The organism is Armatimonadota bacterium, assembly GCA_016223145.1.
In the GTDB taxonomy this organism is placed as follows: domain Bacteria; phylum Armatimonadota; class Fimbriimonadia; order Fimbriimonadales; family Fimbriimonadaceae; genus Nitrosymbiomonas.
Genome location: JACRPN010000013.1, coordinates 116676 through 174346, shown reverse-complemented (window position 1 = coordinate 174346; position 57671 = coordinate 116676). Strand labels below are relative to the sequence as shown.

General features: G+C 61.2%; 50 protein-coding genes (2 of these 50 cut by a window edge). 38 read left to right on the top strand and 12 right to left on the bottom strand.

Annotation, left to right across the window (positions count from 1 at the left end; genetic code table 11):
• Positions 1-110, bottom strand: partial view of a hypothetical protein gene (locus tag HZC36_12470; GenBank protein ID MBI5707790.1) — the start only. The gene continues 454 nt to the left of window position 1, outside the view; only the first 110 of its 564 coding nucleotides appear in the window; the start codon lies at positions 108-110; its stop codon lies beyond the left edge, outside the window.
• A 162-nt stretch (positions 111-272) separates the two neighbouring features.
• Between HZC36_12470 and HZC36_12465 the strand changes: the two genes are divergently transcribed.
• From HZC36_12465 to HZC36_12355, 23 genes are all read left to right on the top strand, one after another.
• Positions 273-2246, top strand: a complete 1974-nt coding sequence (locus tag HZC36_12465) for a homocysteine S-methyltransferase family protein (protein MBI5707789.1) — start codon at positions 273-275, stop codon at positions 2244-2246.
• Between the two features lie 419 nt (positions 2247-2665).
• Positions 2666-3202: a hypothetical protein gene (locus tag HZC36_12460; protein ID MBI5707788.1), complete on the top strand. Its 537-nt coding sequence runs from the start codon at positions 2666-2668 to the stop codon at positions 3200-3202.
• Between the two features lie 65 nt (positions 3203-3267).
• Positions 3268-4227 carry a 16S rRNA (cytosine(1402)-N(4))-methyltransferase RsmH gene (rsmH, locus tag HZC36_12455; protein ID MBI5707787.1) on the top strand — a complete coding sequence of 320 codons (960 nt, stop codon included), beginning with the start codon at positions 3268-3270 and terminating at the stop codon, positions 4225-4227.
• An 83-nt stretch (positions 4228-4310) separates the two neighbouring features.
• Entirely contained in the window at positions 4311-4685 is a 375-nt protein-coding gene (locus HZC36_12450) for a hypothetical protein (protein MBI5707786.1), read from the top strand.
• The gene (locus HZC36_12445) at positions 4666-6456 is read left to right on the top strand and encodes a penicillin-binding protein 2 (GenBank protein ID MBI5707785.1); all 1791 of its coding nucleotides are present in this window, start codon (positions 4666-4668) and stop codon (positions 6454-6456) included. Before HZC36_12450 ends, HZC36_12445 begins: the two co-directional genes overlap by 20 nt.
• A gap of 24 nt (positions 6457-6480) precedes the next feature.
• A complete protein-coding gene (locus HZC36_12440) occupies positions 6481-7971 on the top strand; it encodes a UDP-N-acetylmuramoyl-L-alanyl-D-glutamate--2,6-diaminopimelate ligase (GenBank protein MBI5707784.1) in 1491 nt (496 codons plus the stop codon).
• Between the two features lie 50 nt (positions 7972-8021).
• Complete coding sequence (murF, locus tag HZC36_12435) at positions 8022-9392, top strand: UDP-N-acetylmuramoyl-tripeptide--D-alanyl-D-alanine ligase (protein ID MBI5707783.1); 1371 nt, start codon at positions 8022-8024, stop codon at positions 9390-9392.
• 143 nt (positions 9393-9535) lie between these two features.
• Complete coding sequence (locus tag HZC36_12430) at positions 9536-10438, top strand: hypothetical protein (GenBank protein MBI5707782.1); 903 nt, start codon at positions 9536-9538, stop codon at positions 10436-10438.
• A complete protein-coding gene (gene murD, locus HZC36_12425) occupies positions 10438-11856 on the top strand; it encodes a UDP-N-acetylmuramoyl-L-alanine--D-glutamate ligase (GenBank protein ID MBI5707781.1) in 1419 nt (472 codons plus the stop codon). Before HZC36_12430 ends, murD begins: the two co-directional genes overlap by 1 nt.
• Before the next feature lie 274 nt (positions 11857-12130).
• On the top strand, positions 12131-13363 hold the full coding sequence (locus HZC36_12420) for an FtsW/RodA/SpoVE family cell cycle protein (protein MBI5707780.1): 1233 nt from the start codon (positions 12131-12133) through the stop codon (positions 13361-13363).
• Positions 13308-14399: an undecaprenyldiphospho-muramoylpentapeptide beta-N-acetylglucosaminyltransferase gene (gene murG / locus HZC36_12415; protein MBI5707779.1), complete on the top strand. Its 1092-nt coding sequence runs from the start codon at positions 13308-13310 to the stop codon at positions 14397-14399. Before HZC36_12420 ends, murG begins: the two co-directional genes overlap by 56 nt.
• A complete protein-coding gene (gene murC, locus HZC36_12410) occupies positions 14396-16840 on the top strand; it encodes a UDP-N-acetylmuramate--L-alanine ligase (protein ID MBI5707778.1) in 2445 nt (814 codons plus the stop codon). The genes murG and murC overlap by 4 nt, the downstream gene beginning before the upstream one ends.
• Positions 16824-17573, top strand: a complete 750-nt coding sequence (locus HZC36_12405; GenBank protein ID MBI5707777.1) for a hypothetical protein — start codon at positions 16824-16826, stop codon at positions 17571-17573. Before murC ends, HZC36_12405 begins: the two co-directional genes overlap by 17 nt.
• On the top strand, positions 17570-18331 hold the full coding sequence (locus HZC36_12400; GenBank protein ID MBI5707776.1) for a DUF881 domain-containing protein: 762 nt from the start codon (positions 17570-17572) through the stop codon (positions 18329-18331). Before HZC36_12405 ends, HZC36_12400 begins: the two co-directional genes overlap by 4 nt.
• Complete coding sequence (locus tag HZC36_12395) at positions 18328-18729, top strand: small basic family protein (GenBank protein ID MBI5707775.1); 402 nt, start codon at positions 18328-18330, stop codon at positions 18727-18729. Before HZC36_12400 ends, HZC36_12395 begins: the two co-directional genes overlap by 4 nt.
• Positions 18730-18864: 135 nt before the next feature.
• Positions 18865-20097: a cell division protein FtsA gene (ftsA, locus tag HZC36_12390; GenBank protein ID MBI5707774.1), complete on the top strand. Its 1233-nt coding sequence runs from the start codon at positions 18865-18867 to the stop codon at positions 20095-20097.
• Positions 20098-20197: 100 nt separating this feature from the next.
• Entirely contained in the window at positions 20198-21487 is a 1290-nt protein-coding gene (ftsZ, locus tag HZC36_12385; GenBank protein ID MBI5707773.1) for a cell division protein FtsZ, read from the top strand.
• 156 nt (positions 21488-21643) lie between these two features.
• Entirely contained in the window at positions 21644-22036 is a 393-nt protein-coding gene (locus tag HZC36_12380; protein MBI5707772.1) for a BlaI/MecI/CopY family transcriptional regulator, read from the top strand.
• The gene (locus HZC36_12375; protein MBI5707771.1) at positions 22033-24480 is read left to right on the top strand and encodes a hypothetical protein; all 2448 of its coding nucleotides are present in this window, start codon (positions 22033-22035) and stop codon (positions 24478-24480) included. The genes HZC36_12380 and HZC36_12375 overlap by 4 nt, the downstream gene beginning before the upstream one ends.
• Before the next feature lie 77 nt (positions 24481-24557).
• Positions 24558-25535, top strand: a complete 978-nt coding sequence (locus HZC36_12370; protein MBI5707770.1) for a PD-(D/E)XK nuclease family protein — start codon at positions 24558-24560, stop codon at positions 25533-25535.
• Positions 25536-25580: 45 nt separating this feature from the next.
• Entirely contained in the window at positions 25581-26888 is a 1308-nt protein-coding gene (gene mnmE / locus HZC36_12365) for a tRNA uridine-5-carboxymethylaminomethyl(34) synthesis GTPase MnmE (GenBank protein ID MBI5707769.1), read from the top strand.
• 89 nt (positions 26889-26977) lie between these two features.
• On the top strand, positions 26978-29668 hold the full coding sequence (gene clpB / locus HZC36_12360; protein MBI5707768.1) for an ATP-dependent chaperone ClpB: 2691 nt from the start codon (positions 26978-26980) through the stop codon (positions 29666-29668).
• A 70-nt stretch (positions 29669-29738) separates the two neighbouring features.
• Positions 29739-30647, top strand: coding sequence for a polysaccharide deacetylase family protein (locus tag HZC36_12355; GenBank protein MBI5707767.1), 909 nt, complete (start codon positions 29739-29741; stop codon positions 30645-30647).
• Between the two features lie 4 nt (positions 30648-30651).
• Here the strand turns inward: HZC36_12355 and HZC36_12350 are convergent, their stop codons facing one another.
• Positions 30652-31269, bottom strand: a complete 618-nt coding sequence (locus HZC36_12350) for a hypothetical protein (GenBank protein ID MBI5707766.1) — start codon at positions 31267-31269, stop codon at positions 30652-30654.
• A gap of 108 nt (positions 31270-31377) precedes the next feature.
• Here HZC36_12350 and HZC36_12345 point away from each other — a divergent pair, with 108 nt between their 5' ends.
• Entirely contained in the window at positions 31378-32763 is a 1386-nt protein-coding gene (locus HZC36_12345) for a beta-mannanase (GenBank protein ID MBI5707765.1), read from the top strand.
• On the opposite strand, the gene HZC36_12340 is transcribed toward HZC36_12345, so the two are convergent.
• Positions 32764-34329, bottom strand: coding sequence for an FAD-dependent oxidoreductase (locus tag HZC36_12340; GenBank protein ID MBI5707764.1), 1566 nt, complete (start codon positions 34327-34329; stop codon positions 32764-32766).
• A 209-nt stretch (positions 34330-34538) separates the two neighbouring features.
• On the opposite strand from HZC36_12340, the gene HZC36_12335 reads away from it, so the two are divergent.
• On the top strand, positions 34539-35870 hold the full coding sequence (locus HZC36_12335) for an MFS transporter (GenBank protein MBI5707763.1): 1332 nt from the start codon (positions 34539-34541) through the stop codon (positions 35868-35870).
• Between the two features lie 133 nt (positions 35871-36003).
• Here the strand turns inward: HZC36_12335 and HZC36_12330 are convergent, their stop codons facing one another.
• Positions 36004-37710, bottom strand: a complete 1707-nt coding sequence (locus HZC36_12330) for a S8 family serine peptidase (GenBank protein ID MBI5707762.1) — start codon at positions 37708-37710, stop codon at positions 36004-36006.
• A 300-nt stretch (positions 37711-38010) separates the two neighbouring features.
• On the opposite strand from HZC36_12330, the gene guaB reads away from it, so the two are divergent.
• Together guaB and HZC36_12320 are read left to right on the top strand one after the other, a co-directional pair.
• Positions 38011-39489: an IMP dehydrogenase gene (gene guaB / locus HZC36_12325; GenBank protein MBI5707761.1), complete on the top strand. Its 1479-nt coding sequence runs from the start codon at positions 38011-38013 to the stop codon at positions 39487-39489.
• A gap of 75 nt (positions 39490-39564) precedes the next feature.
• Positions 39565-40590, top strand: coding sequence for an A/G-specific adenine glycosylase (locus HZC36_12320; GenBank protein MBI5707760.1), 1026 nt, complete (start codon positions 39565-39567; stop codon positions 40588-40590).
• On the opposite strand, the gene hisA is transcribed toward HZC36_12320, so the two are convergent.
• The 4 genes from hisA to HZC36_12300 form a co-directional block, all read right to left on the bottom strand.
• Positions 40587-41309 (bottom strand): 1-(5-phosphoribosyl)-5-[(5-phosphoribosylamino)methylideneamino]imidazole-4-carboxamide isomerase, encoded by a 723-nt coding sequence (gene hisA / locus HZC36_12315; GenBank protein MBI5707759.1) that lies wholly within the window; start codon positions 41307-41309, stop codon positions 40587-40589. The genes HZC36_12320 and hisA overlap by 4 nt on opposite strands.
• Positions 41303-41893, bottom strand: a complete 591-nt coding sequence (gene hisH / locus HZC36_12310) for an imidazole glycerol phosphate synthase subunit HisH (protein ID MBI5707758.1) — start codon at positions 41891-41893, stop codon at positions 41303-41305. The genes hisA and hisH overlap by 7 nt, the downstream gene beginning before the upstream one ends.
• Positions 41890-42495 (bottom strand): imidazoleglycerol-phosphate dehydratase HisB, encoded by a 606-nt coding sequence (gene hisB / locus HZC36_12305; protein MBI5707757.1) that lies wholly within the window; start codon positions 42493-42495, stop codon positions 41890-41892. Before hisB ends, hisH begins: the two co-directional genes overlap by 4 nt.
• Positions 42496-42581: 86 nt before the next feature.
• Entirely contained in the window at positions 42582-43148 is a 567-nt protein-coding gene (locus HZC36_12300) for an RNA polymerase sigma factor (protein ID MBI5707756.1), read from the bottom strand.
• 172 nt (positions 43149-43320) lie between these two features.
• Here HZC36_12300 and HZC36_12295 point away from each other — a divergent pair, with 172 nt between their 5' ends.
• Positions 43321-44262, top strand: a complete 942-nt coding sequence (locus HZC36_12295) for a hypothetical protein (GenBank protein ID MBI5707755.1) — start codon at positions 43321-43323, stop codon at positions 44260-44262.
• Between the two features lie 20 nt (positions 44263-44282).
• Here HZC36_12295 and HZC36_12290 read toward each other — a convergent pair whose 3' ends face one another.
• The 3 genes from HZC36_12290 to HZC36_12280 are packed head-to-tail and all read right to left on the bottom strand — an operon-like array spanning position 44283 to position 46247.
• Positions 44283-45113 carry a hypothetical protein gene (locus HZC36_12290; protein ID MBI5707754.1) on the bottom strand — a complete coding sequence of 277 codons (831 nt, stop codon included), beginning with the start codon at positions 45111-45113 and terminating at the stop codon, positions 44283-44285.
• Positions 45114-45138: 25 nt separating this feature from the next.
• Positions 45139-45729 (bottom strand): sigma-70 family RNA polymerase sigma factor, encoded by a 591-nt coding sequence (locus HZC36_12285; GenBank protein MBI5707753.1) that lies wholly within the window; start codon positions 45727-45729, stop codon positions 45139-45141.
• Positions 45726-46247 carry a DUF4446 family protein gene (locus HZC36_12280; GenBank protein ID MBI5707752.1) on the bottom strand — a complete coding sequence of 174 codons (522 nt, stop codon included), beginning with the start codon at positions 46245-46247 and terminating at the stop codon, positions 45726-45728. The genes HZC36_12285 and HZC36_12280 overlap by 4 nt, the downstream gene beginning before the upstream one ends.
• Positions 46248-46331: 84 nt before the next feature.
• On the opposite strand from HZC36_12280, the gene lepB reads away from it, so the two are divergent.
• The 6 genes from lepB to HZC36_12250 all read left to right on the top strand — a co-directional run bounded on the left by lepB (position 46332) and on the right by HZC36_12250 (position 51879).
• On the top strand, positions 46332-46871 hold the full coding sequence (gene lepB / locus HZC36_12275; protein ID MBI5707751.1) for a signal peptidase I: 540 nt from the start codon (positions 46332-46334) through the stop codon (positions 46869-46871).
• Positions 46868-47344: an NUDIX domain-containing protein gene (locus HZC36_12270; protein MBI5707750.1), complete on the top strand. Its 477-nt coding sequence runs from the start codon at positions 46868-46870 to the stop codon at positions 47342-47344. The genes lepB and HZC36_12270 overlap by 4 nt, the downstream gene beginning before the upstream one ends.
• A gap of 216 nt (positions 47345-47560) precedes the next feature.
• Entirely contained in the window at positions 47561-47851 is a 291-nt protein-coding gene (locus HZC36_12265) for a hypothetical protein (GenBank protein ID MBI5707749.1), read from the top strand.
• A 1088-nt stretch (positions 47852-48939) separates the two neighbouring features.
• Entirely contained in the window at positions 48940-49245 is a 306-nt protein-coding gene (locus HZC36_12260; GenBank protein MBI5707748.1) for a transposase, read from the top strand.
• 1103 nt (positions 49246-50348) lie between these two features.
• The gene (locus tag HZC36_12255) at positions 50349-50936 is read left to right on the top strand and encodes a transposase (GenBank protein MBI5707747.1); all 588 of its coding nucleotides are present in this window, start codon (positions 50349-50351) and stop codon (positions 50934-50936) included.
• A gap of 421 nt (positions 50937-51357) precedes the next feature.
• A complete protein-coding gene (locus tag HZC36_12250; protein ID MBI5707746.1) occupies positions 51358-51879 on the top strand; it encodes a transposase in 522 nt (173 codons plus the stop codon).
• Between the two features lie 671 nt (positions 51880-52550).
• Here the strand turns inward: HZC36_12250 and HZC36_12245 are convergent.
• Positions 52551-52751, bottom strand: coding sequence for a transposase (locus HZC36_12245; protein MBI5707745.1), 201 nt, complete (start codon positions 52749-52751; stop codon positions 52551-52553).
• Positions 52752-52881: 130 nt separating this feature from the next.
• Between HZC36_12245 and HZC36_12240 the strand changes: the two genes are divergently transcribed.
• The 4 genes from HZC36_12240 to rpoB form a co-directional block, all read left to right on the top strand.
• Positions 52882-53781, top strand: coding sequence for a hypothetical protein (locus HZC36_12240; GenBank protein MBI5707744.1), 900 nt, complete (start codon positions 52882-52884; stop codon positions 53779-53781).
• Between the two features lie 772 nt (positions 53782-54553).
• The gene (locus HZC36_12235; protein MBI5707743.1) at positions 54554-54898 is read left to right on the top strand and encodes a transposase; all 345 of its coding nucleotides are present in this window, start codon (positions 54554-54556) and stop codon (positions 54896-54898) included.
• A 706-nt stretch (positions 54899-55604) separates the two neighbouring features.
• Positions 55605-56648, top strand: coding sequence for a glycosyltransferase family 2 protein (locus HZC36_12230; GenBank protein ID MBI5707742.1), 1044 nt, complete (start codon positions 55605-55607; stop codon positions 56646-56648).
• Between the two features lie 153 nt (positions 56649-56801).
• Positions 56802-57671, top strand: partial view of a DNA-directed RNA polymerase subunit beta gene (gene rpoB, locus HZC36_12225; protein MBI5707741.1) — the 5' portion only. 3183 nt of this gene lie beyond the right edge of the window; only the first 870 of its 4053 coding nucleotides appear in the window; it begins with the start codon at positions 56802-56804; the stop codon falls past the right edge of the window.

Here is a 57671-nt window from a genome sequence, read left to right as displayed (position 1 = left end):
CGAGGAAGGTGAATGGAAATCGGGACGACGACTGCCGCGAGGATCAGGCTGAGAGCGACGCCAAGGACGAGGGGTTTGCGGGACACGAACGAGGTCAGCTTTGGCGGCACAACAATGACAATTACGACTCAGGCAAGCCCCCGTTGCGAGCCTCCGCGCCTGTTGAGTGCGCGATGCGAGCATCGCGCACTCAACAGGCTGCACCCAACAGGCAGCACCAGACCAGATAGGTCTGATGGGGAAGAAGCAGTTGACTCATAATATCCACTTACATGGCCCATCAATCTGACCTTCTTCACGCTCTTCAGAACCGCGTCCTCGTTTGTGACGGCGCGATGGGCACCCAGATCCAGGCGGCGGAGTTTACGCCGGAAGACTTCATCATGCGAGCGGATCAACACGCCAGCCCCGCTTGGAAAGCCGCCGCCGAGCGCATGGCCGGCAGGGTTCAGGACGGCTGCAACGAGATTCTCAACATCACGCGCCCCGAGGCTATCGAGCAGATCCACGCCAACTATCTCGCCGCAGGCGCTGACCTCATCGAGACCAACACCTTTGGCGCGACCAGCATCGTGCTCGCCGAATACGACATCCCCGAACTCGTTTACGAGATCAGCCTCGAGGCCGCGAAGATTGCTAGGCGGGCCGCAGACAAAGCCTCAACGCCCGATTGGCCGCGCTTCGTGATCGGCGCAATTGGACCTGGAACCAAGCTCGTCAGCCTCGGGCAGACCACCTTCGACGAGATCGAGGACACCTACTGCACCGGCTTCAAGGCGCTCCTTGTCGGGGGCGCGGACGCGTTGATGGTCGAGACCACCCAAGATCTCTTGATGGTCAAAGCCGTGGTGGTCGGCATGCACCGCGCAATGGAGGAGACCGGCATCCATAAGCCGCTCTTCGTCTCGGTGACCATGGAGCAGACTGGCACCATGCTCCTTGGCACGGAGATCGCAGCGGCGCTGAACATGCTCGAATGCTTCCCGAACGTCGTGATGATCGGCGTGAACTGCGCGACCGGCCCGGTCGAGATGGCTCCCCACGTGCGCTTCCTGAGCCAGAACTCCACGCGGCCGATCTCGGTCATGCCGAACGCAGGGCTGCCAGTCATGGAGAAGGGGCAATCCATGTACAAGCTGACGCCTGAGGAGCTGGCGCATCACCACGTCCACTTCGTCAAAGACTTGGGCGCCGCGATGGTCGGCGGCTGCTGTGGCACAACTCCGGCGCACATCAAGGCGGTCGCGGACGCGGTGCGTGGGCTCAAGCCCAGCGCTGAGGCGCACTGGCTGAAGGTCAATGAGAAGGGTACGGGTGGTGAGAATGGCTCCGATCAACCCTCACAACTCTCACCACACTCACAATTCTCACAGTCGCTAAAGCTCGTCGGCTGTTCCTCGCTCTATCAGTTCCAGCCCTACGAACAGGATTCAAGCTTCTTCATCGTCGGCGAGCGCACCAATGCGAACGGCAGCAGGGCATTTCGAGAGATGCTTGCCGCTGAGAACTGGGATGGCCTTGTTGAACTGGCGCGCGAGCAGGAGGGAGAGGGTTCGCACGCTCTGGATGTCTGCGCTGCCTACGTGGGTCGAAACGAAGCAAAGGACATGAGGATCCTGCTGGGCCTTTACAACAAGAGCCTGACCGTGCCGATCATGATCGACTCGACAGAGGTGGACGTGGTCGAGGTCGCGTTGAAGTGCCTTGCAGGAAAGCCGATTATCAACTCGATCAACTTCGAGGACGGTGAGACGCGTACCGAGAAGGTTCTCGCGCTCTGCCGCAAGTACGGCGCAGCGGTGGTGGCGCTCACCATCGACGAGGACGGCATGGCAAAGACCGCCGAGAAGAAGGTCGAGATTGCCGAGCGAATCCTCTCTCGTACGCGCGCGAACGGTCTTCCTGATCACGATGTGTTTCTCGATTGCCTGACCTTCACGCTGGGCTCAGGAGACGAGGAGTTCCGCGCCTCCGCCGTGGCGACGATCGAGGCGATCCGCGAGGTGCGCCGCCGCCATCCGAGTGTGAATACCATCCTGGGTGTCTCGAACGTGTCATTCGGGCTGAAAGCGGTCTCGCGGCCGGTTCTAAATTCTGTTTTTCTTCACGAGTGCCGCCAAGCCGGCCTCACCGCCGCGATTGTGCACTTTTCCAAGATCGTGCCCGAGAACAAAGTGGAACAGGAGGTCTGGCGGATCGCGGAAGACCTTGTGTACGACCGCCGACAATACGCCGAGGTGGGGTGATGCCGGAGGCGAAGAGCGAAGGGCGATGAGAGATGAAAGATGAGACCTTGGCCAGCAACCGTAATGGCCCGAGAACCTGAAAACCGAGCACCTTGTCACCTGAAGCCCTAATGCCCTAACGCCCCAATGCCTAACGCCAATGCCCAGTGGGTAGCCAAATAGTGTTGCTTTACAGAGCTGGGAAGAATACATGCGTCTACTATATAGCAGACACGTGATAGTCGTGGAAGAAAAAACCCTAAATTCTTCCTAAAATGTCTTGCAGATCGACAATCTTCCCAGTAATATCCCTACATCGACAAATCGCCACGGATTGGCAGGATTGGGTCGATGGGGATGGGCGGGGTGCTCTCTCCAGATCTTTCGGGCGGCTAGCATGGACGCGAAGCCGCCCGTGAAAACCTTAGGGCGGAAGAACGGTGGTATACGCGGGAGGGATCGATGTTTCCAAGCCCCTCATCGGAACCGATGAGGCCACCCTCGACGACAAGTACCGCATCACCCTGACCACCAAGAAGGTCCAGCGAATCGGCGAGAACTTCGTCATGGCCTACACGGCCGACTGCATCGTCATGTACCCCCAGTCGGTTTGGATGGCTCTGGTTGAAGAGGCACTGTCCCTGCCTACCATGCATCCGGCCCGACAGGAGTTCACCCGTTGCCTCATGAGCACGGCGACAGACGGTATCAACTTTGACCAGCAGAATCGCTTCGTCCTGCCGGCAGACCTGAGGGAAGCGGCAAAGCTGGACAAGGGCGACAAAGTGAAGATTGCGGGGTGCTGCGACCGAATTGAGATTTGGAAGGCGCTCCCGTGGTCGCGCGTTCAGGGTAACACGCTCGATTCGGGCAGGCGGTCATTCCTGGCGGGGGCTTACCAAGACATCAGTAACGAATTGATCCGATCACGACACACCAAAGAGCGAGAAGAGCAAGCAAAGGAGAGAGGGCAGTGAGGGCCTGGGCCGAACCGCCGCGAAGAGTCTGGACCGCCGGGTTTCACAATTCGTGGTCACCCACGATGCGTGCCCGGCGGCTTCCAGGGTTGAACGTGGCCGCGGCGACGCCCGATGGCGATGCCCTGGTGGGACCAGCGCCGAGGCATGTGCCCGTGCTGCTCGATCCGGTCTTGAGGGATTTGTGCCCTCGGCCCGGTGCGGTCATGGTGGATGGAACCCTGGGACTCGGCGGCCACAGCCAGAAGCTGATCGAGGCCATCCGTCCCGGTGGGACGCTGGTGGGACTGGACTGGGACGCCGACATGCTCTCCCTCGCGATTGAGCGTTTGGGGGCTCCGGAGGGCGTTCAGGTGCACCTCTTTCATGAGGACTTCCGCCAGGTCAAGTCCGTTCTCGAGAGGCTTGGGCTCGCGGCGGACGGCATCCTGCTCGATTTAGGGCTGAATTCGGCCCAGTTGCAGAGGCCCGAGCGTGGCTTCAGTTTCGCGGAGGAAGGCGTGCTCGACATGCGCCAAGACGTCACGCGAAATGAGCCCGCGTCGGCCCTATTGAATAAGATGGGCCAAGGCCAGCTTGAGGAGGCGATCCAGGAGCTGGGCGGCGAGCGGTGGGCGAAGGCGATCGCAAGGAAGATCGTGGAATTTCGTCGGGGCCGTGCCTTGAGAACCACGCAGGACCTGGTCGACTGCGTCCTTGCGGCGATCCCGCCTAAGGCCAGGGACAAGCGGATCCATCCGGCCACAAGGACCTTCCAAGCCATTCGGATTCTGGTGAACCGAGAGCTGGAAGGTCTGGAAGAGGCCCTCAGGGACGCCGCTTCCGCGCTGGCGCCGAACGGCGTGCTTTGCGTCATCGCGTACCACTCGGGTGAGGACCGGATCGTCAAGAGGACGTTTCGCGACCTCGCCAACGAGGGCTACCTCGAGCTCCATAGGAAGCCGGTCGTCCCAGACACGGAAGAGGAACGCCGGAACCCTCGGAGCCGAAGCGCCAAGCTTCGGTCCCTTAGGAGGTCGGCCTGATAAGGCCGGCCCCAGGTTCAGGCTGAACCTGATCGTCACTCGATTTGCATGGATGCACTTTGGCCACGGATGGTAACCCCTAAATGAGCGCAATACCGGTTGGAAGAACAGAAGTCCTCGCTCGCCCAAGGATCAGGGCGCGAGCCGCCACCAGGACGAACAGCCTTTTGGCCGTTCGTACGTCGGTGTTCTTCACCGTGGTTGCGCTTACCTATGTTGTAGGCTCTTTGAGCGGGCAGGTCTTGCTCGAAAAGGCGCGCCGCGAGAGCCTCCAATCTCTCGCCCGGGCTCAAGAGGCTCGTCAAGCTGAGGCCGTGCTGCAGCACCAGGTCGACGGTTTGCTCAGCCTGGATTCGATCGCCGGCTGGGCTAGGGCCAACGGATTCATCGCCCCCGATGCGGCTCAAGCGGTTCCGCAAGCGTCCCCTAAGCAGAGCCATGCCAACAAGACCAACTGAAGGCAAGGTCCGCGCGTGGTCGCCCTATTTGATCGGCGGCGCGTTTGCGCTGGCTGGGCTGTCTCAGGCGCGCGTTCAGGTTTTTGGGCGCGAAGACATTCTCGATCTGGGGGAGAAGAGCGGCCGGTATCTGATCCGGTCCGTGGACCCCGCCAGGCGCGGCCCGATCCTCTCCAGCGACGGAGGGCCCCTTGCCCAGAACGAAGACTCCTGCGAGTTTGGGCTGATCTTCGACAAGCTCCCCGACAGCGACGCGTTCTTCATGGAGCTATCGGCAGCCTGCGGGGTGCCGGCGGCCGAAATGCGCCGCCTGAAAGACAGCGGGCAAAAGACCATGTTCTGGCCTGAGGCGCTTTCCCGCGAACAGATGCGCGCCGTACAAGCCGTCCGAACGAATTGGCGGGCCGATGGGATCTCAGTGGGTCCAAGCCGGAAGAGGGGCTTTTCGCTCGGAGAGGCCGCGGCTGGCCTGATCGGCTACTTCCGAAATGGCGAGCCCCAAGCAGGGCTGGAGCTCAGCCAAAACAAGACCCTGTCGGGCACAAACGGCGTGACGATCGGCGTCACCGACCGCACCGGGGCGTTCCTTCCGATGCGCCTGGATAGCCGCTCGAAGGCGCGACAGGACGGCGAGTCGCTCACCCTGACGATCGACAGTTCGATGCAGCTTGCGGCCGCCAACGCGATCCGACAAGCGGTCGAATCGAACCATGCGGACCGTGGCGTCGCGATCGCCATGGACCCCAAGACCGGCGACATATTGGCAATGGCCAATTGGCCGAGCCTCGATCCCGACCGGGTCGGCGAACCTGTAGGAAAACAAAAGGTCATGACCGACCTGAACCCGAATTACATGATCGCGCTTGAGCCGGGCTCGACCTTCAAAGTGCTCACGCTTGGGCTGGGTCTGGATGCGGGGGTGGTGACTCCTGGAGAGACCTTCTACTGCAGGGGCGCGCTGGACCCTATTTCGGGCTATTCGGTGAAGTGTGACAAGCACCACGGAACCCGCGCGCACGGGCTTCTTCACCCGGTGGATGCGATTTCGCGAAGCTGCAACGTGTGCGCGGCGACCTGGGCCCTTAGGGTGGGCTATGAGCGCTACACCCGGTTCCTGGATGAGAGCGGTCTAATGGAGAAGTCAGACATAGGGGTGCCGCTGGAGGCGAACGGGCACTACAAACGCGACGAATATGCCAAACGGCTTCAGCTTGCGACGATGGGTTTCGGGCAATCGATGACCTGCACACCGCTTGGGCTGATGAGCGCATTTTCCTCCCTGGCAAACGACGGCGTGCGGATGAAGCCCCGTCTCATCAAGGCGATCGGCGACAGGCAGCAGCCCATCGAAGAGGCCGGCCGTCTGTTCACCTCCAAGACCAGCAAGACCGTGCTCGGATTCATGGAGGCTGTGATCGACTCCAATCGAGGCACAGGAAAGACCTTGCGTATTCCCGGTTTTCGGCTGGGCGGAAAGACCGGAACGGCACAGAAGATCGGCAAGGGTAGCACGGGGTACGTGTCCAACTTCGTGGGAATGGTGCCGGCGAACGACCCCAAGGTCGTGATTCTGGTCATGGTGGACCACCCGAAGGGGAACAAGTATTACGGCGCCGATGTGGCGGGACCGGTGTTCACAGACATGGCCCGCGCGGCGATCCGGCGCTACGGGATCCAGCCTTCGGCTCGGCCCACCGGACCGACGCTTGCTGAATCGTCGAAGACCGCCGCCGATGAACCCAAGCCCGGCCAATCTCAGAGGCAGCCGTAACGGCCTAACGGGTATCAAGCTCTCATGCCCCTGATCTCGGAGCTAGGTTCGCTGGCCGGTGTCACTTTCGATGCCTTGTCCGGCGATGCCGAAGTCTTGCGGCCGTGTGAGGATTCGCGCCTCGTGCAGCCCGGCGATCTTTTCATCAGCATGCCCAGCCCTACCGGGGACACGCACCGGTTTTTGCCAGGCGCCAAGGATGCTGGTGCGGCCGCCGCGCTCACGCACAGTCGAGAGGGTTTCGAGCAAGCAGTCGAGATGGGGATTCCAGCGCTCCTTATCGAGGATAAGGACCTTGCCTTTGCCGAGGGTCTGTGGCGGATCTGCAAGCTGCTGAACGGCAACCCGGCCGCGACGGTGCGCGTGATCGGCGTGACGGGTACGAACGGCAAGACGACCACAGCCTGCGTGATCCGAGACGCCCTGAACGCGCTCGGAAGGAGGGCGGCGTACCTGGGGACCCTGGGCTTTCAGACCCCCGACAAGGAACGCGAACTCAGCAACACAACCCCCTTTGCGCCGGAGGTGTGGCGACTGCTCGCCGAGGCGCGCGATTCGAACTGCACCGATATGGTCATGGAGGTCAGCAGCCATGCGCTGGAGCAGCGGCGCGTGGACGGGATCGAGTTCGATGCGGCGGTGTTCACCAACCTGACCCAGGACCACCTGGACTTTCACGGTTCGATGGAGGCCTATGAGAGGGCGAAGTGGCGGCTGTACTCGGACCTTCCGGCCCAATCGAAGAAGCGGTTTGTCGGAGCGCTGAACGTGGACGACCCCGTAGGGCGGGAGTGGACAAGGCATCTGTTGCTGCCGACGATCACCTTTGGAATGGAGTCTGGAGAATTGAGGGGCGGACCTATCAGGGTTGGCGTGGATCAAATCAAGCTCTGGCTTGGCTATGGAGGCAAGGATGGTCTGCTGGAATCCGCGCTGGGCGGCAACTTCAACGTGCGCAACCTGCTCAGCGCCTGCTCGGGCTTGCTGGCGGTTGGATACTCGCTGGCTGAGGCCATCCAGGGTCTTCGCGCTGCAAAACCGGTCCCGGGGCGGTTTGAGGCCGTGCTCAATGATGCCGGAATTGGCATTTTGGTCGACTACGCCCACACGCCAGACGCCTTGGAGAAGCTGCTCATCTCGGTTCGCGAGCTGAATCCCAAGCGCATGATCGTGGTGTTCGGATGCGGTGGAGACCGCGACCGCACCAAGCGCCCCAAGATGGCTGCAGTGGTCTCTCGACTCGCAGACTTTGCAGTGGTGACCAGCGACAATCCCCGCACCGAGGACCCGGCGGCGATCCTTGCGGAGGTGGCGGCGGCATCCACAAAGGCAGCCCTCATCATCGATCGCCGCGAAGCAGTAGCCTTCGCTATCAAGCTGGCCGAGCCCGGCGACATCGTCGTAATCGCCGGCAAAGGGCACGAAAACTACCAGATTATCGGCAGGACGAAATATCCCATGGATGACCGGGAGCTCGCCCGAGAGGGGCTCGCCGCGAGGGCCGCCAAGGGATAGGACCTATTCGACTCATTCAACCCATTCGACCCATTCGACCTATTTGACCCATGCGACCCATACGTCCTATCGAACTATCCGAGATCGTGGGAGGTTCTGTAGAGAGCCTTGGTACGAGCCCAATCTCAGGCTTCGCCCTGGACTCCCGCCAGGTCAGGCCGGGCGACCTCTTCATCGCCATCGTGGGTGAAAACGTGGACGGGCACGACTTCGCACCCCAAGCACTCGCCGGCGGAGCGGTTGCGGTGCTCGCGGACAGGCCGATAGAGGGACCCCACATCTTGGTCCCGGATGTCGTGAAAGCTCTGGCTCAAATGGCGCTCCACTTCCGGGAGGCATTCAGGGGACCCGTGGTGGGCGTGACCGGGAGCGTAGGCAAGACCACCTGCAAGGAGCTCGTGGCAGCAGCGCTCAAGCCGCTCGGCAAGGTCGCCAAGACCGAGGGCAATCGCAACACGGAGCTCACCGCGCCGCTCCTCTGGGCTGAGTTGGACGGCGACGAGAGGGCCGTGGTCGTCGAGATGGGGATGCGGGGATTTGGTCAGATTGCGCACCTGGCGGCGTTCTCACAGCCGACCATCGGCGTGATCACGAATGTCGGTGTGAGCCACATCGAACTGGTCGGGTCGCGGCAAGGGATCGCCGAAGCCAAGGCGGAGCTATTCGAAGCCCTGCCAACCGATGGGCTCGCGGTGGCCTGGTCGGGCGACGACTTTCTGGGCATCCTGCGGGCGCAGGCGCCGTGCCCAGTGGCGACGTTTGGCTTTGGCGCCGGCTCGGATTGCCGAATCGTTGGCTACACGGCCAACAGCTGGACGGACGCCTTGGCAGTATTTGAAGTCGGCGAAGAACGAGTGGAGGTTCGGCTCCCGGCGGTCGGGCGGCACATCGCCCTGAGCGCGGCGGCGGCGCTCTTGGTGGCGCGTCACGCTGGAGTGGACCTCGAAGCCGCAGCTGATGCCATCGCAGAAGCAAAGCTGCCAGGGGGCCGCATGGAAGTGATCCAGCGGGACGGCGTGACCGTTGTGATGGACGCCTACAACGCCGCGCCGGCGAGCTTCAAGGCGGCTTTGGAGGCGCTCGCGGAAATTCCATGCGCGGGCAGCCGTCTTGTGGTCATGGGGGAAATGAGGGAGCTTGGCGGTCTCGCTGAAGAAGCCCACCGGGAGGTGGGAAGAATGATCGCCGCCGTGAAGCCCGCTAGGGCGTGTTTCTTTGGTGGCCTGACGCGGTTCGCGGCAGAGTCATGCTCGGCAGCGGGGATGGAGGAGCATCAGCTCACCCAGGCGGAAGATATTGACGTGGTTCGGCGGTTTGTGGCCAGCGCCATGCCCGGCGACACGGTGCTAATCAAAGGGAGCAGGGCGATGGAGTTGGAAAGGGTGGTGGCGTCCAAAGAAGCCAAGGTGCAGAACCGGTGAACCCAGAATTCGTGCGCGAAGACTCCGTATTCGGCCTATTGAGGTCGGGGTTCTGGGCTGGCCTCATACCTTCGGCCGTAGCAGCGCCATTTGTGTTTCGCGCACTGATTGCGTGGCGGTCTCACCAAACTGTAAGCGAATTCGTGCCCGAACACAAGGCGAAGCAAGGCACGCCGACGATGGGCGGTCTCATCATCCTCGTCGGGTTACTTGCTGCGTATTTCATTGGCATTGAAGGAGGAGCCCTCTTCCCAAACCGGGAGTCGCCAGCCTTCGGGAGTCCTGTTCGAATCGTTGGGAATGCAGTTGCCTGGCCGATACTCCTGCTTGGGTTCGGTCTGATTGGGTTTCTGGACGACTTCGCAGTGCCTAAGCTATTTCCGCCAAAACGAGGGTTGGGTTGGGTTCCGAAGCTGGTCATGCAGTTTGCATGTGCTCTGCCTGCCGCTTGGTACTCGGGCTACACGGATCCGCTAACTGCGTTCGAGGTCTCGTTCGTGATAGTGGCGTTCAGCAATGCCTTCAACTTCTCGGACGGAATGGATGCCTTAGCTGGGGGGTTGGCGGTCATCCTCGGCCTGTCTCTCGCCGGCATAGGGTACTTTTGGCATGCCCCTTTGTGCCAGATGTGGTTGAGCCTGACGGTTGTCGGCGCATCGCTCCCGTTCCTTGTGTTGAACGCTCCGCCGGCGAAGGTCTTCATGGGAGATGTTGGCTCGTTGCCAATCGGTGCAGTGCTTGGCTGGTTGACGTTGCAGTCCGGTGGTCAACATGAACTCCTGCCGTCCTCCCCCGGCTGGGTTGTCTCAGTATTCCTCTTGAGCCTCGTATTGATTGCCGAACTGGTTCCTGTGCCGCTACAGATCCTCTCTGTCAAGTTGCGCAAGAAGCGGTTATTCCCCAAGACACCAATCCACCACGCTTTTGAGTCAGCTGGGTGGTCTGAATATAGGGTCGTCTCTATGTTCCACCTATTCCAGGCGATCGCCTCGTTTGCAGCGATTTCGGTGGCGCAGCAAACGGCACCAAAGCTGTGGTGGATGTGATGACCAGCAAATCCCTCGCCATCCTCGGCCTTGGCAGATCCGGCGTGTCGGTCGCCAAGGCGGCGCTGGAGCTCGGCGCGCGGCCGATGGTTTTCGACGAGCGGCCCATCGTGGGTGCCCCAAAGCAAGAGGCTGCGCGTGAACTCGAAGCCTTGGGTGTGCCGGTGCAAGGCGACTGGAACGGCTCCTTCACCGAGACCGGCTGCGACCTGATCGTCACCTCGCCCGGGGTCCCGATGCGCAGTCCCAGGCTGCAGCAGGCGGTCGAAGAGGGGCTGGAGGTCTTGAGCGAGGTCGAGTTCGCCTATCGCATCTCCAAAGCGCCGATCGTCGCCATCACGGGCACCAACGGCAAGAGCACCACCACCGCCATGACGTGGCTCTGCCTGAAAGCCGTCGGGGTGGACGCGGTGCTCTGCGGCAACATCGCGGGCAGCGGCTACCCCGAGATGCCCCTCACAGACGCGGCCCTGCACAGCACCCCGGACCAGGTTCTGGTCGCTGAGATCAGCAGCTTTCAACTCGAATTCGTCCGCGATTTCAAGCCCATTGCCGCCACGATCACGACCCTCACCGAGGACCACCTGAACCGCTACAAGGGCTTCGCCGAGTACGCCGCGATGAAGCATCGGATCTTCCGCAACATGGCAGGTAGCGGTATCGCGGTGTGGAATCTCGACGACCCCGCGACGAAACCACCGGAAGGGGTGGAGGTTTGGGGGTATCGGGGACAGGGTGAGAATGGTGAGAATGGTGAGACTGGTGAGAATGGTGAGAGTGGGGAGAGGTGTTCCAGCCCCATGGGGCTGGAAACGATTGGTTTCCTGAAGATCTTGGGTCGGGAGATCGCAAAGGCCGAGCTGCCGTTTTCTGAGCCACACAACTACCGAAACGCGCTGTGTGCGGCGCTCTTGGCGTCGGCTGCGCTGGAGCCGCACTCCCAAATTCATCCGCTTCGTGCCGAGCTTCTGGATGGCCTCAAGGCCTTCAAACCCCTTGAGCACCGGATGGAGCTCTTGGGTGAAAGAGGCGGCGTTACAGTCATCAACAACTCGATGTGCACCAATCCCGGCGCCGTGATCGCGTCGAGCCAAAGCGTCGAGGGCCCCCAGAGGCTGCTGATGGGCGGAGAGAATAAAGAGCTTGCCTTTGCGCCGGTCAAGGAGTATCTGGACCAATCTGGGCACACTGCGTACCTCTTCGGCAAGGACGCGCAGAGCATCAACGCGCAGCTCGGCGGCCGATGGCAAGTGTTCGACACGCTTTCCCAGGCATTCTTGGCAGCTTGCATGGAGGCAACACGGGGCGACACCATCATGCTGGCGCCGGGGGTTGCGAGCACCGACCAATTCCTCGACTTTCGCGATCGTGGAGTCCAGTTTCGAGCGATGGCGAAAGCTTGGCTTGACTCCCCTTGAGCCATCTCTCCCATCCCCCTCACCCGGTTCACTGCGTTCACCGACCTCTCCCCGTTGGGGCGAGGTGGAAATCTTCACCCCTGCCTCGCACTTCAGACCTCGGACCTCGCACCTCGCTCTTCGCCCTTCGCGCCTCGCCATGGCGTAAAGCCCCTAGTCGCCGCACTCCATAGCGAATAGCCCAGGACTTGGATATTTCTGCCTCGAGAAACGTCTAAACTAATGAATCGCCCAGGATGGGCGGAAACACCATGAAAGCCAAGGAGTGGCGACCATGAAAAAAAGCGTTTTGATGCGCGATAGCGGGCTGTTTTGGCTCGCCCTTTGTTTAACGTTCGTTGGACTGTTTTTCGTTTTCGACGCGGCCTACCCGCGCTCGATCCAGCGCGACCTTTCGATCCTCCCGCGCGAGTTCTTGATGCAGCTCTTGTTCACGGCTGTGGCGCTGGCTGCGGGGGTCTTCGTTGCGGGAAGAAGCCCCAGAACCTGGCTCAGGGCTTCGGGTTTCCTCTGGCTGCTGACCGTTCTGGCGCTGATTGCCGTGGAGATTCCGGGCATCGGGTACGAGATGAACGGCGCGACGCGCTGGATCAAGCTGGGGCCGATCCCTATCCAGCCCGCCGAGCTCGCAAAGGTCACTCTGATCCTCTACTTTGCCGGGGTTTTCGCGAACCGTAAAGCTTGGCCGGACAAGATCAAGCGGCAAAAGAGCTTTCCGCTCTGGATGGACAACGTGGGCCTGCCCAAGCTCCAGCGCTGCATGCCAGGCATCTGGGCGGTCCTCGCGCTCGCCCTGATCGCGATGGAGCCGGACCTCGGCACCGCTGCCGTGCTCGCCGTGGTCGGCTACCTGATGTGCTGGACCGGCGGCGTCTCCAAAAAGACGATGATCGTGGGAACCGTCGCGGGTCTGCTGATGATGCTGGTGGCCGTCAAGATGGAGCCTTACCGGATGGAGCGGATCATGAACCACTTCCACCGGCACGAAGCAGCGCTGATGGACGACATCGGGTTCCAGAGCAATCAGTCGGAGCTCTCGATGGCGGGCGGGGGCATCCTCGGGATAGGGATTGGCAACGGCCGCGCCAAGCACATCTTGCCCGCGCGGACGACCGACTTCATCGCCTCGACCATCGCAGAAGAGACGGGCTTCTTGGGCTGGCTGGCCGTCGTCGGTTTGCTTGCGGCGCTCAGTTTGAGGCTCTTTCTGCTCGCCCCCAAAGCGCCCTCGAAGTTTGGAGGCTTGGTCTTGACGGGGGTGGGTGCGTGGATCGCCGTGCAATCGGTCACCAACCTGTTGATGGCGAACGGGACGCTGCCGGCCATCGGCATCCCGCTTCCGTTTGTCAGCTCGGGAGGATCGAGCCTGGTCGCCCTATGGGTGGCGATCGGAATGTGCCAGTCCGCGCTGGTCCCCATGCCTGCGCCCAAGAAGAAACAGGAGGAAGCCGTTGAGACTGGCCATCACCGGTGGCGGGACGGGCGGACACGTCTATCCCGCGCTTGAGGTCGCGCGGCAGGCCAGGGAAGACGGCGCGGAGATCGTCTACTTGGGCTCATTGAGGGGCCAGGAATCCGCCGCGTGCCAGAAGCTGGAAATCGTGTTTCGGGGCTTTCCCTCTGCGCCGCTTTACAGCCTCAAGACGCCCCGCGGTTGGAAGAGTCTGGGCGGGCTGATTCGCGCGCGGATCGCCGTCAAGCCGGTGCTGAGAAAGCTGCGCCCTGACGCGGTCTTCTCGACCGGTGGCTATTCAGCGGGACCGGTGGTCAGCGCCGCCCAGGCATTGGGAATTCCTGTGGTCATCCATGAGGGCGATAGCGTGCCGGGTCGGACCAATCGGATGTTCGCGCCGAAAGCCTATGCCGTTGCAACGACGTTTGAGAGCGCTGCGGCGCAGTTTCCCGGATGCAAGGTCGTACGCACCGGGCAGCCGATTCGAAAGGAGCTTCGCGATGCGGCGCGCAACCCTCAGCCGCGCGACCTTCTGCCCCTGATCCTGGTGTCCGGAGGATCGCAGGGCGCTCAAGCCTTGAACGAGGCGAGCCTCGGTGCGGCCCAGCGCATGGTGGGCCGTGCGATGCACTGGCTGCATTCCACGGGAAGAAATCACTTCGAAGCGGTGTTTCATTCGTATGAGAGATTGGGATTGAAAGACGATTACGAAGTGCGTTCCTTCTTGGACGTCGATGCCATGGCGGAGGCCTATTGCCGATCCACGCTCTTGGTGGCGCGTTCGGGAGTGGGGACCCTGTCCGAGGCCGCTGCATTTCGACTGCCGGGGATCTTTGTGCCTTTGCCCCATGCCCACGCCAACCATCAGTACCATAACGCCAAGGAGCTCGAAGCGATGGGCGCGTGCAGCGTGCTGGAGCAGAGCGAAGTGACCCCGGCGAGATTAGAGGCGGAGATTTTGGGCTGGCTAGACGATCAATCTCGCCGCGAGCGCGCTTCTGAAGCGCTGGCAAAATGGGATGTACCGGATGCGACCGAGCGCGTGGTGGCGCTGGTCAATGAGGCGGCGCTGATGGGGAGGAAGCGGTGAGAACCAAACAGGAGATCCAGACCGCGTTCGCACCCGCCGAGACGTTTTCGGCGAGCAAGACCTTCTTTCTGGTTGGGATCGGCGGCGCCGGGATGAGCGGCCTGGCACGGATGCTCAAGAACCGGGGACTCGACGTGCGCGGTTCCGACTCCAACCCGAGCCCGATCACGGCGGAGCTGGAAACGCTCGGCATCCCGGTGCGCATCGGGCACTTTGGCGACGGCATCCGCGAGGGCGACCAACTGGTGCTCTCCGACGCGATCCCGCTCGATGAGAGCCCCGAGGTTGCCGCGGCGCGCAAGTTGGAATGCCCACTCTTTCGGCGCTCACAGCTCCTCGGCTGGCTCTTGCGTGACAAGAAAGTGATCGCCGTCACGGGCACCCATGGCAAGACGACGACCACTGGCATGATCGGCGCGGGCCTGAGGGCGGCGGGAATGGACCCCACGATCGTGGTTGGAGCTGAGGTCCCGGAGTTTGGTGGCGCGGTGGTCGAGGGCCGTGGCGAGTGGGCGGTGGTGGAGGCGTGCGAGGCCTACGACAGCTTTCACGATTTGACGCCGACGATCGTGGTTCTGACGAACCTGGAACCGGATCACTTGGACTACCACGGGACGTTTGAGAATCTGAAGGAGAGTGTGAAGCGGTTCGTTGAAAAGGTGCCAGATGAGGGGGCTCTCCTCTATTGCGGAGATGACTCCGGCGCTGCGGACCTTGCCAAGCAGGTAACTGCCAGGGGAGAGGAGTATCGTCGAGACCAGCTGGTCCAACTCGCGAGCTACGACCCCGATCTATTGATGTTTAGCGTTCAGCAACGAGGCATCCACAACGAATCGAACGCGGCTGGCGCGCTCGTGGCATGCGAAGTTGTCGGGGCCGAGATGGCAAAGTGCGTCATGCCCGTTCTTCGATTTGGCGGAGCTGAGCGCAGGCAGCAGATCTTGCAGGAATCGCCCCTTGAGTTCATTGGGGATACGGTTCGAGGCGTCGACGTCATCGACGACTATGCCCACCATCCCACTGAAGTACGAGCGACGCTCGAAGCCGTCCGTTTTCACTGGTTTCAGTGGCTTCCTGGGCGCAAACGCCTGATCGTCGTCTTCCAACCCCATCTCTATTCCCGCACAGCCGAGCACCTTGAGGCCTTCGCCGAAGCGTTGTCATTGGCAGACCTGGTCGTGCTCACCGACATCTATCCCGCCCGCGAGAAGCCGATGCCGGGGATGAGCGCCGCGCGAATCGCGGAGCTGGTCACCAAACCCGTTCGCTACATCCCGTCGCGGCATCTGCTGCCAAGAGAGGTTGCCAAGATGACCCGTCCCGGCGACGTGGTCGTGGGCATGGGCGCCGGGAATATCTCGGAGTTCGCGCCGGCCCTGGTCGAGGAGTTGAAGCGAATAGGAGGCTATGGGGGCCGGCCGATCGAGGAGTGGGGAAGGCCGCTCAAGGTCGCCGTGATCTATGGGGGCGATTCGGCCGAGCGGGAGGTCTCGCTGCACAGCGGGAGGGCTGTGGCGGAAGCCCTTGGAAAGAAGGGCTACGAATACGACCTATTTGACGTATCCGACCTTCTGCTCTCCAAGGGCGATCTTGCTGCGTTCAAAGGACCAAACCGACCGGACCTGGCCTTTCTTTGCGTCCACGGGACCAACGCCGAAGACGGCGCATTTCAGGGCCTTTTCGAGATGCTGCACATCCCGTACACGGGGTCTGGCCTTCAGTCCAGTGCCATCGCGATGGATAAGCAGCTCACCAAGCAGGTACTGGAGGCGCGGGGCATAAAGGTGCCGATGGGGAGGCTTTTCTCCTCGGTCGAAGAGCTCGATGTCTCCCTCCCCCGACCCCTCCCTTCCCGACAAGCCGGGACTCGGAAGCATTTTCCGCTTCGCGAAAAACAAGGGAGGGGAGAGCTACAAGTGCCCCTCGTCGTCAAGCCCAATGCCCAGGGATCGACCGTCGGGTTGAGTTTTGTTAGGTCGGCTGAGGAACTTGCGACGGCTGTCGAGAAGGCCCTGGCCTACGGTTCTGGAGCTCTGATCGAAGAGCTGATCGAGGGTGTGGAGGTATCGGTGCCCGTGCTGGGAGACCGTGCGCTGCCGCCCGTCGAGATCGTGCCGGATTCGGGACAATACGACTTTGCCGCGAAGTACACACCGGGCGCGACCAACGAAATCTGCCCCGCTCGGTTGCCCGCGGCGATGCTCGATGAACTCAAGCGCATTGCCCTTGAGGCTCATCGGGCGCTTGGATGCAGGGGCGCCACCCGGACCGACATGATCGTGCGGAACGACGACGTGTTCGTCCTCGAAGTGAACACCCTCCCGGGCATGACCCCCACCTCTCTGCTGCCGCGCGCCGCCGGCGTGGACGGGATCAGCTTCGAAGACCTCTGCGATTGGATCGTCCGCAACGCGATGGAGTGCCATGCGAAGGAGACGTAGACGCCGGGCGCCGATCTCCTTCTCGCAGTTCCTTTGGGTCTGCGTGATCGCCAACGTCGCCGCCGGACTCTGGTGGAGCTCCGCGACGTCGGTACGGAGGGTCAAGGTCGAGGGGGCGCCCGAAAAGCTGCGCCCGCTGATCGAATCAGAACTTGCAAAGCTCCGCGCTGTGCCCAGCATGCGGGTGAACCCGAGGGCCATCGAGACGAGAATTCAGGCGTTGCCCAGCATTCGAACCGCCGACCTGCGGAGGTCTGTGTTTGGCTCGGGGACCCTTGCGCTGGTAGCCATGAAGGCCGCGGGCCGGCTTGCCGAGCCCCCAGGGCTCTATCTCAGCGACCGTGGGGAGGTTTTCCGGTCTCCCGAACCCGTCGAGGGTTTGCCTCTGGTAAGCGTTCCCGCCACGGCCCACGCCCCACAACTGGCCCTCGGCGGCCGTTGGAATGCGGGGGCCGCCGCCCTGATCTGCTTGGCCTGCGCCGACTACAAGCTGGCTGGCGCCAGGGGTGCGGCAGCGCGTGTCGTCATCGAGGCCGGAGGCGGCTGCCGCGTGGAACTTCCCGGGCGGGCTCGCGTCGAATTGGGTAGCGCCGCCGGGTTGAAAGGCAAGTTTGCAAAGCTGCAATCGCTCCTTCAGCGAAACCCCTCGCTGCTGGACCAAAATTCTGCGATAAACCTCGTATCCCCAAGCCGTCCAACAGCCGTCCCAAAGAATAGGCCCAACAATCCATGAACCCATTTATTCACCGAGCCACCGGAGCGCCCTGGGTGCTGCCCGTCAGCATGCTTTCGCTGGTTCTGGGGTTCATGATGATCCTCGCCTGGATACCCGTGTCCCGTGAGAGTGGACGCGGCGGCGGGCCGGACATCGACCTTGACCAAAGGCTCAACGCCGCCCAAATCGAGCAGAGCCTGCGCGATGAGTATCAGCGCATGACCGTCGAAGTCAAGAAGCTCCGCGAGGAGAAGACCCAGCTCGAGAACGCGATGGGAGATCAGACCCGGCAGTCCAAGGTCCTGAACGACACCCTGCAGGACACCAAGCTCTTTACGGGTCTGACCGAGGTCGAAGGGCCCGGCGTGACAATCACGCTCAAAGACAGCGAGCGCGCCGATTCGGGCAGCATCCCCAACAACGACCTCATCGTCCACGACGTGGATGTGCTCCGCGTGGTCAACGAACTGCGGGCCTCCGGCGCCGAGGCTATTGCCATCAACAACCAGCGGGTGATCGGGCGGACCAGCATCCGGTGCGTGGGTCCGACCATTCAGGTGGACGGCGTTCCTGTGGCTTCCCCAGTCCGGATTAGGGCGGTGGGAGACCCCGAGGCGATGATCGGGGGGTTGAACCTTCGCAACGGTGTGCTCGACGAGATTCGTCAGGCCGACCCTGCGATGGTGACGCTGGAAAAAGTCGAGCGTCACCACCTTCCGGCCTACGCGGGCGCCACGGCAACCAAGTTCCTCCAGGTTGCGGGGGCAAGCAAGTGATCTTCATACCGGTGGCCGCGCTTCTGCTCGGCGTGCTCTTGGCCAAGTTGATCGGCCTGGGGCCGATCTCAGGGATCGTCGGGAAGTACATCGCGGTGGCTTGCGTGGCAGGTCTGGACTCGCTCGTCGGTGGGATTCGGTCCGGTCTTGAGGGGAAGTACTCGTCGGCGATCTTCGTGACGGGTTTCCTCTCCAACATCGTGTTCGCCTTCTTTTTGGCCTGGCTTGGCGACAAGATCGGCATGAACCTCCTGCTGGCAGCGGTGCTCGTGATGGGCACGCGCATCTTCACCAACCTCAGCCTGATCCGCCGATTCATGCTGACCAAAATGGCCGATGAGCGCGAAAAGCGACGTCTGGCCGACCAGCAGCGACAGGCGCAACCCTCCAAGACCTGAGCCCTTCATGCGATTGACGGCGCGGGGATTGCTAAGCGCGCCTGAATCCGCTATGCTATGAGTTGCCATGCCGTCGAACCGGGGCTGTACCTATGACGCCGCCGGACGCAACGGCCACGAGGACCCTATTCCGCCATGACCGCCAGCCAATCCGTCGTTCTCGATATCGGCAGCACCAAAGTCGCAGCCTTGGCAGGCGAACTCGACGCGTCGGGTTCGGTCAAGGTTCTTGGGTTCGCCATAGAGCCTCATGACGGCGTTCGAAAGGGCGCCATCGTGGACGCAGAGGTCGTGGCTCAGGCCGCCGGTGTAGCCCTTTCCAGGGTCGAAGCGACCTCGGGGCTCAAGGGGACTCCGGTGGTCTTTGGTGTCGGAGGGCGGCAAGGACAGCCGACGCTCGGCCAAGGCCTGGTGCCGATCTTCCCGAGCACACGGGCCATCACGCGCGAGGACGTGCTCCAGGTCGTGAACCATAGCCGACAGGTTGCCCTACCTGACGGCAGGGAACTGGTTCAGGCGATCCCGGCAGAATTTCGCATCGACGGCAGACCGGCGAAGAAGTCGCCTTTGGGGAAGTCCGGTTCAAGGTTGGAAGTTTCGACCCTGCTCATCGGCGTCGAGAGCGCGCAGATCGAGCTGATGGAGCGCATCGCCGAAGCCGGCGGCCGGGCAATCGACCAATTTGTTTACGAGCCCGTAGCCTCGGGGTTGGGCGTTCTAACCTCCCACCAGATGGAATATGGTTCGATCGTCGTGGACATCGGTGGCGATTCGACGGCGGTCGGGGCGTTCGAAGGCGGCACGGCGATTTTTGCCGACACCGTACCACTTGGAAGCAAACACGTCACCTCGGACATCTCCAAGCTCCTGAAAGTCTCACCCGAGGAGGCGGAGGCGCTCAAAGTGTCTGCGGGATGCGCGATCGCGGCGATGGTGCCCGAAAATGAGTCCATCATGGTGCTCCAAATGGGCCAGATCGAGCGCCGATCCATGCAACGGAAAGTCTTTTGCGAGATCGTCGAGGCCAGGATGCGCGAGATCGCGAAGATGGTACGCGAGGCTCTTGAGCGCGGCGGGTGCCTTGATCGGGCGCCCGGCGGGATGGCTGTGACCGGTGGCGGTTCCCAGATGAAGGGCATCACCGAGCTCTTTGAGACCACCATTCCGGGCGTGAAGGCCAAGCCGACCGTGCCCCATTTCAGGGGCCATCACGCGGCAGAAGCCTCGCGGCCCGAACTCGCGACCTGTGCCGGGCTGGTGCGCTATGCGGTCGAGTCGTGCAGCGATGACCTGTCACCGGCGGTCTCGGACGGTAGTTGGGGAGAGCGCATCCGGACGCTGATGTCGCTTCTCGGAAGAAAGGCCTGACATTTTTGCGAGAGGGACTGGCGTTTTCCACATCCCCCGCAGGTAACCTTCCGACTCCAGTTTTTGCGATTTGCATGGGCTGATTTGATCGTTGGATCTCATGGACCGAGATCGCGCCGCGGGGCGCGGAAGGCAGGAGCCTTTCTCATCATTCGCCGCTAGACCTTGTCGCAGCGAGGAAGGAACTATTGTGAACCCAGGAAACGCCGTCATAAAAGTCATTGGAGTGGGCGGGGGCGGAATGAATGCCGTCAACCGCATGATCGAAGCGGGCATCCAGGGCGTGGAGTTCATCGCGATGAACACCGACGTCCAAGTGCTCGACCTTAGCCGGGCCACCAAGAAGGTCCAGCTTGGTGGCGACCTTACGCGGGGCCTTGGTTCGGGCGGCAATCCTGAGATCGGCAAATCGGCAGCTGAGGAAAGCAAGAACGAGATCCGCAAGGTTCTCGAAGGCGCGGACATGGTGTTCATCACCGCCGGCATGGGCGGCGGCACCGGAACGGGCGCGGCCCCTGTGGTCGCCGATCTTGCCCGTGAAATCAACGCGCTGACCGTGGCGGTTGTGACGAAGCCGTTCGGGTTCGAAGGTCCGAAGCGCTTCCGTGTCGCGGATAACGGCATCACAGCGCTGACGGGCCGCGTGGACACGATCATCACGATTCCCAACAGCCGCATCCAGTCGGTGGTCGAGCGGCGCACCCCGCTCAACGAGGCGTTCCGCGTGGCCGACGACGTGCTTCGCCAGGGCGTCCAGGGCATCAGCGACATCATCACGATCCCTGGCACGATCAACGTTGACTTTGCCGACGTGCGCGCCGTCATGAACAACGCCGGCCCAGCCCTGATGGGCATCGGTTTCGGAGTAGGCGATCAGCGAGCCCTCCAAGCCGCGCAGAGCGCCACCAACAGCGCCCTTCTCGAGCAGTCGATCAACGGTGCACGAGGCGTGCTGGTCAATATCACGAGCAACGAAGAACTCACGCTTCAAGAGGTTAACGAGGCGATGGAGTACATCCATGGCCTGTGCGATTCCGACGAAGCCAACATCTTCTTTGGCACGGTGGTCGATCCGAACATGGACGGCTCTGTACGAATCACTGTGCTGGCGACAGGATTCGAGCCCGTGTCGCGTGAAGCCACGCCCACTCTCTTCGAGCCGGAGCGCGCCGTAGTGGTCGAGCGATCCCACTTGTCGCCCGTGGCCAATGCGTTCAATGCGATCAGCAAGACCCAGATTCCCCCGGTTCCCAATGCCGGAGACCCCGTGATGGTGACCGACCGTGGAATCACCGCCGGCCGACGCGGTGAGTTGGAAACACAAGCCGTTTTTGACGAAGAGGACCTTGAGATTCCGGCGTTCATTCGCGAGCACAGCGCCCGCCAATAGGCTCCAAGCAGCAAATCAAAGGCCCCTGCCGAACCTCGGCAGGGGCCTTTTGTCCTTGGTCGCCAAGAAATTGGCAGAAAGTCCTTGGCATTTTCGAAAACATGTGCCAAAATTTTGGCATGAGCTTTGCAGGCCGTCATGTTTTGGAGGGCGCCCATGCGTGATGGGGATGCCCAAAAGGGGCTAAGCCGCCGGGAACGCCAGATCATCGAGGTCCTGTATCGTCTTGGGGCCTGCTCCGCATCGGAGGTTCACGAGGCGCTCCCGGATGCCCCAAGCAATACAGCGGTACGCACCCTGCTTGCGATCTTGGTGGAGAAGGGCCACGTCGTCCAGCGCCGCGAAGGGCTGAAGAACATCTACGAGCCCAAGGTCCCGAAGGAGGAGATGGCTCGGAGCGTTATCCACGGTGTGGTCCAGAACTTCTTCGATGGCTCGATCGAAAGGGTCGTCGCCGCCTTGCTGGATCCAAGCGAGAGGCCGCTCTCTGAGGCAGAAGTGATACGCCTTCAGGAGTTGATCGAAGATGCCCGCAGGAGGGGATCATGAACCTGGGCCCTGGCTTCGGGGCATTGGCAGCGACGGACGCGCTTATGCGGGCCACCTGCTTGATCGTCGCCGCAGGACTCGTTTCCCTCGCCGTCCGACGCCGTTCTCCGGCCCTCTCAAACTCCGTATGGGTCTTTGCATTCCTTGGCCTTTGCCTGATTCCATTGCTCACCAGCTTGAATGGCCCGAGACTCGCGCTCAAGGTTCTGCCCGCTGTGAGGCCCGAACCGACGGCATCGGCCGGCAAGCTGGATGTGAATGTGCCGAGCTTCGAGGGTGTGGTTCTGCCTGCGGGTCCTCCTTCTATCGAATCGAGTCTTGAATCGGGCCTGGCGGCGGCCGATGGAGAGCGCCAAACGGTCTCCATGCGGCCAAGATTCCGAGTCGATCCGACGCTGGCTGCTTTGGGAGTTTGGGTGCTCGGCGCCCTGTGGGTGCTCTTCCGGCTCTTTCTCGGGACCCTTCGTCTCAGGCGTCTGGCACGGCGGGACACCCGGCCCTTCGCCAAAGAGGCGGGGGCTCGCCAGAACGCCGTGGCAAGCTGTCGCCGCGAGGCACAAGCCCTCTTGGCTCTAAGGATTTCAACCACTGACATACCGCCCTCGGCGATCACTTGGGGGGCGATCAGGCCCACCATCGTTCTCCCCATCGGCGCTCTTGATTGGGCGCCCAACGAATTGGAGGCTGTGCTCCTCCATGAACTCGCCCACGTGCGCCGTAAAGACTCTGCGAAGCAGCTACTCGCGGAACTTGCCTGCGCCCTCTACTGGTTCCATCCCCTCGTCTGGCTCGGCGCGCGAGCCATGAGGTTGGATGCCGAGTTGGCCGCCGACGAAGATGCGCTCAGGTCTGGAATAGCGCCTTCGGAGTACGCTTCCGCGCTGCTGCAGATAGCGCGTGGGGCCGCCGGCCGTACCTCCCCTGTTCTGGGGGCAGGAGTCTCAGCCATGACCCATCCTCGAATTGACAAACGACTCAGATCCATCCTTTCTCCAACGCACTCAACACGGGGCATGACCCGCGTCCAGAGCTTGGCCGCGCTGCTCCTGATGGGATGCGCGGTGACTGCTTTCACAGCCATTCAGTTGGAGCCTCAAGGAGCAGACGCCGAAGCCGCCGAAGCGATGCACCGAGCCAGACAGCTTGGCACGGCCGCTGTTATGTACGCGGCGGATTACAATGACGTCCTGCCATACGTGCAATCCACGGCTTCCGTGGTTCCCGTCCTGGCGCCTTACGCGCGAAACAATGACGTGTTTCTCTCACCAGCCCCTGGAGGGCGATTCCTCTACAACATCAATGTTGGGGGTGTTCGGTATGGCGATATCCCGAAACCGGCAGAGACGCCCCTCTGGGTTGAGCGGCTCTCCGGCGGCCAGGTGCGGGTCGTGACGTTCGTGGACAGCCACGTACAACTCATCAGCGCCAGCCAACGCGGCCAGATCGAGTCTGCGCTGAAGTGGACGTTTAAGCGCCGCTCCAACTCCAGGCCGCTTCCCAAGGGCCACCTGATCAATGATCGTACGGTGGCGAGTTCCCGGGTGAGGTCGCTGATCGCCCGCGCAACCCCCATCGCCAACGGCCAGTACGCTCCAACCGCCGCAGTTGCCGGTTCGGCCAGAGTGGCGGATGCCCCTTTGGCATCAACAGGATCGGCCGCCTCTCGATCACACCCTGCTCCCGTGCCTTTCTCGAGCGTTACGGCTGCAGGAAGTGCTTCCGCTCCTGCGCGCGTCACCGATAGTCTTGGTGGCGCGGCCGTTGCCAGTCCACGCTCCCCGCTCCCGTCGCAGGGCGGGATTGTACGCTCGACGGGCGGCCTGGATGGAACGCTGCGCGCGGCTCCTGGAGCCGCGACGACTCTTCCTTCCGGTCTACAGGAGAAAGCTCTGACGACAGGATCGGCGGCCAGCGGAACAGCCCCCTTGGCATCGGTGCCGAACCTGCCTGGTACTTCGGTAGCCTCCCCAGGCGTTGCGGTCAAGGCGGATCTCACCAGGACAAGGGCAATTGCCCCGCAAGGCGCTGCCACTCTTGAAGCGCCCGCCAAGACAACGGGTGTGCTCCAGGCAGGGGCGCCGACGACGGCGGTAAGTGCCGGCCCGCTCCATTCCGCGGGCCAAGCGACGACGCCAGCTGCGGCGCCGGCGATTTCCGGTCAGTCAACAGCTCCTGCAGCCATCATCGTCGACCGCCCGGTCCGCGCGAGCGCTTCGGCGCCTGCCGCCATCGTGGAGCGTGCGGTGGCTCCTACGATGTACCGGTGGGACGGCAAGGGCTTTGTGCCGGTTTACAGCTCAGCCAAACCATCTGGCAGAACCCCAAAGCCTGGCTTATATCAATGGGATGGCCGTCGGTACATTCCGGTACCGGCATCCAAATCCTCGGCCAAGCGCAAAACGACGAAGACCGCATCGGGCGCCAAACCCCCGATCAAGAAGTAGCCTGCACTGTCGCACCCGCCGGCCAACCCGTGGCCGGCGGGTCCGATTGGGCTTCGCGGTATGCTCGCTCCCTAGCCATGCCGATCGCCTCTCCAATGCCCCCGTTTCCCTCCCTGAGCAAGACGAGCCTCGGGGCGTTTCGGGACTGCGAGCGGCGTTGGGCGCTTCAGTATCAGAAGCACAAGCTCCCAGACGATCTCAAGGTCGATATCTCCCTGGAATCTAAGCTCATGCCGCACAACGCGTTTGTCGGGCAGGTGGTGGACGACACTATCACGGGGGCGCTGCGCACCTACCAAGATAAGGGGCATTGGCCGAAGAAGGTCACACTGGAAGAGGCGGCGAGGAAGTACTTCGATCAATACCTTTCGACCACCGAGCGCTGGATCTACCTGCGCAAGACGCGATCGAAGCCGGAAGAGCTGAAGCGGCAGCCGATCGACCGCGTGTATTACGGACTGCCCTATAAGGAGTCCGAGAAACAGGAGCTCTTCGCCCGAATCGATTCATGCCTCAAGTGCTTCCAGGAGTCGGAGATTCCCGAATGGGTGACCTCATTCGATCCAGGCTATTGGAAGGTGGCCGAGAAGGGCACGGCGCCCTGGTTCGATTGGGACAGAATCGCGGTCTATGCCAAGTACGATTTCGCGATCGTGACCCACGACCACACCTACATCGTGGATTGGAAGACGGGCGAAGCCAAGAAGGAGAGCGAGGCGTCTGCGACGGACCAGCTTCACATCTATGCGAAATACGCGATGTCGGTGTGGGGCTCGCGGCGCGAGGACATGACGCTAAGGTCCGTGTGGCTTTCAACGCGGCCCGAGAAGTGTATTCACGACCAGCCCGTGGACGTGGACGTGCTCGCGAGGCTGTTTCGTGATTTCAAGAAGACCCATGAGGACCTTAAGCAGAGGCTCAAGCGGGCCGATTTCGGCCTGCAGGCGCTCTTCGAGCAGTTCCCCAAGACGGGGTTTCCCAGGCGATGCAAGGGGTGTGCGTTTCACTCGTGCGAGGGGTGGATCGACTCGCAAGGGTACAAGAGGCATGAATAGGCCTTGGGCCTGCCGCTCGCTTCGTCTTGAAAGACAAGGTGAATCTTGCGTTCGCTGACCGACACCATCGTCGCGCCGATTACCGGCCCCGGTCCCGCTCCTGTTGCGACCATCCGCCTGTCGGGACCCGATGCATGGAAGGTCGGGAGCCAGGTGTTCCAGCCCTGGCCCGAGCACCCCGAGCCGATGCGCGCCCTTTATGGGTCGGTAGGTGAAGGAGACGCCTTGGCGCTTCCGTTCGCCGAGGGGCGTAGCTACACCGGAGAGCCCTGCGTCGAGATCTCGGTTCACGGCTCGCGAGCTTCGGTTGTTTCCCTGGTCGAATCGTGTATGAGGTGTGGCTCCAGGATGGCCGATCCCGGCGAGTTCACCTACCGGGCGTTCATGAACGGCCGGATGGACCTTTCTATGGCCGAAGGGGTCGCCGACATGGTTCTGGCGAGCACCGGCCGGCAGCTCAGGCAAGCTGAACTGCACCGCTCCGGGGCGCTGCGCGACCGTGCCCGCGCGATCCGCGGCGTGTTGCTGGATGCCCTGGCGGCCGTCGAGGCGCAAGTTGATTTCAGCGAGGAGGTCGGACCGCTGGACCGCGCTTCGCTGGCCGCCAAGATCGGGGAGGCGATCACTGAGATTCAGAGTCTTCTCCAGACGGCTCAAACCGGGCGCCTCTTGCGTGAGGGGGTTCGAATCGCCATCGTCGGTCTTCCCAACGCCGGGAAGTCGTCGCTGCTCAACGCAATCCTGGGGACCGCCCGCGCCATCGTCACGGACGTTCCCGGCACAACCCGCGATACGATCGAGGAGCAGGTGGAGTTTGGGGGCCTGCTATGGGTACTGACCGACACAGCGGGCCTGCGCGAGACGGGCGATCGTGTAGAGTCGGAAGGCGTGGCGCGCGCGCGCCGGGCACTCGATGAGGCCGACCTCGTGTGGTATGTCTATGACGCTTCCTTGGGATGGACCTCTCAGGATGAGCGGCTCATCACTGAGGCAAGCCGGCCCGCGCTGAAGGTCGCAAACAAGACCGACTTGGCGCCTGGAAGCGAAGGGGACCTCCAGGTGAGCGCCCTTGCGAAATCGGGTATCGAGCTTCTCTTCGAGAGCACAGTGAGCAGGCTGGAGATCGGGGCGGCCGACGATAGGGTTCTCATCCGCGAGCGCCATGCCCCGCTCCTCCAGGGGGCGGTCGAGGGCGCCGAACTTGCCGTTCAGTCCTTGGGGTCCAACGTGCCGCTCGATCTTTCGGCCGTGGGGCTTCAGCAGGCCATCCAGGCCCTTGGCCAAGTCACGGGGGAATCTGGCTCCGAGGACCTCCTGGACTCTATCTTCTCCAGGTTCTGCATAGGTAAATAGGCCGTGATGGGCGGAGCAACGGAACCGGGTCACCCGAAGGTACGTTATACTGATAGAGACAAATGACCTAAGTGTCATAGACTAAAGCTATGCGATTTGAGAAGCTTACGATCAAGGCTCAGGGAGTGCTTCAGGACGCCCAAGCCATTGCCAGCGAGTACAAGCACTCGGCGATCGACGTCGAGGCGATGCTGCTCGCCCTGCTGAGGCAAGAGGGCGGGGTCAGTGGTCCGCTCTTGCTGAAGCTGGAAGTGGACCCCAAGGCCATCGAGGCAGAGGTTCGCGCGAGCCTGGGCCATGCGCCCAGCGTCTCTGGCGAGTCGGCCTCGGTTGCGGCCTCGCTCAGCCCCCGGCTGCAGGGTGTGTTCACCGAGGCGTTCCGACTGGCCGAGAAGATGGGGGACGAGTACGTCTCGACCGATCTGCTGCTGCTTGCCATCGCCAAAGAGGCGGGAGCTTCCGGCAAGCTGCTCCGGTCGAAGGGCGCAACGGAGAAGGCGGTCACTCAGGCCATCGAGGACCTGCGCCAAGGCAGAAAGGTCACCGACCAGGGCGCGGAAGATCGCTACAAGGCGCTCGAAAAGTACGGCGTCGACCTCACCGCAAAAGCCCGTTCCGGCAAGCTTGACCCGGTGATTGGCCGAGACGACGAGATTCGCCGCGTGATTCAGGTGCTGAGCCGCCGCACCAAGAACAACCCGGTGCTCATCGGCGATCCCGGCGTAGGCAAGACCGCCATCGTCGAGGGTTTGGCTCAGCGCATCGTGGCGGGCGACGTTCCCGAGTCCTTGCGCGACAAGTCGCTCGTGGCCCTGGACTTGGGTGCGATGGTCGCCGGCGCCAAGTACCGTGGCGAGTTCGAAGACCGCCTGAAGGCCGTGCTCGATGAGATCCGATCGGCGGAGGGGCAGATTGTGGTTTTCATCGACGAACTGCACACGCTGGTCGGCGCGGGTAAGGCAGAGGGGAGCCTCGATGCGGCGAACATGCTCAAGCCGATGCTGGCGCGCGGCGAGCTGCGCTGCGTGGGCGCGACCACCCTCGACGAATACCGCAAGTACGTTGAAAAGGACAAGGCCCTTGAGCGCCGTTTCCAGCTCGTGCTGGTCGACGAACCGACGGTCGAAGAGACGATCAGCATCCTTCGCGGGCTCAAGGAGCGCTACGAGATTCACCATGGCGTGCGCATCACCGACTCGGCGCTGGTCAGCGCGGCGGTGCTCGGAGCGCGCTATGTAGGGGACAGGTTCCTGCCGGACAAAGCCATCGACCTGATGGACGAGGCCGCTTCGCGCCTCAAGATGGAGATTGACTCGGTGCCGACCGAGATCGACGAGGTTCAGCGCCAGGTTGCCCATCTTGAGATCGACCGCGAGGCGTTGCGCAAGGAAGAGGACGCCGCCGGCAAGGAGCGGCTTGCCGCGACCGAGAAGCGCTTGGCGGAGGTCCAGGAGACCCTCACTGCGCTCAACGCGCGCTGGCAGACCGAAAAGCAGAGGATCGAGCTGGTCCGAAAGACCAAGCAAGAGCTTGAGGACCTGAAGACCCAGCTCCAGCAGGCCGAGCGAGAGGCCGATTGGGGTAGGGCTGCGGAGATCCAGCACGGACTGATCCCGGGCCTCCAAAAGCGCCTTGACCAAGAGTCCGAGGAGCTTGCCAAGGTGCAGGCCGAAGGCAAGATGCTGAAGGAAGAGGTCGACTCGGAGGACATTGCCGAGGTAGTCAGCAAGTGGACCGGAGTTCCCGTAAGCCGCCTGATGCAGGGCGAAATGCAGAAGCTCCTGACCATGGAGGACCGGCTGCGCGAGCGCGTGGTCGGCCAAGACGAGATTCTGCAAGTGATCTCGGATGCCATTAGGCGCTCGCGCTCTGGGCTCAGCGACCCGAACCGGCCGATCGGCTCGTTCCTTTTCCTGGGCCCCACGGGCGTCGGCAAGACCGAGACCGCCAAGGCGCTAGCGGAGTTCCTTTTTGACGACGAGCACAACCTGGTTAGGCTCGACATGAGCGAGTATCAGGAGAAGCACACGGTCGCGAGGCTGATCGGCGCACCTCCAGGCTACATCGGCTATGAGGAGGGCGGACAGCTCACCGAGGCGGTGCGCCGTCGGCCCTATTCGGTCGTGCTTCTCGACGAGGTCGAGAAGGCACACCCGGAAGTCTTCAACGTGCTGCTACAGATTCTGGACGACGGGCGTCTGACCGACGGGCATGGCCGCGTGGTGGACTTCAAGAACACGGTCGTGCTGATGACGAGCAACCTGGGAAGCCAGCTCTACGGGGACCCGTTCTCGGAGTCTTCCGAATTTCCCGACCAGTCCGACAAGTCGGACACGTCCGACATGTCAGACAGGCCCGACCTCTCAGACAAGAGAAGCTCCTTCCAAGAAACCAAGCTGCGCATTCTTGACGAGGTGCGGCACTTCTTCAGACCTGAGTTCATCAACCGTCTGGACGACATGCTGGTGTTCCGCCCACTCGGAGTGGCAGAGATCAAGCAGATCGTACGCATCCAGGTCAAGAAGTTGGCGTCTAGGCTCGAAGAGCGGCGCATCACGCTTTCGCTCTCGGAGGAGGCACTCTTGCAGCTCGCGACCGCCGGCTACGACCCGGTCTATGGCGCGAGGCCGTTGAAGCGGGCGATACAGAACGCGATCATGAACCCGCTCGCGAAGAAAATGCTCCTCGGTGAAGTCGGTGAGGGCCAAAGGGTCAACGTCGGCTATGCCAGTGGGGAGTTCCTGTTTGAAGCAGAATCGGCTGCAAAGTCTGGAGCTTAGGCCATTGGCGTCCGCTGCAGATTTGTACACGATTCATCTCGTTTCCAGATATCTACGATAGACTGGAGAAGTGGCAACCTCGCGAACGACGTTCATTCTAGGATTGGCTTTCGGCGTCGCCTTGGGGGGCGCCTCTTTTTTCGCTGTACACCGGCTGAGAGGGCTCGGACCGCCGCGGACCTTCGATCTTCGGCAGGACCTGCTAGAGCGCGGCAACGCAGACCTTAAAGAGGTCGCGATCACGTTTGACGACGGGCCGCACCCAGAAACGAAGAGGATTCTGGATGAGCTCCGTGCCGCGCGGGCCAAAGCCACCTTTTTCGTGGTCGGCAAGATGATCGACAAGGACCCGGCGCTGGTCCGGCGTCTGCTTTATGAGGGCCACGAGGTCGGGAACCATACCTTCGACCACCTGAGGCTCGAAGGCCGGTCGCGCGAGATGATCCGAGAAGACATCGCCCAATGCCAGCGGGCGTTCTATCGAGTCACAGGCGCCGAAATGAACCTATTCAGGCCACCGGGAATGCGTTACGACGACACGGTGATCCGCGCGGCACAAGACTTGGGTTACGTGACCGTCCACTGGAACGTGGCAGCAAAGGACTTTCAGCCCAAGGCGCCAAGTGAGATCGCCTCGACGGTCTTGCATCAGGTTCGTCCCGGCAGCGTCATCCTTCTGCATAACCATCCGGATACTGCGAAAGCTCTGCCCGCCATTCTCAATGGGCTCGAAGCTCTGGGATATCGAACGGTGAGGGTGAGCCAGATGCTTGCTCGCCTCCCGAGGCCCGTCGTTATCCGAAGCAACGCTTTTGGGGTCAAACTTGACGTCGTGGCGCGCATCGCCAAGACCGAAGCTCGCAAGCCAAGGCAGCGAAAGGGGGTCGAGAAGCGGTATGCCCTGAGGCAGCCAAAAGGGTCAATACCTGTCGATGCCGGGCGCAAGAAAGCGCCGATTCCGTCAGGCGCCCTGCAATAGTGCCCTACAGCTTGCCTGTCTCCTTGAGCACCGGATTGAAGAAGCCGTTCGTGCCTTGGAGCTGGATTTTCCTGCCCCCCGATTCATAGGAAGCGCTTTCGGTCACCGACTGGTACAGCTTCCGATGCAAGTTCTTGTTAAAGACGTTCTCGAAGACGGGGATCCCCCGCACCCCCTTTTTCTTGGCTGGGGAGCAGAAGAGTCGGAGCGCACCGCCGGCAGCGTTGACGATGTAGTTGCCATCAAAGCCCGTAAGCGAGACACTGGCGAACACCGGCTTCGAGACCTTGCCCCAACCCTTGAGCGCACGCGACATGAAGTCCGCGGCAACTTGCCGGGAGGCGATGTCCGGGCCATCGACGTAGAGGTCCACCCAACCCGTGCCCCCGCTGGCGAAGGCCACCCTCGTGCCCGTGAAGCTCTTGCCGCCATAAATCCCCTTGGTAAACGAGTACGCGCCGATCGCATCGCACTTGGTGAAGGCCCCTTTCAGCTCATATTGGCAGGCGTCCTTGCAGGAGCATCCCTCGACGAAGATCCCATGAAAGCTGAAGCGCGTATCGGCAGCGCCTTGGGGCGAGGCAAGAACGAGCGGAATCAGGAGCGGCAAGATAGATGGCATCGATGCAACCTCGGACAAGCGGATTCGGTGAACTGGGCGCCTTTTCCTCTTTGACGCACTCCCCCGAGCCTGGAGTTTCCCAACCGCTGCTCTCGCCATAATCGGAGCGTGAGTCCTTTGTTCCTTTGCTGTGCGCTGGGCACCGTGCAGGCGACAATCCACATGGAGGCCGAAACGGGCCGGCTCGCCGGTGTGGCCGTCGAGACTAAAATCGCCGGCTATCGCGGGCAAGGCTATGTCACCGGCTGGGACCAGGAGGGTGATCATCTTGAGTTCAGGTTCAGAGCCAAGGCTGGACTCTACTCGCTCTCCATTCGCTATCATGCCTCCCAGGAAAAGGGCTTCGAGGTCGCGGCCAATGAAAGGACCTCGGGCGGCATGTTCGAAGCCACGGGAAGCTCTTGGCGAACCCATTGGGCTGGAAAAGTGGAGCTGCGTGAAGGCGCTAACACCTTAAAGCTGAACAAGGGATGGGGTTGGTATGACGTGGACTGGATCGAGCTAACGCCCGCGGTGGTCCCGGTCACTCTGGCGAAGCCGCCGAGACAACTTGCGGACCGGCGTGCGGGAAGGGAAGCCAAAGGCCTTCACCAACGATTGCTAGATGCCTACGGGAAGGCGATGTTCTCAGGCCAGTATGGGGCGGAGGATTGCGCCCTCGTTAAGAGGCTCACCGGTAGGTTGCCCGCGATCCGTGGCGGCGACTTCATGGAGTACTCGCCTTCGCGAGCCGAGCGCGGCGCGGACAACAAACAGGAGTCCGAGAAGCTGATCGCCGCCGCAAGGGCCGGCCAGATCATCACGATCTCCTGGCACTGGAACGCGCCGACGAAGCTGATCGACAAGATGATCACGGATGCCCAGGGCCGCCAGGTGGACGCCAAGTGGTACAAGGGCTTCTATTCCAATGCGACGACGTTCGATGTTGCGGCAGCTCTGGCGGACCCAGCCTCACAGGACTACCGGCTTCTGCTGCGGGATATCGACGCGATCTCCGGAGAGCTGAAGAAGTTCCAGAAAGCGCGGGTTCCGGTGCTGTGGCGGCCCTTGCACGAGGCCGACGGCAGTTGGTTCTGGTGGGGCGCAAAGGGTCCCGAGCCGTTCAAGCAGCTGTGGCGGCTGATGTTCAACCGGATGACAAAGATCCACAAGCTTCACAACCTGATCTGGGTGGCCAACGTGGTCAAGCCTGATTGGTATCCAGGCGACGACGTGGTGGACGTGGTCGGTGTGGACGCTTATCCCAGCGACGTCTCCGATCCCCTGAGCGGGACGTGGGAGTCGCTTCAAGCCCGGGTCAAAGGCAAGAAGCTGCTGGCGATCACGGAGTTCGGCGGTGTCCCGGACCCCGATCGGGCCTTTCGTTTCGGCGCGAAGTGGTCTTACTTCGTCTCATGGCTCGGCGACCAGGGACCGAAGAAGATGTCTTCGGACGATCTCTCCAGGATCTACCGATCCTCTAGAACCCTGAATGCCCCTATCCGAAGCCGTTGATCACAGCCTCTTCTTCTTGATATCGTCCAGCACCTCGTTCGCGGCGGCGATCCCCGAGAGGCACGCCCCCTCCATATAGCCTTGCCAGGAATAAAACGAGTCGGTGTGCTCGCCGGCGAAGTGCAGGTGTCCCGCTCGCAGGCCCTCTAGGCCAGCTATAGAGGTGAACTGCCCAGGCCGATAGCAGGTGTAGGAACCCCTCGCCCAAGGATAGGTAGTCCAATTGGCGAGCCGGGCAACGTAGCTGGCGCCGTTCTTTCGGGCGGCCGACTCGATGCCGGGCCAAATGGGCTCCAAATCGCCAAGAAAGGCGGCCACCTGGCTCTGCAAGTTCGCACTCGTGAGCCCTGCGCCGCGTGGCCCTGCCGAATAGTCGGTCAGAACGGAGGTCGCAGAGCGCAGCGTGGGGTTCGTCTCCCAACAGGTCTGCATATTCGGAAGGTCGGAGTACGCTGCGCCGTTACTGCCGTACTGGGTTAGCCAAGGCGCGCCGTTGAACCCGATCATCGTTTTTGAGTTGGTCCCATACCCAAGCTCGTCGATGGCGCGCCGCTTGTCCGAGCTGAGTCCAAGGCTGGGGTCGAGCGTGATGCTGCGCAGAACCGTGAATGGGAGCGTGACGATGGCCGCATCAGCCACTTCAGGTACCGAAGATCCGTTGAAGTACATGAGCACTTGCCCCGAGCCGTTCTTGGCGAGCTTCGTCAGCACAGCGCCCGTTTCGATCGCGCCCTGAAAGTCGCTCGCGAGGCCGTGAACCACGCCATCGTTGCCGGAAACGATGTGGTAGCGCTCGTCGGAAAAAACTCCGAACGGCGTGAACTTCGACCGCCGGTCGGCATGGATGAAGAGCAACAGGTTGAGACAGGATTGCTCGCTCGCGTCAAGTCCGTACTCGATCTCATAGGCCACGCGCAGGACGGCCCGGATGATGGGTAGGTCGGCGGCGCGAGTGTGCAAGTAGTCCGCGAGGCTGGTCTGGTCCAGCGCCACGTCGGCCGAGGTGTGGGAGAAGAAGGTGGGGCCGCCCGAGAGCGTCTTCATGTCGGCCCTCATGCGCGACTCCAGGACCCGGTACTCGGCGACCACCGCGGACTCGGGGACGTTGGCCCCATCGACGCGATAGGCGACCTCGCCGGGGAGTTTGGAGAGGTCTTCGAGGGGTAGGTTGAAGCGGTTCGCGTATCCCAGCATGGTCTTGTGCGAAGTGTCGATGAGCTCACCGCCGTACTCGGCCACCTGGCCCGGGAAGAGGTTGCGCAGCGAGCTGCAGCGGCCACCGATGCGCGTGTTGCCCTCGTAGATGCGGGCAATCACACCCTTGCTCTGGAGTCGATCAGCGCAAGAAAGCCCGGCCAGCCCTGCGCCGATAATGGCGACGCGAGGCGCGGATGGCGCGTCCGCCGCAGGGCCGAGTCGCCCAACCGGCCCCACCATCGCGGCGGAAGCGATCGCCCTGGCCAACACGTCGCGGCGGGAGGGGCTGCCAACTCCAGGTCTCGCAGCGGCTTCGTGTCGGAGCGTGGCCTTGGCCAAGGATCGAAAGAGGGGGGTTCTGCCAGACATGGTGTGTTGCCTCAAGAGGAGCCAGGATCGAATTGTAAGCGGAATTCAATCTCAAACGGCCTGTCAAAAGTACCTGCATCGAACGATGCGGCAGCCATAGCGCGCGAGTCACAGCGTGCAGCGCCCATCAGGCGGTTCACAACGTCCTTGAAGACAATCGGATGGCCACCGTCCGACAAGGGAGGGGGCCGTTGCCAGAGGAAATCAGCATGAGCGACGCGCAACAGTCGGGCAAACGCCTCCTCCTCGACATGACGAGCTACCAGTGGCTGGTGCTTTTCGCGGCCTGGCTCGGCTGGGGGTTCGACGTCTTCGATGGCCTGCTCTTCAACTTCGTCGCTCCGAACTGCGTGCCCACCCTCCTGGGGCTGGAGATCGGCTCCAAAGAGGCGGCCGCCGCTACCCTCCAATGGACCGGTGTCCTGACCGCCGTCCTCTTGCTTGGCTGGGCTGCAGGGGGGATCCTCTTTGGCAAGGTTAGCGACCATATCGGCCGCACCAAGACACTGCTCCTGACCATGCTCCTCTACGCGATCGGCACGGCAGCGTGCGCGGCGGCGCCCAATATCTGGGTGCTGATGCTTTTCCGGATCGTGGCCAGCCTAGGGATCGGCGGCGAGTGGGCTGCAGGAGCCTCGATGGTCGCCGAGGTCGTTCCGGAGAAGCGGCGAGTCGAGGCGGGAGCGATCCTGTATAGCTCGGCGCCGCTTGGACTGTTTCTGGCGACGTTCGTGAACTATGCAATCGCCAAGAGCTGGCTTGTCGAGAGCCCGTCGACCTCTTGGCGGTGGGTGTTTCTTACGGGGCTGGTGCCCGCGTTTGTCGCGTTGATGGTTCGTGTTTGGGTCAAGGAGCCCGAGCGCTGGAAGCAGGTTTCGGCTTTGCCGAAGCCTCGGATGGCAGAGCTGTTTACACCCAAAATTCGCCCATACGTGGTCAGCGGGCTTTCCATGGCGGTCGTCGCCTTGATCACCTGGTGGAGCTGCAACGCGTTTCTGCCCGTCATCGCCACCCAACTTGCCCAGGCCAAGGCCAAAACCGACGGCCTCGACAAGAGCGCCACGCAAGCGCTGGTGGAGGGTTGGAAGACCTACGCGACTTCGATGTTCAACCTGGGAGGCCTCGTCGGGACGCTCCTGACGGTGCCGCTTGCCAAGCACCTGGGGCGCAAGAAGATGTTCTTCAGCTACTTTCTTGCGGCAGGGATCAGCCTTTATGCCACCTGGGGTCTTGAGCTGGAGCCGACCCAGAGGTTTGCGCTCTGCTTTGCCATCGGCCCTACGGTGTTTGGAGTGTTTGGCAGCTTCACCTATTACCTCCCCGAGCTGTTTCCCACGCGGTTGAGGAGTACCGGGGCTGGGTTCTGCTACAACGCAGGGCGCGTCGTCACGGCAGCCGGACCTTTCTTGGTTGGCATGCTGGCAAAAGGGGGGCCTGCCTCCCTCATGGCCGCGCTGACCTGGGTCAGTGCCGTTCCCATCGTCGGGTTGCTGCTGCTGCCGCTCGTGATCGAGACGCGCGGCAGGGAGCTTGAGGACTGAGGGGCACGGCGCCGCAAACATGGCCTCTCAGCCTTAGGGCCATCGCCAAACCGGAGCGCGAGGCCCGACAAAAAGAGCAAATCGGCCCAGGCGTTTAGCCTGGGCCGATTTGCATCTGGCGACTCGGGAGAGGTTAGGGAACCTTCGTCTGCCACTTGATCTGGTCCATCGTGAAGGTCCAGGACAAGTCCGTCGTCGTCACGTTCGGCCGAAGCACGAATTTGGTCTTCATGCCGCGGCTCGTCGGGTTGACGAAGTTCGCACCCGTCGCCTGGCTCACCGAAATTTGAGTATCGGTGGTCGGCGCTGCGCGAGTGTCCACGAGGACGTATCCGCCGGAGCTATAGTTCCACATGTAGGTGTCGAGCGTGAATCCAGGCCCGCTGGCCTTGACTTCCCACGTGCACGACATCGCTGCCACCACCTTGGCGGTGGTGAAACAGGTCGTTTCAACGATGATCGGGAGGGCGTTGCCCATGCCATCGGCTACTGGCGCGAACGACATGTAGTTATTGTCGCTGTACTTGATGCTGTATCCGAAGCCGGCCGTCTTCGTTCCCTGAAGAGGGGTCGCGCTGGCTGCCGGGATGTAGTACCAGTTGTAGGCGTTTCGGAGGGACTTGTAAGCGTTGACGCGGCCCCTTCCGAACACGGCGTCCTCTCCGGCGGCGCCAAGGTCCTGGCAGCCGACATAAAGGTTGGCTTCAACCGCGGCGGCGGTCAAGCCTCCGGGGTTTGAGGCCATCAGGAGAGCGCAGAGGCCGGTGACGAACGGGGTCGCCATGCTCGTTCCGTCCATCCAGGCATAGCTGCTGGCGCTGCTGAAGTAGGTGGAGCGGATGTTTACGCCGGGGGCCACGCAGTCCACAGACGTGCCGTAGTTGGAGAAGCTCGCACGTGCGTCGGCCGAATCGGTCGCGCCCACGATGATGACGTCGGCCCAATCGAAACCGCTCTGATTGGTGTTGGCGTTGCCGGCAGCCCAACAGAGGAGGCTGTTCTTGGTGACCTTCAAGTAGTTGCCGGTCGTCTGCACGGTGGGATCGTTCACGCCGCTGTACGAAACGTTGACGGCGCGCGCGCCGTTATCGGCTGCCCAGCGGGCGCCCTGTGTCAAGTCGGACATGCTCGCGCTTCCACTGGCCAGGTTGGAGACGCGCACCGGCATGCCCTTGAAGTTCCATCCGATTCCAGTGATGCCTTTTGCGTTGTTGCCCAGCGCAGCCATGGTGCCCATCGTGTGGGTTCCGTGGCCGTGGAGGTCGTTGACCTGGCCACCGCTGGCTTGCGGAAGGTCGTTGACGGCGTTGAAACCGGGAACAAGCTGGCCGACGAACTCTTCGTGGTCAAGGCGTACGCCGGTGTCACAGTTCGCTACGATGATGGTGTTGCTGCCCGAGAAGAGGTCCCAAGCCTGAGGGGTTTGCGCCTTGACGTGGCCCCAGAGATCGGCCCACTGGGTGTCGTTGGGGATGACCGTGGGGTAAACCGTCCAGTCAGGGGTGACGTAGTCGTAGTTGCCCTTTTGGCGAAGCATCAGCACGAAATCCCGATCGGCCATGCCTTGAGGCACCGTCAGGATGTACTCGTCGGTTTCGGGGACGTATTCCTTGACGTCAGCGGCGATATCGGCAGCCGCGACTTTGCGGATAAAGTCTGCCGCCGCCTGGGAATAGCCAAGTTCCAACAGCGTCGAGACTTGCAGGGGCCGAGCTACGACTTGGCCCGAGAACTCCATGACGCCGGGGATCTCCTTGAGCGGCGGCGTGTAGGTTGCCGTATAGGCAAACGCAGAAAGAGCAGTCAGCATCAAGGATGCTGTGGTCAACAGTCTTTTCATAAGGGGAACCTCTCCTAACCCTAAAGGATACATTAGGTGTACATCATATTACGGACAGGAACTGTCGAAACTCGCAAAGTTGCTGTGTCCCTGTGGTCTCAGTGAGCCTAACTTCACTGCTAAGTGTGCTAGTTTTGTCCGGACAAGTTACTTGGCGAAATATTAACTTATTGTGGGTTGGACACCTGTCTTTAGTACTTGGTATGGCGCTCCCAGCGTTTTGTGGTCTGCCGCTCCTGGTGACTTCCCCAGAGGTCGGGCCGGAAAGCGAGCAGCGACCTATCCCTGCCATACTTGTTCATGGTCTCGTTTCGCGAAGGTCTGAGCTTCGACGACATTCTTCTGGTCCCCAAACGCACCGAGGTTCTGCCCTCGGAAGTGGACATCTCCACGACCTTCCTGCCCGGCATCAAGCTGCGCGCTCCCATCGTTTCGGCTCCGATGGACACCGTTACCGACGCGAGGCTGGCCATCGCCATCGCGCGTGAAGGCGGTATCGGCGTCATCCACCGCAACATGCCGATCGATACCCAGGCCGAACAGGTCGACCGCGTAAAGCGAAGCGAGCACGGCGTCATTACAAACCCCATCAAGTTGGAGCCCGAGAAGTCCATTCGTGAGGCCCTGGGACTGATGGAGCGCTTCCATATCAGCGGCGTTCCGATCGTGAACGCGCAAGGAACCCTCGTTGGCATTCTCACCAACCGCGACATCCGGTTCGAAACCGACTTCGATAAGCCCATCTCCAGCCGGATGACCAGCAAAGGGCTGGTGACGGGGCCGGTCGGCACGACTCTTGAGCAAGCGGAGGGCCTGCTCAGCGAGCACCGCATCGAGAAGCTCCCGATCGTCGACGACGAGGGCAGGCTTCAGGGGCTGATCACGATCAAGGACATTCTCAAGGTAAAGCAGCATCCGAACTCTACCAAGGACTCCAAAGGGCGTCTGGCGGTGGGAGCGGCAATCGGGGCGTTGCGCGAGCCCTTTGAGCGGGCCAAGGCGCTCGCGGAGGCCGGAGCGGACTTCATCGTCATCGACGCAGCCCACGGCCAAAGCAAAGGCGTGATGGATTGCCTCAAGATGCTAAAGGCAAAGCTCCCCGACCTGATGGTGATCGCCGGCAACGTGGCTACCCCGGAAGGGGTCAAGGAGCTCCAGCAGATCGGCGCTGACGGAATCCGGGTGGGCATTGGGGCCGGGTCCATCTGCACGACCCGCGTCGTGGCCGGAATCGGTGTACCCCAGTTCACCGCGATCCGCGACTGTTGCTCGGTGGCGAATGATCTCGGGATCCCCACCATCGGCGACGGTGGAATCCGCACTTCCGGCGACGTCGTGAAGAGCCTCGCCGCAGGCGCGAGCTGCGTGATGATGGGGAACATGTTTGCCGGATGCGAGGAGAGCCCCGGTGAGATCGAGATCTATCGAAACCGCGCCTATAAGGTGTATCGCGGCATGGGAAGCATCGGCGCCATGAAGCAGGGCTCCTCGGATCGCTATTTCCAGATCAAGGAATCCGCCGCGGCGCTGGTGCCGGAAGGTGTGGAAGGTCGAGTGCCGTTCAAAGGGCCACTCCACGAGACGATGACCCAGCTCTTGGGTGGACTCCGGTCCGGCATGGGCTACGTCGGGGCATTGAGCCTGGCCGAGCTTCGGCAGAACGCGGAGTTCATCAAGATCACGGGCGCCGGGCTTCGGGAGAGCCATCCGCACGACGTCTGGATCACCAAAGAGCCGCCCAACTACTCTTCACCCTTCGGCAACGAAGCGGGCGAATAAGCATTGTCGGCATTGGCTCGCGGCCAGAGTGCGGGTTTGGAGCGGAGATGCCGCGAAGAGAGGTAAGCATTGGCGATGGGGCGCGACCTCCTGGCTTGGTACGACGCGAACAAACGCGACCTGCCATGGCGCGGCACCGATGACCCCTACGCGGTCTGGGTCAGCGAGGTCATGCTGCAGCAGACCCAGGTCGCAACCGTTCTGCCCTACTACGAACGGTGGATGGCCCGATTTCCGACCCTCGAAAGCCTGTCCGAAGCCGAAGTCGACCGCGCCCTCGAAGTGTGGCAAGGCCTGGGCTACTACCGCCGATGTCGCCATATGTTGGAAGCCGCGAGGCTGCTCGCCACCCGGGGGATCCCCAACGATCGTGACGGCTGGTTAAAGGTCCCCGGGGTCGGGCGCTACACGGCCTCGGCTATCGCTTCAATTTGCTTTGGCGAGGCCGTTGGCGTTGCGGATGGCAACGTTCAGAGGGTGTTTGCCCGAATGGCCGGATGTCCCGACTCTGGCGCAGAACTCGCTCAAAAAGCGCAGGATTGGGCCGACCATCATGTGGACCCCAAACGGCCGGGCGATTGGAACCAGGCCGTGATGGAGCTTGGCGCCACCGTTTGCAAGCCAAAGGCACCCGAGTGCGGCAGGTGCCCACTGGAGCCGGAGTGCGTCGCCCGGCAGACCTGGGCGGTCGAGCGCTATCCGGCGCGTCGCCACAAACCCAGGAGTGTCGCCGTCTTCCGAAGCGCCTGGGCGCCCTTTCTCGATGGCAGGTTTGGACTGCGACGGACACCCGAGGGTCAGTGGTCTGCGGGCCTGTGGGAGTTCCCGTACTTGGACCTCGCCGACGGCGAATCGCCGAACCTCGAAGCTCTGCAGAATGCCTGCGCCGCGGCTTCACTGGAATCGCTGGGCGACTTCAAGCACAGCGTCACGCACCACCGGATACGGGTCGAAGCTTGGCTGGCACGGGTGGAGGCCAAGTCCGGTGAGCTGGAGTGGTTCACGCCGAAGGATTGTGCCGCGCTCCCGATGGCCTCCGCGCAGCGACGGATACTCAAGCGGGCGTGCCGGCTGCTGGGCATCGAGATAGATCGTGGTTAGCCAAGCATCTCGATCGCTTGGGAAAGGGTGAATCTCCCCTCGTAGAGCGCCTTCCCGACAATCACGCCTTCGAGGTTACTAGATGGCAGGGTAGCTAGGGCTTGAAGGTCCGCCAAGCTGGAAACACCGCCGCTCGCGATCACCGGAACGCTGCTTTCACGGAGAACCTCGCCGAGAAGCTCAAGGTTTGGCCCTTTCAGCGTGCCGTCACGCTCGATGTCGGTCACTGCGATGCGTCTGGCGCCCGCCTCGCAAACCCAGCGGACGAGAGAAACGATGGAGGGTCCCGGAGCATCGGTCCAACCCTCCGTGGCCACCTTCCCGGCGCGGCCATCGATCATGGCGACGGCCCGCTCGCCCAGTTCTGCGAGCATCCTCGCCGCACCTTCAGGGTCGTTCACAAGCGCCGAACCGATGATGACCCGGTCTGCGCCCGAATCCAGAGCGGAGTGGGCCGACTCCTGCGTCCGAATCCCGCCTCCGAACTCAATCCGCAGGCCGGTCTGCTCTCTGAGGTGTGCAAGGATGCTCAAATGGTGCGACGTGCCACCTCTCGCGCCATCCAGATCGACTACATGGAGCCACTGCGCGCCCTGCGCCTCAAACGCCATCGCCACCGCGACAGGGTCCTCGGAATAAGCCGTTTCCCTCTCATAATCGCCCTGAAAGAGCCTGACGCACTTGCCTCCGCGCAGGTCGATGGCAGGGAGAATCAGCATGTCGCGAAGTTCCTCAACAGCCGCAATCCCGCGTCCCCGCTCTTTTCAGGATGGAACTGGACACCCCAAACGGAGCCCCGCCGCACCGATGACACAAAGGCCGCACCGTACTCGCAGCGCGAGTCCACATCAGCCTCCACAGCGCACTGAACCGCAAGCGAGTGAACGAAATAGAACTGGCTTGCAGCGGGGATGTCGGCGCCAATCGGCGAACCCTCGCAGAAGCGGACCTCGTTCCATCCTATGTGCGGAATTTTGAGGCCCGAGAAACGGGGAAGGTAGCGGACGCTTCCGGGAATCAGCCCTAGGCCCGGGGTCTCGCCCATCTCCTCACCGACCTCGAAAAGGAGCTGCTGGCCGAGGCAGATTCCCAAGAGGGGCTGTCCTGCGCGGGCAAAGGCCCGTACGTCGTCGGCTAGCGGTGCAAGCCGGGCCATTGCCGCAGCAAAAGCGCCGACGCCCTGGAGGATTAGCCGGTCAACCCCTGAAAGCGAAGTCACGATCTCGCAGGGCGCCTCGACCTGGTTGAGGGCCCGCTCAACGGACCTGAGGTTGCCGACGCCATAGTCCAGGATGCCGATCAATCGCGTTTGCCTTTCGTCGTGGATCCGAGCTTCCGGTCGGTGAGCCTCGAAGCGTCTTTCAGGCCAAGGCCGAAGCTCTTGAAGATCGCTTCTGCGATGTGGTGGTCGTTCGAGCCGGCAAGTACCCGAATATGGGCGGTAACGCCCGCGTGGCTCACGAACGCGCGGAAGAACTCGCGGATGCACTCGGTAGAGAGCTCCCCGATCTTCTCCCGCTGAAACTGGGCGTCGAACGAAAGGTGCGGCCTGCCGGATAGGTCGATGGCCGTGAGCACGAGCGCCTCGTCCATCGGCGTGTGGTTCGAGGCGTAGCGGGTGACGTTGAGCGAGTCACGCATCGCCTCGCGGAACGCGGTCCCCAGCACGATCCCGACGTCCTCGACGACGTGGTGGTCGTCCACGTGGAGGTCGCCCTCCGCCTTGATTCCCAGATCGATCGAACCGTGAAAGGCCAGCAAGGTGAGCATGTGGTCAAAGAACCCGATGCCCGTGCTGATGTCCTGCTTCGTGCCGCCGTCGAGGTCCAGCACGACCTGCACGCGCGTCTCGCGCGTTTCGCGCTCCAGTTCGGCATAGCGAACGCCTGGTGTGCCTTTGCTCATGGGCGGTGAGTTTACTTAACCCATGCCCGGGCGCGAAGTCGGCCGCGTCAGAATCGGGGAATATGCGGGGTCTGCAGGCGCTAATCCTATCCGAATGCCGGACCCAAGTCCTTCTTGAGCAGGGCTCTGGCTCTGAATAGCCAAGACTTGACCGTGCCTTCCGGCTTCTCCAGCGCATGGGCGATCTCGACCACGTCCATGTGCTTGTAGTGGCGCATGCGGATGATCTGGCGATAGCGTGCCGGCAGCCGGTCGATCGCCTCCTCCAGAGCATCGCCCCTCATGCGATCGGTCGCGCTGTCGTGCAGGGACTGCCCGGGGTCTTCGAGCATGTACTCGTGCTGATCGAGCGGTTCGCCGTCGCGCTTTCGGGCGCGGACGGCGTCCACGCAGCAATTCGAGCAGATCCGGCAAAGCCAGGGCCGAATCGGGCGGTCCGGATCAAAGTCCTTCAAGCTGCGGAGGGCTTTGAGCAACGTCTCTTGCACGGCGTCCTTGGCGTCGTCCGCGTTTCGCAGCATGCGAAGGGCCAGGCTGTAGAGGGTTCCTCGGTGAAGATCGACGAGCAGATCGAAGGCCACGGCCTCACCGGCCTGCGCTCTTCGAACGAGATGGGGCTCCCACCCGACGATCTTTTGACTCTTGGTTTTCACCTATTCTGTTTCTCCCGAAGCTCTCCGCAGAAGGCCCGGATAGCTCCGACACTTCCATTGTGGGGGCAGTTCTATAGGGGATGGCGGGCACTAGGACCCTTATGGGCCGATAGGCCCGGGACCTTTGATCAGGGTTGTCCGGCGGGCGTTTCAGGTGTCCGAGTAGGCAAGAATGAAACGAATTCTCTACGAAACGGTACGGGCGGCCCAGCGCGCTTCCGATCATACGGGTATGGCGTTCCTGCGTCGCCTCGTCCAAGAGCTGCTCATCGTGAGCCCGTTCTTGCTCCTTCTCAGCATCGCCGTGGGAACCCGAACGCATGTGGACACGTTCGAGCCGGTGGCTTACCCCGCTTGGATGCAGTCGCGGATTCGCGCCTACATCGATCCTGTATCACAGGTCGAAGCTATCGTGGAGCAGGGCCAGCCGCACGTGCAGCCCGAGGCCACACGGGAAACGGCGTTCCTCTGGCTGAAGGAATTCGACGAGGGCAAGCTCAGGGAACTCCCTTCGATGCACTCCGACGACTCGATGCGTGAAGGCGTCAAGAACCAGATTCTTCAGGCGGCAGACGCGCTCTGCAAGGGGCTCGGACAGATGGGAAGGAACGCCCTTCGCGGGGGCAACGCGAAACGGGCTTCGGCTGACGTGCTGCTCGCGATCGAACTGGCGCAGAGGCTCAAGTACAACGATCTCTACTCCGTTGGCATGATGAGCCAGAGGCAGAGGAACCTCTTGGAGATCCTCGCCAATGCGGCCCCTGGGCTGGACGCCGAGGCGAAGCGGGCGGCGCGGTCGCGACTGGTAGCTGTCATGGAGTCGAACCAATCCTTGGCGCCGATCGTCGTTCGAGCCAGGCAGCACTGGGCGGCGTCGCAGGTCTCAGGTGGCAAGGTCGCGCTCTCGATCGAGGACGTTGGCCGTCTGGTCTCCAACGAAGGTTGGGCCAGCAATCAGCCCGTCCAACAGCAGGTCGAGCAAAGGTTGAACCGAATGCTATTTGCCAGCCGGGCCTCCGATCTTCCTGAATACGTTTCGGAAACCGGCTACGCCGGAACCATGGAACAGGCAACGGCGCGCACGATGCGCGACCTGATTGAGATGCTGAAGTAGGCGCTTGGCTCTACAGCGCCCTAGTTCCCGGAGACCCACATCACGCCGTTCCGCTTTTCGATCTGCTTCGAAAGATGCTTGCTAAGCGACTGGAAGGCATCCGTGGAATCGAATTTCCAGGCCACCGATTGGGTCAAGTCCACATGCTCGAGGGCCAGGGGTACGCGGAAGTGGTCGGCGAATGCGATCGCGAAGTCCTTCAGCGTGCCTTGACCTTGGAGTGTCACCGAAGGCTTTTGTCCAGGAATCGCTACGAACGTCGGCTGGCTGCCCTCCACGTCGATCTCGAGCAAAAGGGTTTCGTCGCGCTTGTTGGTGAGCGCGCTTGTCAGAGTGTCCTTGTTGGCCACTACTCGCTGTTCAAGGACCTCGCCGCCGTAGTTTCGAAGAATGACCCGCTTGCTTCCTGCGCTTTGATAAACCAGCGTGAGACCCTTGTCGTCCTGTTTGAGGCTGAGCTGGCCGGGCGCGGCGCTGCCGAGAACGCCGGCAGGAGTCGGGCCGACGCTTCCCGAATTCAGTTGAGTGATCGCCGTCAGAATGGCGGCAACCGCCAGTCCCCCGACCGCCAGGCTCTTCCACCACTGGAGGAAGCCAGCCGGCTTGGACCGTTTGGCTTCCCACTGGGCTTTGTCGATGCGCGCCATGATGCGCTCGTGAAGGTCGAACTCAGGCTCCTTCACCGGCTCGGCGAGCAGGCTCAGCGAACCCATGGTGAGGCAAAAGGCGTCGTATTCGGCGCGCAGCGCGGCGTCCGCAGCAAGCTTGCGCTCCAGGGCTTCCTTCAGCCCCTTTTCCAGCTCGCCGTCGTGGTAAGCCGAGAAAAACTCCTTTGCCTTTTCAGTCGTCATGGTAACTCCTGGCGGTTTGACCTCGCTATATCTGGAAAAGTTCCATTCGGTCCGCCAATAGCTCTCGAATCGAAAGCCGCGCCCGGTTCAGGCGGCTCTTAACGGTCCCAATCGGAAGGTCGAGCGATTCGGCGATCTCCTCGTAAGCGAGCCCTTCGCCGTGGTACATCACGATCATCGCACGCTGATACTCCGGCAACTGGCTGACGGCCTCTTCGAGGGCTCTCTGACGTTCCGAGGTCTCAGCCTGCTCGTGGGGCGAGGGATCCTCGTCCTCGACTTGGCGGTCCAGTTCCCCATCGGTGGTCTGGAGCGTCGCCTCCAGGCTCACCGTCTGCCGGGATTTCTCCTTCTTCTTCAGGTCGAGAAAACAGTTTGTGAGGATACGATAGAGCCAAGTCGTGAAGGCGCTTTGGCCCTTGAAATTCGGAAGAGCGTTGTTGACCCTTACAAACGCATCGGCCACCACGTCCGCTGCTTCCTCGGGATTCGAGGTCAGCCTGCACGCGTACTGATAGGCGCGGCGCTCGTGCTTGCGGATGAGGTCGTCGAAGGCGGACCGGTCGCCCTTTTGCGCCCGCTCGATCAAGACTTGGTCGTCCAACTGGCTGCTCATGGGGTGGTCACGGATTTCTGGCCGCCGGTCATGGCGTCCTTGATGGCGCGCTGTTCTTCCTGCGAGAGGTTCCTTTCGCTTCTGCCACCGACAAGGGATTTGCAGTAAATACGGCTGTCGGCCCTTCCCGTGATGCCGTTCAGCACGAATCCGTCCCCGCGATCGTCGAACAGCGCCAGAGCGAAGCTCTGCGCGCCCCCCACGTCGTCGAAAGCATCGTAGCGAACCGCACCCAGATGACGCTTGGCGGATTCCATTCGGCCCTCGAGCTCAGAGATTCGACCTTCGAGCATCGCAACCTTCTTTTCAAGCTCCAGCCGCTCCTTGAGGTGCTCCAGCAGCATGCGCTCCACCTGCTCGCCTCGGGCGCCCTCGAACATAGCGTTCCAGACGCTTCGCATGGACCGCATCGCCGCCCTCTGGCGCAACGACCAATACACGAGAAAGCCGACGGCCACGATCAGCAAAGCGAGAATCTCGCCGGCGTGTTGAGCTATGCTTTTGAGAGCGCCGTCCATGGTAACTGAGCCAGGGCGCGGGTCCCCTGTGCAAGAGAGTATAGCGGACCGACACTGAGAGAAGAGCTTCTGGAGCCGGTACGTATGAGTTCAGCGGGAGGAAAAGGCGCGCGCACCGGCTTTCTGGCGACCCTTTTGCTGCTGCTTGCGCTCGCGGTCTTCTTCTACTTGAGCTTTCGAACGGTGGTGGTTTCGGGCCACTCCATGGAGCCCACTTACCACGCCGGCGATAGGCTCCTGGCCAGCAAAGCCTATTGGCTCATCGGCGCGATCAAACGCAAAGACATCGTGGTCCTCCGCGATCCGGTCGACTCCAAGGGCTACATCATCAAGCGGGTTCTGGCTCTTGCGGGCGAAGTGGTGGACTACGAGAACCTGGGCAGCGATTGGAAGCTCAGCCAGGGCGACTACACCGTTCCCACCGGCGAGATCTACGTGATCGGCGACAACCGAGCAGTCTCGGAGGACAGCCGCAAGTTCGGCTCCGTGCCCGTTTCGAGCGTGATCGGCAAGATCGTGTATATCGCGCCCGGCAACGCCGGAATGTCGGTCCTGATCTTCGTCTGCGGCTTTCTCATGATCGGGCTCCTCTGGTTTTCAGTTAAACTGCTTGCCAAGAAGTGAAGCGATTTCCGACCGGCAAGTACGGGCGTCAGTCCCTCAGGTTTTTCCCGGCGCCCTTTCGTGCGCCGCTGAGGGCTTTCGCCGGCCTGCTGTTCGCGTGGTCGGAGGACCGCGTGCTGATCTGCGACATCTGCGACCGCGGATGGTGCATCCCGAGCGGCCGGGTCGAGCCGGATGAGGACTCTCGGGAGGCGGTGATCCGAGAGGCGCTCGAAGAGGGCGGCGCCATCGTCAGCCAAGTGCAATACATCGGCTGCTACCAGATCTGCGAGCGCCAGGAGGTTCGGTGGGCCGATTGCTACGCCGGGACGATTGACGATCTTGTGGAAATCACGGTTCCGGCGGAGTCTCGGGGCAGGCAGCTTGTCTTGGCGCACGAACTCCCGGCCGTCTATCACCAATGGAACGAGCTCACGAGCAAGGTCTTCGACTATTCACGTGAAGTCGTCGACCGATCAAACGGTTCGACATAAGAACATGCTGAAGAAGGTGTAGCGCGGGCTAGGAAGATGCTGAAGACGGTGTAGCGTGGGCGTCTCGCCCGCGTTGGCCGGGTTCAAACATGGACCGGCGAAAGCCCGGAAGACGCCTATTTCCGCAGGCTCCTGGCCGCCGTTGGCCAAAAGTCACGCCTTGCGCCGGGAGCGCTGTAAAATGGAAACACGCCCCCAGGGCGCCGAGGCACAACGATGACCCCGATGCTTGCTGAGTTCGAACCCGCCATGCTCGCCCTGATGATCCCCATCCTTGCGCTGATGATCCCGATCGTTGCGATCCTGGTCTCGCACCAGCAGAAGATGGCCCAGATCATTCACGGCAGCGGCGGGGGTGTGGACGCGCGAAACCAGATCGAGGCGCTGCGAGGCGAGATCGCGCAGCTCAAACAGCTGGTGCACCAGCAGGCGATCCAGATGGACAACCTGCTCAGCGCGCGTCGCAGCTCGACGAGCTCCGAAATCGGCGCCCGGATCGAGCAGTAGGGGAAAGCGCATCTGAAGAGCCGTTCCCTCAGGCCCAATGGGGCGACCTGTTGATGCAAGGAGTGCCTCTCAAGAGCCGTCTCCGGAGGCCCAACGGGCCGAAATGTTGATGCGAAGGGCATCTCAAAAGTCGTTTCCGGAGGCCCAACGGGCCGAAATGTTGATGCGAGGGGCATCTCAAAAGCCGTCTCCGGAGGCCCAACGGGCCGAAATGTTGAAGCGAAGGGCGGAGCCCTGGAACCTGGCGGCCGTTTGTGATCGAGCCCTGTAAGGGGCGACACTCCGACTTTCGAGATGCCCAAAAAGGGGCCCTCGACGATAACCGCCACGTCTTGCCCACACCTGCGTTACAATGGGTGCGTGGCCATCCTCTCAACGTCATGCTGGGGATACAACCCCGATGATCGGGGTAGCCACACAACAAGAGGTCACACGAAGGTCAGGGGTGAACGATGGAGGCCACGCAAAGCGTGGGCACCCGATGCGCTGTTATCGGCATGCCCTGACAGATTTAGTCACGAGAGAGTGTTTTCACCCATATTGATTCCTTATACTGGTTCCGATGGCAATAAACGACTTTGTGTTGAATGGCAGGTTGACGTCCTGTTCAGTGTAGACTTCTATAAGGTGCAGTGCTCCATCAACATGCCAGATGTCATTGCGTGAGGATTATGATGTTTAAAACTTGGGTTGTCGTGTATTGTTTGGTTTGGTTCGCGGCTCTAGTAATGGGATATGTTGCCTATGTACAACATGTAGTGCCGAACGCGGCATCGGGTAGGTTCTATGACGAGCGAGATCGAATAATCGCTGACTGGAATGATAGAGGTCAAGATGCGGGAGAGCCAATGGAAATTCCGGGTAGATCATTATTCGTAGAGGAAGAAACACGACGCCTTCAGGTAATAGGTGGTGTGTGGCTTGTTGCTATTGCGCTGTTGCCACCATTTGCAACTTGGTCACTTTGGTCGAGGTCTAAATCTGGGAAGACTCAGGCAGAGTGATTGGACTACCAATGCTGAGGTCTGGTCTGCCCCCCAAATCGGAAGACGCTGAAAGAGTAGTCCTCCCGTCCCTTGGGAGGAACCATGAAGAAGTCGAAATTCAGCGAGGAGCAGATCGTTCGGATCCTGCAGGAGGCCAGCTCCGGCCAGAAGTCTCAGACTCAGATCTGCAAGGACCACGGTGTCAGCGTCAACACCTTCTACATTTGGAAGCGCAAGTACGCGGGCCTTCAGACCGACGACTTAAGGCAGCTCAGAGACCTGGAGAAGGAGAACGCCCAGCTCAAGAAGCTGCTGGCAGAAAGAGACCTTGAGATCGACGCGGTGAAGGCGCTTTTCCGAAAAAACGGGCTCGCGCTCCCGAACCCGTCGCGGGAGCGAGGTTTCTGATGGAGCGGGGAGTGACGGCCCGAAGAGCCTGCCGGATCGTGGGGATATCGAGCGGGGGCCCATACAGAGAGCCGGCGCCTGACAGAAGCTCTGATCTCAGGGAAGCCCTAAGGAAGGTCTGGCGGCTAGCCACCCTTCGGGTGGGGATACCAGGGAATTGTAGTGGAGGGTGGCTCCACCATTTACTGGTGGTGCTCTTGGAGCTGGCCCATATTGGGGTGGGAACTTCCGGCCAAGGACAGGGAGGACAGGGCGGGATAGGCTTGCGGTATGCTGGATCTGGTAGCCGAGTTGAGTAACGACGATCGCCCCACCTTGAAAGGTGGAGGCACCCAGTGCTCAGAATTGGGGGTATCCCCGCTTTGGCTAGCCTCAAGGCCTAGGCGATCTGGTCTGCCCCCGGCTAGCCCCCCTTCGGGTGGGCAATCAGAGGAATTGTGAGGTTCGGGTGGCTGCCCCGATCATCGGGGCTGGAATTCGAGTTTCCCCTTGCTTCTGAGCCTGTGTCGACAGAGGAGAACGAGAAGCCAGGAGCGAGCTGGAGTAGGTTGGTGTAAGATTAATTGACGGAGATGGAGCAACCCCATTGCTTCGTTCACGAGGAGGTTCTTCTTGCAGCCGACTGGCGTCTGCAGCCACCCGAGGTCTACGATGCTGTGGAGACCCACCCGAAGGGTAGCTGGACCGACTATTGAGAGCATTGTGATGAAGCTGACGAAGTACCTTGTTGGCGGAACTGTGGCGGCTTTCGTTCTCTGGATTTGCGCTGACTTTATGGTCGGAATTGGGAACGACCAAACGTGGTTGCGCAGTTACGAACCGCTCCGTTTACCCATACTTGCTGGACTTGTCTTGGCAATAAACGCCCTAATCGTGGTTGTGTATCTGGTGGACCTGAACTCGCCAAAGTAGGTCGCTGAGTCAGCTTTCCGGTGGAGACGCATGTAGCCCTGAGTTCAACATGTGAGGCGGGCTGGCCACTGCGTGGCCTTTTCTTGTGTGAGCCCCGACTTCCGTTAGCCCACTTGCTGTGTGGCTACCCACTTTGTGGGTTGAATCCCGAAGCCTTGCGTTGAAGGTCCGAGCAGACCTACAATCCCCAAATGCAGCCAGGCAAGAGGGTGACGATCAATGCTCCAGGCCATGCCCACCAACTCACCTTTTCTTGCTTCAAGAGGCTGCCCATCCTCAACGACGATTTCCTGAGGAGCCTCTTTCTAACCCATCTCGATGAGGCCCGAACAAGGCACGACTTCGACCTGTGGGCTTACGTACTCATGCCTGAGCACGTGCATCTGCTTTTGAGGCCACGTCAGAGGGAGTACAGCATCGAGAGGATCCGCAGCGCCATCAAGGGCGGGTTCGCCAGGGAAGCCCTCGCCTGGTTGAAGGTCCATAAGCCGAAGGTCGAAGCCAAGCTGGTGCTTGAGAACGGCAAGAAACGCTATTGGCAGGATGGGAAGGGCCACGACCGCAACCTTTGGACGCCTCCCGCCATTTGGAGCAGCATCCGCTACATCCACGGCAACCCCGTGAAAAGGAAACTGGCTGAGACGCCGCTCCAATGGGAGTGGTCCTCAGCAAGGTTCTATGAGGGGTTCACTCCTGTCGCTTTCCAGGTGGACCGGTGCCCAGTCGAGCCGCCGAACTGCGAATCTGGGGTCTGGGAGCAGTATTGGGAGCCGGAATGAGGCTGGACCGGCGTACAATGGATGCGTGGCCATCCTCTCAACGTCATGCTGGGGAGACAACCCCGATGATCGGGGTAGCCACACAACAAGAGGTCACACGAAGGTCAGTGGTGATCGTTGGAGGCCACGCAAAGCGTGGGCACCCGATGGAATCGTCGCAGTGTATCGTGTCAAAGGACTGAAGGTGGCCGTGCTTGTGGTGTGGCCAGGGGACGATAGAATTGAAGACGAGTCTCGGTTGATTGCATCGAAGAGAAACATGACGACGATTGGGATAAGTGAGGTAGTCGGGAGGTGAGAAGCCCCGGCGGCCAGCCACGCTCCGGGTGGGGATGCCGGGTGATTGGAAGTAGGGGGTGCCTCCACCCTTCATGGGTGGTGTTATTGGAGTTACCTCTTGATGAGAAAGTAACATCCAACCGTGGAAATCGAGCTTGGCCAGAGGGTGGACTGGAACGAACCTGGACATGCTCACGAGCTCACCCTATCCTGCTTCAAGAGGCTTCAACTGATCCGGCATGACGAAGTCCGAAGGATCATGCTCGACGTGCTGGGTGAGGTGAGGCAGGAGTTCGACGTTCAGGTCTGGGCTTATGTGCTGATGCCCGAGCACGTGCGTCTCCTGCTAAAGCCCATTCAGGACTCCTACTCGATCGAGAGAATCCGTTCGAGCTTCAAGCAGAAGTCTGCCTTCCGGGCCCTCACCTGGCTTCGACAGCATAACCCATCCACGCTGCAAGAGCTACGAGTCGTGGAGAAAGCCAGGGTTAGGGCCCGGTTCTGGCAGGAGGGCAAGGGCTACGACCGGAATCTGTGGAGTTCGAAGGCTATCTACTCCAGCATCGCCTACATCCATGGTAACCCTGTCGCCAGAGGGCTCTGTGAGAGGCCGGACGACTGGTCTTGGTCTTCCTACCGATTCTACGAGTGCCTCCCTCCGTGACCGTTCGAGGTGGACCGGTGCCCGGTAGAGCCCATCTGAGACCGAATCGCTTGGGACATGCAGTATGATCTGGTTGTGTGCAGGTTGGGAGATGACTCCACGAGCATCCCGATTATCGGGAAGGCACCCCGTTCCAGGAGTTGAAGGTATCCCCACCCGGAGGGTGGCTTGCCGCAGACGCAAATGAAAAAGATAGGACAGCGCGCTTTGGGTGGACCATTCATGGGATGGCTCCTGCTGGCTATAGCATTGGGCACCATCGTTTTCCCGGTCTTGCTAATGTTGTACAGGGACCAAATACACGCTAGTGCAGAGAGCTATTGCAATAGACACAACGGAGATCTTTTCCTTTGGGGTCTCATGGCCTATCTGCCTATTTGGATTGTGATGGCTGCAAATACGGCCTTGTTTGCAGGATGCGTTGTTAAAAGGGTGTTGCATCGAAATCGTGTGCTGGCGGTTTCGCTTATCATTGGTTGCGCTGTTTCGATATCGCTCTGTGTAAGCGCGCATCTGATGGTGGGTGATGCCATAGTTCGCGCAAAAGTTCAAATGTTGCTCAAATAGGTCTGATTGGCTTTCGGACAAGCAGGCCGTTCATGACTGTAGATTCCCGCGTCCTGGTGACAGGTTCCCCTTAGACTTGGTCTGCCCCCATTTCTGAATACAACTTAGAAATAGTCCTCCGTTGATATTGACACGGCGGATTGCGGACGAAGGGAGGGCGTAGCCCGACCGAAGTCTGCAAGATGCGCGGCGGCCACCGCCGGAGGCAGGTAGCCAAGCGACGAATGCGGCCTTTGCTCGTTGTAGAGCTGGCGGTACACGGCTAGCTTCATTTCGGAAATCGGCCCGGCCAGGAATCGCCTCACAATCGATCATGATTTCGCCCAAGAGTGTCAGGACGCTGCCGACATGGCTATTCTGGCCAAATCGTGGTTGTTTCCGCGATCCGCTGCTGTATACTTGGTCGAGGAATTGTCTTCTCGAACGGAGTGTGGCATGCCAGTCACCGATTACTGCACCATCGACGGTGAAATCGTTTCTGAGATCAGAAACGGGACTGAGCGGGACTACGTTCCCGATCCCCTTGGCAGCACCGTGGCTTTGCTAGATGGCTCTCAAACCAAGACCGACACCTACACTTACTGGCCGTACGGAGAGATGCGGACCTCGACTGGAACGAACGCCACTCCCTTCAAGTTCGCCGGGACCTTAGGCTACTTCCGTGATTCCAGCACAAGAACCTACGTCAGAGCCAGAACTTATCAGCAGGGCTATGGCAGGTGGATGACAGTGGATACACTATGGCCTATTCAACCATCGTACGCCTACTGTCAGACTAATCCAGTAACGTGGATAGATGCACTTGGCACGCGCGCGCACAAGCCTCCGTTCGGCGGAATAGTCAGGAATGGTTCCAATCAAGATATTGTCGTGATTGGCGAACAGTTCGGCGATCCTCGGGAGCGATCCCAAGTGGTCGTGCTTCGAACAGGAGAACGCACTCCTTGCGGCTTCGACGCTGATTGGTTTAGGTTTGAAGGAAAGTGGTACCGTGTTGATCACCTGTTCCTGCCGACTCCGAGAGGCGGACGTGTTAGCCTCGGACCTGGCACGAGAATGGAGGGGGAGTTCGGTCCACTCGTCACCTCTCTAGGTGAGACCAGCAGCAAGATGAGTAGAATTATGTCCGAACAGAGCGGCTGCCGGTATGGGATTCCGCTTGGCACTCCCTGCCCAGAGGGACCATATTGGGAGGCGGTTTGCTACGAAGCCAGCATGTGGCTTTTTGGTAGGTCCAGATGGCTACCTCCCAGTGGTCCATCTCCATCTTATCGTCCGTCGCCATTGAATGGTTTCGGGGGACGAAAGGCAAACGGGGGCACGTACTATGAGTAACCAAGGCTGCTGCTATTGATGCGAGAACGCTACAAGGTATTGGAAGAGTGGAGTAACTATGAACCCCTATTCCGTCTCTAGCGCATTTGTTACGGCGCTTTCTATTGTTGGATATTTCGCGATCCTTGGCGTGATCGCTTGCCTTTATCCAACATGGGCTTGTTACCGCACTATTGCGCAACATAGTAGCTCCACAATGTCTGCATTGCGTGTTGCGACCCTTGTTATGTGTAGTAGCTTTGTAACAACGATGTCGTTGCTATTCATCATCGCGATACCGACAGTCTATATCGTTACAATAGCCGGGCGTAGCACCTACACTCCGAACTATGCTGGGGTCCTTGCGTTCGCCGTCCTTGGGCCAACGTTTTGTTGGCTCATGTGGGCTAGTTTCGGTCGCATCCCGCGTAAGTTGCTTCCTTCAGTGAACGACTTGGACGTTGACTTCGTGCGTCTCAGGAAGAAGGTTTTGCCTGGCTTTGTTGTAGTGGTTGTACTGTATGTTATGTTTGTCTTCGTAGTTAGTTCTGCTATCGAGTTCAGTTCCAAGCGCCTCTCTATGGTGGTGCCATGCCGGAGGGTCACAATAGCTTGGTCTGCTTCTCAAGCCTAAAGCACGTCAATAGTAGTTCTCTGTCAACGCGAACCATCAGGACGTCGAACTTCAGCGAGCCGTAGATCATTCGGATTCTGCAGGAGGCCGTCTTGACTGGTTCTCCGAAATTTGACCAGCCTCGAGTTTGAGTTTTCCGTCTCCAACCAAGGAGACGAAATGAGCAGAGGAAAGAGGTACACGGAGGACCAGATCATCAAGGTTCTCCAGGAGATCGAGGCGGGCGCCAGCATCGCCAGCGTGGCCCGCTCCCACGGGATCACAGAGCAGACGCTGTACCGCTGGCGGGAGCGCTACGGAGGTGGTCTGCCCCCCGAATCTGAAGACGCTGAAAGAGTAGTCCTCCCGTCCCTTGGGAAGAACCATGAAGAAGTCGAAATTCAGCGACGAGGTCTGCCCTCAGAAAAGGAGTCCGTGAAAATGGGGCTGTTCACGGACAGCCCCGGGGGTGGGAACGTACCTGGTTTAGCCTTATCAGTTGAGCCTTCCGACTTAACTGATTGATTCACGTGCTGAGGCACGCTACTTGGGACAGTCTCGTTCATCCGACAAGCAGATGGAGAGTCCCTCGACCCCTTCGTGATCATCGAAGGTTTAGGCTTGGTCCTTTCGGAATCGCCGTTGCTTTATTCGCTTGGCGTTGCTGCACAGTGTGCGCATAGCCTCAAAGGCACATCCCTCCAGCAGAATACAGGCGGGACGACCTATGTGCAAGTACCACCCAAAACAGCACTCACGATCGAGCTTTTTGGCTACCGGCGCATATCAGTCCTTGTCCTTGGAGGAGCCCCCTTTGAAGTCGGAGGGGACCTTGAACAGTTTCCGGATCCAGTATTCGCCTGCTGCCTCCAAACCCCTATTGGCGCCCTTGAGGGCGGCTGGCCACTGCGTGGCCCCTTCTTGTGTGAGCCCTAACTGCCTTTAGTCCACTTGTTGTGTGTCTACCCACTTTGTGGGTTGTGTCCCAGAGCCTTGCGTTGAACGTCTGGGCGTCAGATCGAGAAAGGTGGTTGACTTCAGGCGTCCACGCCCACCCAATGCCCGAGACGCCGTCTCCTACACATGCGAAACTCCAGTCCCAAAGTCCTCAAAATCCAGAAGTGGCAGAGGATTTGGAGGATTTGGAGGACTCCTGGCAGTCCTGCCACCAAGTACTCATCGAGCAGTAGCCTTCTCACGAGACGTCACAAGCTAAACTCTCACTGCCCAGATGGCCAGCCCAAGAGTCTCCATCATCGTTCCCAGCTACAACCACGCACGCTATATCCCCGCGTGCGTGCAAGGGGTTCTGGCGCAGACCTTTCAGGACTGGGAGCTGATCGTCGTCGACGATGGCAGCACCGATGGCAGCGTGGACCTGTGGCGATCGTTCGACGATCCGCGCATCCAGGTTCACGTGAACGAGCGCAACCTGGGCACCTATCCCACCGAGAACCGCGCGGTCGAGCTCTCGCAGGGAGACCTGATCGCCGTGCTCAACGACGACGACATCTGGGAGCCGGGCAAGCTGGAGAAACAGTTCGCGCTCCTCGACCAGCACCCGGATGTCACCTATTGTTACACGCTCGGCTGGTTCGCCGATGAGGAAGGGAACCTGGACCAGACCCAGGACCCCCACAAGGACTGGCCAACCGCGGAGCTTCAGGACGTGCTGCCGAATCTGCTGGAGGAGAACAACATCCTCGCTTCGAGCGTGATGTTTCGCCGGGAGCATGCCTACTTCGAGCCGACTCTCAAGTACTGCGGCGACTGGTACGCCCTGCTTCAAGGGGCGGCGCGAGGGCCGGTCTGCTGCGCTCCCGAACGCCTGAGCCACTGGCGTATCCACGAGGGCGCAGCGCACTTCAAGAAGCGCGGCGTCTATCTGGAGGATCTGCGCATTCGCGAGGCGATCTTCGAGCACACGGACCTGTGGCTGTCAGGCGGCAGGGATCGCGCGACGATCCAAATGCACATGGGCCGCCACGGCCTGCACCTCGCGGCGCTTTACGCACTCTTTGGTCTAAAAGCGAAAGCGGTTCGGGCCGCCTGGACGGCGGTCCGCCACGATCGCGACCGCCGGGCGGCACTTCGCCGGTTCGCGGCGTGCCTGCTGCCGCTTCCTCTGGCACGAAAGAAGCTGTGGCCGGAGTTTCCCGAGGGGCTGCCGACGGCGGAGGTGCTCGCCCAGGCGCCGGTGCGGTTCAGGGGCGACGTCACGGAGGGAGCCGCTGACAACGTCGGTCACCCCTCACCCAGTTCGCAAGCTCACTGACCTCTCCCCAGCGGGGAGAGGTGGGTCCGTGGGCACCGAATCACGATCGAGCTCAGTGTGTGGAGAAAAAGGCGAGACAGGGGCCCTGAGCGTTGACACGGGCCGCCCGAAAGCGGGTAAATTGAACTTTCGCGCAGACTGCCGGAGGTCTGGATGAGAGTTATTCAGCCAACTTCGAAGAGAATCGGCCGATTCCTCGAGGTTCCGAATCTAATTGAACTTCAACTTAACAGCTACAAGTGGTTTCTCGAAGAAGGACTGCCTGAACTCTTCACAACGTTCAGCCCAATCTGGGACTTCACACAAACCAATTATATCGAACTCGATAGCTTTTCTCTAGGGGAGCCGAAATATTCGATCAGCGAATGTCGCGACCGCGACATGACCTTCGAGGCGCCGATCAAAGCGATTGTGCGCTTTGGGGGCCGCGACAGGGAAGTGATCGAGTCCGAGGTTTACCTTGGCGATCTGCCTTTGATGACGGACCAGGGCACGTTCATCATCAATGGCCGCGAGCGCGTCATCGTTTCGCAGCTTTCCCGATCTCCGGGCCTTTATTTCGAAGAGGGCGTGGACAGCTCGATGCAGATGGTCATCAGCGCCCGCGTCATTCCGAACGAGGGCCCTTGGCTCGAGATCGATTCGGACGCGCACAACGTCGTCCGAACTCAGATCAGCCAGACCAAGAAGCTCCCGCTCACCCAGCTTATCAAGGCACTTGGCGCCTTCGAGAAAGGCCGCGTCCGCGTGGGGCTCCCCCTGCCGAACGCGATCCACCGCCGACTCGCCGAGCCTTTGGCCGATCCGGATACCGGCGAAGTGCTGCTTGACGTGGGGACTTTCCTTACCCAAGCCGTCATTGATGGCCTCCCTGAAGAACTGCGCACCGCCAAGGTGGTTTGCGACACGCCTGTGGGCTCGAACGACGACCTCGTGCTCGTATTTGGCCGAGAGGTCAAGCTCGAAAAGCCGACGGCCGCAGACATCACCGGCAAGCGTGTGCCGGCAGATTTCTCGGGCCCG

Coding starts and splice junctions, on each gene's coding strand:
- HZC36_12465 (MBI5707789.1), top strand. CDS start 273: ATGGCCCATCAATCTGACCTTCTTCACGCTCTTCAGAACCGCGTCCTC.
- rsmH (MBI5707787.1), top strand. CDS start 3,268: ATGCGTGCCCGGCGGCTTCCAGGGTTGAACGTGGCCGCGGCGACGCCC.
- HZC36_12450 (MBI5707786.1), top strand. CDS start 4,311: ATGAGCGCAATACCGGTTGGAAGAACAGAAGTCCTCGCTCGCCCAAGG.
- HZC36_12445 (MBI5707785.1), top strand. CDS start 4,666: ATGCCAACAAGACCAACTGAAGGCAAGGTCCGCGCGTGGTCGCCCTAT.
- HZC36_12440 (MBI5707784.1), top strand. CDS start 6,481: ATGCCCCTGATCTCGGAGCTAGGTTCGCTGGCCGGTGTCACTTTCGAT.
- murF (MBI5707783.1), top strand. CDS start 8,022: ATGCGACCCATACGTCCTATCGAACTATCCGAGATCGTGGGAGGTTCT.
- murD (MBI5707781.1), top strand. CDS start 10,438: ATGACCAGCAAATCCCTCGCCATCCTCGGCCTTGGCAGATCCGGCGTG.
- HZC36_12420 (MBI5707780.1), top strand. CDS start 12,131: ATGAAAAAAAGCGTTTTGATGCGCGATAGCGGGCTGTTTTGGCTCGCC.
- HZC36_12405 (MBI5707777.1), top strand. CDS start 16,824: ATGCGAAGGAGACGTAGACGCCGGGCGCCGATCTCCTTCTCGCAGTTC.
- HZC36_12400 (MBI5707776.1), top strand. CDS start 17,570: ATGAACCCATTTATTCACCGAGCCACCGGAGCGCCCTGGGTGCTGCCC.
- ftsA (MBI5707774.1), top strand. CDS start 18,865: ATGACCGCCAGCCAATCCGTCGTTCTCGATATCGGCAGCACCAAAGTC.
- ftsZ (MBI5707773.1), top strand. CDS start 20,198: ATGGACCGAGATCGCGCCGCGGGGCGCGGAAGGCAGGAGCCTTTCTCA.
- HZC36_12380 (MBI5707772.1), top strand. CDS start 21,644: ATGCGTGATGGGGATGCCCAAAAGGGGCTAAGCCGCCGGGAACGCCAG.
- HZC36_12375 (MBI5707771.1), top strand. CDS start 22,033: ATGAACCTGGGCCCTGGCTTCGGGGCATTGGCAGCGACGGACGCGCTT.
- HZC36_12370 (MBI5707770.1), top strand. CDS start 24,558: ATGCCGATCGCCTCTCCAATGCCCCCGTTTCCCTCCCTGAGCAAGACG.
- clpB (MBI5707768.1), top strand. CDS start 26,978: ATGCGATTTGAGAAGCTTACGATCAAGGCTCAGGGAGTGCTTCAGGAC.
- HZC36_12350 (MBI5707766.1), bottom strand. CDS start 31,269: ATGCCATCTATCTTGCCGCTCCTGATTCCGCTCGTTCTTGCCTCGCCC.
- HZC36_12340 (MBI5707764.1), bottom strand. CDS start 34,329: ATGTCTGGCAGAACCCCCCTCTTTCGATCCTTGGCCAAGGCCACGCTC.
- HZC36_12335 (MBI5707763.1), top strand. CDS start 34,539: ATGAGCGACGCGCAACAGTCGGGCAAACGCCTCCTCCTCGACATGACG.
- HZC36_12330 (MBI5707762.1), bottom strand. CDS start 37,710: ATGAAAAGACTGTTGACCACAGCATCCTTGATGCTGACTGCTCTTTCT.
- guaB (MBI5707761.1), top strand. CDS start 38,011: ATGGTCTCGTTTCGCGAAGGTCTGAGCTTCGACGACATTCTTCTGGTC.
- HZC36_12320 (MBI5707760.1), top strand. CDS start 39,565: ATGGGGCGCGACCTCCTGGCTTGGTACGACGCGAACAAACGCGACCTG.
- hisA (MBI5707759.1), bottom strand. CDS start 41,309: ATGCTGATTCTCCCTGCCATCGACCTGCGCGGAGGCAAGTGCGTCAGG.
- hisB (MBI5707757.1), bottom strand. CDS start 42,495: ATGAGCAAAGGCACACCAGGCGTTCGCTATGCCGAACTGGAGCGCGAA.
- HZC36_12295 (MBI5707755.1), top strand. CDS start 43,321: ATGAAACGAATTCTCTACGAAACGGTACGGGCGGCCCAGCGCGCTTCC.
- HZC36_12290 (MBI5707754.1), bottom strand. CDS start 45,113: ATGACGACTGAAAAGGCAAAGGAGTTTTTCTCGGCTTACCACGACGGC.
- HZC36_12285 (MBI5707753.1), bottom strand. CDS start 45,729: ATGAGCAGCCAGTTGGACGACCAAGTCTTGATCGAGCGGGCGCAAAAG.
- HZC36_12280 (MBI5707752.1), bottom strand. CDS start 46,247: ATGGACGGCGCTCTCAAAAGCATAGCTCAACACGCCGGCGAGATTCTC.
- lepB (MBI5707751.1), top strand. CDS start 46,332: ATGAGTTCAGCGGGAGGAAAAGGCGCGCGCACCGGCTTTCTGGCGACC.
- HZC36_12265 (MBI5707749.1), top strand. CDS start 47,561: ATGACCCCGATGCTTGCTGAGTTCGAACCCGCCATGCTCGCCCTGATG.
- HZC36_12260 (MBI5707748.1), top strand. CDS start 48,940: ATGAAGAAGTCGAAATTCAGCGAGGAGCAGATCGTTCGGATCCTGCAG.
- HZC36_12255 (MBI5707747.1), top strand. CDS start 50,349: ATGCAGCCAGGCAAGAGGGTGACGATCAATGCTCCAGGCCATGCCCAC.
- HZC36_12240 (MBI5707744.1), top strand. CDS start 52,882: ATGCCAGTCACCGATTACTGCACCATCGACGGTGAAATCGTTTCTGAG.
- HZC36_12235 (MBI5707743.1), top strand. CDS start 54,554: ATGAGCAGAGGAAAGAGGTACACGGAGGACCAGATCATCAAGGTTCTC.
- HZC36_12230 (MBI5707742.1), top strand. CDS start 55,605: ATGGCCAGCCCAAGAGTCTCCATCATCGTTCCCAGCTACAACCACGCA.